At 43.5% G+C, this 57,671-nt stretch carries 51 protein-coding genes and 2 pseudogenes (1 of these 53 running past the window's edge); 15 read left to right on the top strand and 38 right to left on the bottom strand.

The window, feature by feature from the left end; genetic code table 11:
* From spoVAD to Ga0451573_RS09115, 8 genes are all read right to left on the bottom strand, one after another.
* A protein-coding gene (spoVAD, locus tag Ga0451573_RS09150) for a stage V sporulation protein AD (RefSeq protein ID WP_231683605.1) crosses the window boundary here: on the bottom strand, positions 1-692 show its 5' portion. Its footprint begins 313 nt before the window's first position; 692 of the gene's 1,005 nt are visible here — the first part of the coding sequence; its start codon is at positions 690-692; the stop codon falls past the left edge of the window.
* Positions 692-1,171 (bottom strand): stage V sporulation protein AC, encoded by a 480-nt coding sequence (gene spoVAC, locus Ga0451573_RS09145; protein WP_231683599.1) that lies wholly within the window; start codon positions 1,169-1,171, stop codon positions 692-694. Before spoVAC ends, spoVAD begins: the two co-directional genes overlap by 1 nt.
* A gap of 13 nt (positions 1,172-1,184) precedes the next feature.
* A complete protein-coding gene (locus tag Ga0451573_RS09140) occupies positions 1,185-2,045 on the bottom strand; it encodes a DUF421 domain-containing protein (RefSeq protein WP_231683598.1) in 861 nt (286 codons plus the stop codon).
* Positions 2,046-2,058: 13 nt separating this feature from the next.
* Positions 2,059-2,265, bottom strand: a complete 207-nt coding sequence (locus Ga0451573_RS09135; protein WP_231683596.1) for a DUF1657 domain-containing protein — start codon at positions 2,263-2,265, stop codon at positions 2,059-2,061.
* Between the two features lie 234 nt (positions 2,266-2,499).
* Positions 2,500-4,704: an acetyl-CoA decarbonylase/synthase complex subunit alpha/beta gene (gene acsB, locus Ga0451573_RS09130; protein ID WP_231683595.1), complete on the bottom strand. Its 2,205-nt coding sequence runs from the start codon at positions 4,702-4,704 to the stop codon at positions 2,500-2,502.
* Positions 4,705-4,737: 33 nt separating this feature from the next.
* Positions 4,738-6,750, bottom strand: coding sequence for an anaerobic carbon-monoxide dehydrogenase catalytic subunit (gene cooS, locus Ga0451573_RS09125; RefSeq protein ID WP_231683593.1), 2,013 nt, complete (start codon positions 6,748-6,750; stop codon positions 4,738-4,740).
* A 569-nt stretch (positions 6,751-7,319) separates the two neighbouring features.
* Positions 7,320-8,390 (bottom strand): ACR3 family arsenite efflux transporter, encoded by a 1,071-nt coding sequence (gene arsB, locus Ga0451573_RS09120; protein ID WP_231683591.1) that lies wholly within the window; start codon positions 8,388-8,390, stop codon positions 7,320-7,322.
* 39 nt (positions 8,391-8,429) lie between these two features.
* Positions 8,430-8,795: an ArsR/SmtB family transcription factor gene (locus tag Ga0451573_RS09115; RefSeq protein ID WP_231683589.1), complete on the bottom strand. Its 366-nt coding sequence runs from the start codon at positions 8,793-8,795 to the stop codon at positions 8,430-8,432.
* Between the two features lie 342 nt (positions 8,796-9,137).
* Here Ga0451573_RS09115 and Ga0451573_RS09110 point away from each other — a divergent pair, with 342 nt between their 5' ends.
* A complete protein-coding gene (locus Ga0451573_RS09110; protein ID WP_231683587.1) occupies positions 9,138-10,004 on the top strand; it encodes a flagellin N-terminal helical domain-containing protein in 867 nt (288 codons plus the stop codon).
* A gap of 75 nt (positions 10,005-10,079) precedes the next feature.
* On the opposite strand, the pseudogene Ga0451573_RS09105 reads toward Ga0451573_RS09110, so the two are convergent.
* From Ga0451573_RS09105 to Ga0451573_RS09095, 3 genes and pseudogenes are all read right to left on the bottom strand, one after another.
* Positions 10,080-11,096 (bottom strand): annotated as a pseudogene (locus Ga0451573_RS09105) (permease).
* A 17-nt stretch (positions 11,097-11,113) separates the two neighbouring features.
* Positions 11,114-11,368, bottom strand: coding sequence for a thioredoxin family protein (locus Ga0451573_RS09100; protein ID WP_331459408.1), 255 nt, complete (start codon positions 11,366-11,368; stop codon positions 11,114-11,116).
* A complete protein-coding gene (locus Ga0451573_RS09095; RefSeq protein WP_231683711.1) occupies positions 11,365-11,700 on the bottom strand; it encodes an ArsR/SmtB family transcription factor in 336 nt (111 codons plus the stop codon). Before Ga0451573_RS09095 ends, Ga0451573_RS09100 begins: the two co-directional genes overlap by 4 nt.
* Before the next feature lie 210 nt (positions 11,701-11,910).
* On the opposite strand from Ga0451573_RS09095, the gene Ga0451573_RS09090 reads away from it, so the two are divergent.
* From Ga0451573_RS09090 to Ga0451573_RS09080, 3 genes are all read left to right on the top strand, one after another.
* A complete protein-coding gene (locus tag Ga0451573_RS09090) occupies positions 11,911-12,549 on the top strand; it encodes a TetR/AcrR family transcriptional regulator (RefSeq protein WP_231683583.1) in 639 nt (212 codons plus the stop codon).
* Positions 12,550-12,553: 4 nt separating this feature from the next.
* Positions 12,554-13,399 carry a DUF6544 family protein gene (locus tag Ga0451573_RS09085; RefSeq protein WP_231683582.1) on the top strand — a complete coding sequence of 282 codons (846 nt, stop codon included), beginning with the start codon at positions 12,554-12,556 and terminating at the stop codon, positions 13,397-13,399.
* Between the two features lie 72 nt (positions 13,400-13,471).
* Complete coding sequence (locus Ga0451573_RS09080; protein ID WP_231683580.1) at positions 13,472-14,020, top strand: flavodoxin domain-containing protein; 549 nt, start codon at positions 13,472-13,474, stop codon at positions 14,018-14,020.
* Here the strand turns inward: Ga0451573_RS09080 and Ga0451573_RS09075 are convergent.
* The 8 genes and pseudogenes from Ga0451573_RS09075 to Ga0451573_RS20285 all read right to left on the bottom strand — a co-directional run bounded on the left by Ga0451573_RS09075 (position 14,017) and on the right by Ga0451573_RS20285 (position 20,090).
* Entirely contained in the window at positions 14,017-14,343 is a 327-nt protein-coding gene (locus Ga0451573_RS09075) for a YnfA family protein (protein WP_231683578.1), read from the bottom strand. The two genes, Ga0451573_RS09080 and Ga0451573_RS09075, sit on opposite strands and share 4 nt — an antisense overlap.
* 153 nt (positions 14,344-14,496) lie before the next feature.
* The gene (locus Ga0451573_RS09070) at positions 14,497-15,732 is read right to left on the bottom strand and encodes an NAD(P)/FAD-dependent oxidoreductase (protein WP_231683576.1); all 1,236 of its coding nucleotides are present in this window, start codon (positions 15,730-15,732) and stop codon (positions 14,497-14,499) included.
* 19 nt (positions 15,733-15,751) lie between these two features.
* Positions 15,752-17,659, bottom strand: a complete 1,908-nt coding sequence (gene cooS / locus Ga0451573_RS09065; RefSeq protein ID WP_231683571.1) for an anaerobic carbon-monoxide dehydrogenase catalytic subunit — start codon at positions 17,657-17,659, stop codon at positions 15,752-15,754.
* Positions 17,660-17,661: 2 nt separating this feature from the next.
* Positions 17,662-18,168, bottom strand: coding sequence for a 4Fe-4S dicluster domain-containing protein (locus tag Ga0451573_RS09060; RefSeq protein WP_231683570.1), 507 nt, complete (start codon positions 18,166-18,168; stop codon positions 17,662-17,664).
* A gap of 112 nt (positions 18,169-18,280) precedes the next feature.
* Positions 18,281-18,922: a Crp/Fnr family transcriptional regulator gene (locus Ga0451573_RS09055; protein WP_231683569.1), complete on the bottom strand. Its 642-nt coding sequence runs from the start codon at positions 18,920-18,922 to the stop codon at positions 18,281-18,283.
* Between the two features lie 89 nt (positions 18,923-19,011).
* A pseudogene (gene msrA, locus Ga0451573_RS09050) lies at positions 19,012-19,334 on the bottom strand (peptide-methionine (S)-S-oxide reductase MsrA).
* Between the two features lie 20 nt (positions 19,335-19,354).
* Complete coding sequence (locus tag Ga0451573_RS09045) at positions 19,355-19,813, bottom strand: GyrI-like domain-containing protein (protein WP_231683568.1); 459 nt, start codon at positions 19,811-19,813, stop codon at positions 19,355-19,357.
* Between the two features lie 133 nt (positions 19,814-19,946).
* Positions 19,947-20,090 (bottom strand): hypothetical protein, encoded by a 144-nt coding sequence (locus Ga0451573_RS20285; protein WP_353740072.1) that lies wholly within the window; start codon positions 20,088-20,090, stop codon positions 19,947-19,949.
* A gap of 246 nt (positions 20,091-20,336) precedes the next feature.
* On the opposite strand from Ga0451573_RS20285, the gene Ga0451573_RS09040 reads away from it, so the two are divergent.
* Positions 20,337-20,975 (top strand): DUF3298 and DUF4163 domain-containing protein, encoded by a 639-nt coding sequence (locus tag Ga0451573_RS09040; protein ID WP_231683567.1) that lies wholly within the window; start codon positions 20,337-20,339, stop codon positions 20,973-20,975.
* 73 nt (positions 20,976-21,048) lie between these two features.
* Here Ga0451573_RS09040 and Ga0451573_RS09035 read toward each other — a convergent pair whose 3' ends face one another.
* Positions 21,049-21,228: a small acid-soluble spore protein H gene (locus tag Ga0451573_RS09035; protein ID WP_231683566.1), complete on the bottom strand. Its 180-nt coding sequence runs from the start codon at positions 21,226-21,228 to the stop codon at positions 21,049-21,051.
* Positions 21,229-21,899: 671 nt separating this feature from the next.
* Here Ga0451573_RS09035 and Ga0451573_RS09030 point away from each other — a divergent pair.
* Both Ga0451573_RS09030 and Ga0451573_RS09025 read left to right on the top strand, forming a co-directional pair.
* The gene (locus Ga0451573_RS09030) at positions 21,900-25,892 is read left to right on the top strand and encodes an S-layer homology domain-containing protein (RefSeq protein ID WP_231683565.1); all 3,993 of its coding nucleotides are present in this window, start codon (positions 21,900-21,902) and stop codon (positions 25,890-25,892) included.
* A 207-nt stretch (positions 25,893-26,099) separates the two neighbouring features.
* Positions 26,100-26,720, top strand: a complete 621-nt coding sequence (locus Ga0451573_RS09025) for a TetR/AcrR family transcriptional regulator (protein ID WP_231683564.1) — start codon at positions 26,100-26,102, stop codon at positions 26,718-26,720.
* 846 nt (positions 26,721-27,566) lie between these two features.
* Here the strand turns inward: Ga0451573_RS09025 and Ga0451573_RS19785 are convergent.
* The 5 genes from Ga0451573_RS19785 to Ga0451573_RS09005 all read right to left on the bottom strand — a co-directional run bounded on the left by Ga0451573_RS19785 (position 27,567) and on the right by Ga0451573_RS09005 (position 30,811).
* On the bottom strand, positions 27,567-27,701 hold the full coding sequence (locus Ga0451573_RS19785; protein WP_269438186.1) for a hypothetical protein: 135 nt from the start codon (positions 27,699-27,701) through the stop codon (positions 27,567-27,569).
* 225 nt (positions 27,702-27,926) lie between these two features.
* Complete coding sequence (locus tag Ga0451573_RS09020; protein ID WP_231683563.1) at positions 27,927-28,091, bottom strand: hypothetical protein; 165 nt, start codon at positions 28,089-28,091, stop codon at positions 27,927-27,929.
* A 319-nt stretch (positions 28,092-28,410) separates the two neighbouring features.
* Positions 28,411-28,659: a hypothetical protein gene (locus Ga0451573_RS09015; protein ID WP_231683562.1), complete on the bottom strand. Its 249-nt coding sequence runs from the start codon at positions 28,657-28,659 to the stop codon at positions 28,411-28,413.
* A 138-nt stretch (positions 28,660-28,797) separates the two neighbouring features.
* Positions 28,798-29,262: a hypothetical protein gene (locus Ga0451573_RS09010; RefSeq protein ID WP_231683561.1), complete on the bottom strand. Its 465-nt coding sequence runs from the start codon at positions 29,260-29,262 to the stop codon at positions 28,798-28,800.
* A gap of 169 nt (positions 29,263-29,431) precedes the next feature.
* Positions 29,432-30,811 (bottom strand): ISLre2 family transposase, encoded by a 1,380-nt coding sequence (locus tag Ga0451573_RS09005; protein WP_231683560.1) that lies wholly within the window; start codon positions 30,809-30,811, stop codon positions 29,432-29,434.
* A gap of 224 nt (positions 30,812-31,035) precedes the next feature.
* Between Ga0451573_RS09005 and Ga0451573_RS20280 the strand changes: the two genes are divergently transcribed.
* Both Ga0451573_RS20280 and Ga0451573_RS09000 read left to right on the top strand, forming a co-directional pair.
* Positions 31,036-31,098: a putative holin-like toxin gene (locus Ga0451573_RS20280; RefSeq protein WP_353740071.1), complete on the top strand. Its 63-nt coding sequence runs from the start codon at positions 31,036-31,038 to the stop codon at positions 31,096-31,098.
* 716 nt (positions 31,099-31,814) lie between these two features.
* The gene (locus Ga0451573_RS09000; RefSeq protein ID WP_231683559.1) at positions 31,815-32,057 is read left to right on the top strand and encodes a hypothetical protein; all 243 of its coding nucleotides are present in this window, start codon (positions 31,815-31,817) and stop codon (positions 32,055-32,057) included.
* Positions 32,058-32,166: 109 nt separating this feature from the next.
* Here the strand turns inward: Ga0451573_RS09000 and Ga0451573_RS08995 are convergent, their stop codons facing one another.
* From Ga0451573_RS08995 to cdaA, 12 genes are all read right to left on the bottom strand, one after another.
* The gene (locus tag Ga0451573_RS08995; RefSeq protein WP_231683710.1) at positions 32,167-33,882 is read right to left on the bottom strand and encodes a DGQHR domain-containing protein; all 1,716 of its coding nucleotides are present in this window, start codon (positions 33,880-33,882) and stop codon (positions 32,167-32,169) included.
* A complete protein-coding gene (locus Ga0451573_RS08990) occupies positions 33,854-34,798 on the bottom strand; it encodes a DNA-methyltransferase (RefSeq protein ID WP_231683558.1) in 945 nt (314 codons plus the stop codon). Before Ga0451573_RS08990 ends, Ga0451573_RS08995 begins: the two co-directional genes overlap by 29 nt.
* Before the next feature lie 162 nt (positions 34,799-34,960).
* Positions 34,961-36,553, bottom strand: a complete 1,593-nt coding sequence (locus tag Ga0451573_RS20060) for a Tn7-like element transposition protein TnsE (RefSeq protein ID WP_231683557.1) — start codon at positions 36,551-36,553, stop codon at positions 34,961-34,963.
* Positions 36,554-36,569: 16 nt separating this feature from the next.
* Positions 36,570-38,426, bottom strand: coding sequence for a TnsD family transposase (locus Ga0451573_RS08980; protein WP_231683556.1), 1,857 nt, complete (start codon positions 38,424-38,426; stop codon positions 36,570-36,572).
* A 12-nt stretch (positions 38,427-38,438) separates the two neighbouring features.
* Positions 38,439-40,043 carry an ATP-binding protein gene (locus tag Ga0451573_RS08975; RefSeq protein ID WP_231683555.1) on the bottom strand — a complete coding sequence of 535 codons (1,605 nt, stop codon included), beginning with the start codon at positions 40,041-40,043 and terminating at the stop codon, positions 38,439-38,441.
* The gene (locus Ga0451573_RS08970) at positions 40,036-42,186 is read right to left on the bottom strand and encodes a Mu transposase C-terminal domain-containing protein (RefSeq protein ID WP_231683554.1); all 2,151 of its coding nucleotides are present in this window, start codon (positions 42,184-42,186) and stop codon (positions 40,036-40,038) included. Before Ga0451573_RS08970 ends, Ga0451573_RS08975 begins: the two co-directional genes overlap by 8 nt.
* Positions 42,183-43,001, bottom strand: coding sequence for a TnsA endonuclease N-terminal domain-containing protein (locus Ga0451573_RS08965; RefSeq protein ID WP_231683553.1), 819 nt, complete (start codon positions 42,999-43,001; stop codon positions 42,183-42,185). Before Ga0451573_RS08965 ends, Ga0451573_RS08970 begins: the two co-directional genes overlap by 4 nt.
* A 151-nt stretch (positions 43,002-43,152) precedes the next feature.
* Positions 43,153-44,982, bottom strand: a complete 1,830-nt coding sequence (glmS, locus tag Ga0451573_RS08960) for a glutamine--fructose-6-phosphate transaminase (isomerizing) (protein WP_231683552.1) — start codon at positions 44,980-44,982, stop codon at positions 43,153-43,155.
* A gap of 289 nt (positions 44,983-45,271) precedes the next feature.
* On the bottom strand, positions 45,272-46,621 hold the full coding sequence (glmM, locus tag Ga0451573_RS08955; protein WP_231683551.1) for a phosphoglucosamine mutase: 1,350 nt from the start codon (positions 46,619-46,621) through the stop codon (positions 45,272-45,274).
* A gap of 50 nt (positions 46,622-46,671) precedes the next feature.
* Entirely contained in the window at positions 46,672-48,285 is a 1,614-nt protein-coding gene (locus Ga0451573_RS08950) for an NAD(P)/FAD-dependent oxidoreductase (RefSeq protein WP_231683550.1), read from the bottom strand.
* A 120-nt stretch (positions 48,286-48,405) separates the two neighbouring features.
* Positions 48,406-49,332, bottom strand: coding sequence for a CdaR family protein (locus Ga0451573_RS08945; RefSeq protein WP_231683549.1), 927 nt, complete (start codon positions 49,330-49,332; stop codon positions 48,406-48,408).
* 2 nt (positions 49,333-49,334) lie between these two features.
* The gene (gene cdaA / locus Ga0451573_RS08940) at positions 49,335-50,138 is read right to left on the bottom strand and encodes a diadenylate cyclase CdaA (RefSeq protein ID WP_231683548.1); all 804 of its coding nucleotides are present in this window, start codon (positions 50,136-50,138) and stop codon (positions 49,335-49,337) included.
* Between the two features lie 320 nt (positions 50,139-50,458).
* On the opposite strand from cdaA, the gene Ga0451573_RS08935 reads away from it, so the two are divergent.
* The 3 genes from Ga0451573_RS08935 to Ga0451573_RS08925 are packed head-to-tail and all read left to right on the top strand — an operon-like array spanning position 50,459 to position 52,262.
* Positions 50,459-51,181 (top strand): DUF881 domain-containing protein, encoded by a 723-nt coding sequence (locus Ga0451573_RS08935; protein WP_231683547.1) that lies wholly within the window; start codon positions 50,459-50,461, stop codon positions 51,179-51,181.
* Complete coding sequence (locus tag Ga0451573_RS08930; protein ID WP_231683546.1) at positions 51,181-51,558, top strand: small basic family protein; 378 nt, start codon at positions 51,181-51,183, stop codon at positions 51,556-51,558. The genes Ga0451573_RS08935 and Ga0451573_RS08930 overlap by 1 nt, the downstream gene beginning before the upstream one ends.
* Positions 51,558-52,262, top strand: a complete 705-nt coding sequence (locus tag Ga0451573_RS08925; RefSeq protein ID WP_231683545.1) for a DUF881 domain-containing protein — start codon at positions 51,558-51,560, stop codon at positions 52,260-52,262. Before Ga0451573_RS08930 ends, Ga0451573_RS08925 begins: the two co-directional genes overlap by 1 nt.
* An 11-nt stretch (positions 52,263-52,273) precedes the next feature.
* On the opposite strand, the gene Ga0451573_RS08920 is transcribed toward Ga0451573_RS08925, so the two are convergent.
* Entirely contained in the window at positions 52,274-53,266 is a 993-nt protein-coding gene (locus Ga0451573_RS08920) for a lytic transglycosylase domain-containing protein (RefSeq protein WP_231683544.1), read from the bottom strand.
* 339 nt (positions 53,267-53,605) lie between these two features.
* Between Ga0451573_RS08920 and Ga0451573_RS08915 the strand changes: the two genes are divergently transcribed.
* The 3 genes from Ga0451573_RS08915 (at position 53,606) to Ga0451573_RS08905 (ending at position 57,561) form a co-directional block, all read left to right on the top strand.
* Positions 53,606-53,803: a helix-turn-helix domain-containing protein gene (locus Ga0451573_RS08915; protein WP_231683543.1), complete on the top strand. Its 198-nt coding sequence runs from the start codon at positions 53,606-53,608 to the stop codon at positions 53,801-53,803.
* A gap of 162 nt (positions 53,804-53,965) precedes the next feature.
* Complete coding sequence (locus tag Ga0451573_RS08910) at positions 53,966-56,896, top strand: HsdM family class I SAM-dependent methyltransferase (protein WP_231683542.1); 2,931 nt, start codon at positions 53,966-53,968, stop codon at positions 56,894-56,896.
* Positions 56,896-57,561 carry a hypothetical protein gene (locus Ga0451573_RS08905; RefSeq protein ID WP_231683541.1) on the top strand — a complete coding sequence of 222 codons (666 nt, stop codon included), beginning with the start codon at positions 56,896-56,898 and terminating at the stop codon, positions 57,559-57,561. Before Ga0451573_RS08910 ends, Ga0451573_RS08905 begins: the two co-directional genes overlap by 1 nt.
* Positions 57,562-57,671 lie beyond the last annotated feature (110 nt).

Here is a 57,671-nt window from a genome sequence, read left to right as displayed (position 1 = left end):
GTTGCAATCAAGTCATAATACTCCGGTTCCCTTTTCAAATCCCTGAGATGGGCCTGAAGGGTATCAACTGCCGCCGGGGCCATGGCAGTACCCATGTTAAAAGGGTCTGAGATTCCCATATCTATTACTCTGCCAATAGTGGCCGAAGTTACCCGGGGTCCCTCTCCCTCCCTGGAAACCACAGCCGCTCCTGCTCCGGTTACTGTCCATTGTGCTGTGGGAGGCTTCTGTCCGCCGTATTCAGTAGGATACCGGAACTGTTTTTCCGCTGCTACGTTATGGCTTGATGCCGCTGCCAAAGCATTATCTGCCGCCCCGGTATGGACCAGCAAGGAGGCCAGAGCGAGTCCCAGCATGGCAGTGGAACAGGCGCCGAATATTCCCACATACGGCATCCCCAGCGTGCGTGCTGCGAAGCTGCTGGAAATAATCTGGTCCATTAAATCCCCGCTAAGGAGAAACTGAATATCTTCTTTCTTCATTCCTGCCTTATCAATGGCTTTTTCACAGGCCTGTTCCAGCAGTTTTTTCTCAGCTTTTTCAAAACTGTCCTGTCCCAGCCATACATCTTCATGGAGAATATCAAAATCAGCAGCTAAAGCCCCTTTTGCCTCAAACGGGCCGCCAACAGCTGCCGAGGAACGGATTACCGGCTTAGAGTCAAATACCCAGGTTTGATGGCCTGTGAGCATTATATCCCCCCCAGCGCCTGGATGGTTATTTTGATGAGAGCAACGAGAAAAGCTGAGAATACTCCATAAGCGATAACAGAACCGGCCAGCTTGAACATATTTCCGCCAACACCCAGGACATATCCCTCAGTACGGTGTTCAATCGCTGCAGAGGCTACAGTGTTGGCAAACCCGGTTACCGGAACAGCAGTTCCGGCTCCAGCCCACTGGGCAATATGGTCATATACTCCCAGACCGGTTAATAAAACCGAGAGCATTATCAATACTGACACTGTGGGATTACCTGCAGTAACCTCTGTAAATCCGAAATACGTCATAAACAGCCATTGCAGCCCCTGGCCGATAGTGCAAATAATTCCCCCCGCGATGAATGCCCTGACACAGTTTAAAAGCACCGGGCGGTTGGGTACCCTGACCTTGGCAAACTCCTTATATTCCTGCTGTGTAAGACTAAGTTTTTTTGTTTTTATATTAGACATTTTCCAAACCACCTCATCTTAAAAGGAATGGTTCCAATTTCTCCATTAAATGCTTTAACTTTTTAGCGTTTTTCAGGTACATTTCCTTTGCCCGATCATCTTTTGTATCCAGAGCAAAGCTTAAGAGATCAGCGTGAGTTTTGTCAAGGTTGGCAAAAAGCAGTTCCTTCACTTTTGGCTGCGGGATCTGTATAGCATCATCAAAAAGATCCACATAAAGCTCTCCTGAGCCATCCACCTGACCAATAAAAACATTGTCCTGGGATACCCCCAGACTGTTTAGCTGAACCTTGAGCCAATCCCGGTTCAAACCCAGATTAGAAAGCGGCTCATTGAGGATGTTGCCGTCAAGGATGACTGTCTGGGGCTCTGGCTGTGGAGATACCTGTTTACCTAAATCATGTGGGGTTACCGGCTTTTTTTCTGATTTCAGGAGCACATTGATATCCCCTGTTGTTTCCATTACAGCAAATTCTACATCTGCCAGGTTAAATACGTTTTTGGAGCGCAGGTCCCTTAAGAGCTCTTCACCTGTATATCTCACCTGGAGCAGATTTTCTTCCATAACCTTACCGTCTTTCATCAGTATTGTAGCCTTGCCGTTAACCAAGTCCTGGACCCATTTGCTCTTCAGAGCCAGGTAATCCATGGCTATGGATAGAATGACCCAAACGCCCAAGGCGGTTAACCCTAATGCTATATCTCTGATAACATTAAGGGAAATCAGGGCTGAGATTATGGCAATAACCATGTAATTAACAAAATTAAAGGGGTTCATTCGTGACGGCTGTCTTTTCCCCATTACCCTTAACAGAAAAAGGGCTAAAAAAAATAAACCTCCTGACCTCAGTAATATCTCTATCCATTCAATCATCGGCACCGCCCTCTCACAATCCTCCGTATTCCGGCTCTTCAAATTCCAGGGTCTTTAATCTTTTCCCCAGGTCATTGGCAGCTTCACTGACAACCAAAGACCCTTCCTTATAAATAAATGCTGCCTCTTCATTCTGGCATTGAGCAGCATAAATTTCCAGGGTGCTTTTTATCCCGTCCAGAGTCGCTATAGTCTGTTTTACCTTTGCAGCAACAGTCATGTTTATCCCCCATTGATTAAACTTTTAGTGCAGCAGAAAAGCTTATCACATCTAAAGTCTGCTTTTAGAATACCCCCAATTTTTCAGAGTATGTAATCAACGGCATGACTGCATAAAAAAAAGGCTACCGGATGCCAACCGGTAGCTTAAGGAGGTTAAAAACAATTTAAATCACATTTAATCATTACTTAAATGATGATTTAAATCATTATTTTAATCATCATGAACACTAACTTACATCAATGGATCCATTGCCAGCGCAGGGTGTCCCTTTTCTTCCAGGAATGGAAGAATCTCTTCACCGGATACACCAACACTCTCATCGGCAATCTTATCTACGAAATCACTGCCGAGTCCGTCCTCTTCTGCTCTCTCTGTGAGAATTTCACGGAGAGATTCCTTAAGGGCTTTCGGCATCCATACAAGACGGCCTAAACCACCGTCTGCCTTGATGAATTTCCGGGAACCAAAGTATGCTTTACCAATTCCCATGAATCCTGGCATCTGAGCGCCACCGCCGCAGGTACCGGCCAAGGTGGAGAAGTTCATCCCACAAGGGGTCATCCCTGAGTGTTCCCGGTTAACCACCATGAAACCATTAGCTTCCGGAACCATTGTCATGATAACCTCAAAACATCCGCAGGAAGTCATCGGGTTATCCATAATGGTGTAGAAGTTAACCGCCTCAACGGTTCTCTGGGAGTTCTGATAAATAAACTCATTAAAGGCCTTCCACTGACCATTAACCTCATCAAGGCATTCACCCTTAAGTATGGGTACGTTAGCGCCGTGGGGGTTAATCTCATATGCGGCCTTGGCATCAAGCCAGGATACGGCGCCACACAGACCTACCCGCTCAGGAGCAACCACACATACGTGAGTCGGAGCAAATGACTGGCACAGAGTACAGGAATAGAATTCTTCAACACCCTCATCAGTCAACTCGCGGAGACGGGCATCACGTGCATTGTACTTCTCACGGGCGAACTCACGACGCTTGATTACTTCTTCTTCATCTGTGATCAGGTCTATTTGAACCCGGTCAACAATTGCCGGGAATTCAGCCTTAAACTTGGCATAAAGCAGTCTTCCCAGGTGTTCCATTCGGAAACCCTTGCCCACTGCGTCCTTGGTGAACCGCAGCCAGTTCAAATCCCGCTGGGCAACGTGCCAGATACCTTCACCATAGTTGGTGAAATAATGCACCCGGCGCTCGAGAACAGGCTCAAAGTCAGCCTGCATCTTGCGTCCGTAAACCCTGACATGGATTCCGAGGGGCAGCATGCCGCCATCTTCACCCAGTGTGTCAATATCAGGACCAATCAGCGTAATCTTGCCGTCTTCGATATCATCTCCAACCATTTCAACCAATTCGAAACCTGGAGTACGACCGCCGCCAAACTCGCAGTACATGTCTCCCTTACGGACAGTCTCACCCTCAAAGGCAGGACCATGGTTGATGGGAATGTCGATATCAATGTTGGTGAGTTTTACACCTCTGACTTCAAGAGCAACCTGGATAATCTTATCATAATCAGGTTCTGATATGAACCAATCGGGAATCTCCTCATCTTCGGCTAACACCTGATCTGTGATAACCGGGAAGCCGGTATAAATTGCGCCGGCACAGGCAGCATCCTTAACAAAGTCCTGCTCACCCAGATAGAGAATGAAGGCGAGAACACGACGCCGCTGATAATCTCTCTGGGCTTCGAGCATACCAGGCTTGATGCCGCCGAACATCATCCCGGCCCGAAGAGCATAGTTGGCAGCATGGACAACCTGGGTAAAGTTGCCCAGCGGGTAAGCAATATAATCCAGACCCAGCTTAACATTCTCTTCAAGTAATTGTTCGATAATTTCGTCACTGAGGAAAATCATCATACCTTTACTCATCAGGTCAGCAACAATTTTGGCTGCCAGTTTGCTGTCTTTCGCCCGGCCAACGATAACAGCTTCTCCGGGGATAGTCCAGTCAACCATCTTAATACCAAAGGAACGGACAACCGGGTCACCGATAAATCCGGTCCACGGTTCAGGAAATCTCAAATTAGTTTCATCATACCCGATGTATTGAATTGCCTCAATGATTTCGGCTGCATACCATGTTGACATACCGTTTAAACGGTATTGTTCAAAGGTCAAGGCCTCTGAAATCTGATTACGCATCCTATTTAGGATAGGTATCAATTCACCCAGAGTGGTAACCTTTTCACCGCTCCAGCAGCGGATTACCGGAAGGAAATAAGCAGTATTGGGATAACCTATTTTTTTATCCCTTCCCTGAGTACGAATCGCCCTGGTTAAAAGAATTTCTGCATAGCTAACCGCAGTAATGGCGCCTTTATATGCCCTTCTGAACATTTTAACGGGTTCTTTGCCTTCCATAGCTTTTTCAGCATCTGCATATATCTGATCAAAGTTGAGTTCCTCTGACATTCTTTTTCCTCCTTTCGAATTGGGAAATCAGAATTAATAATTCTGGCACAGTTTAGTTTCGAATTTTTCAGCAGTCTTCTTATGAACCCCTAATTTCCAGGTTCTGTATTCAAGAGCATTCAATATCTTTTGTGCTGCAAGCTTGGGGTCCATTTCAAAAATGAAGTATCCGCCATAGACATCACTGGCAATCTGGGTAGTAATGCTGTAGAACAGATCACTACCTTCAACAGGAGGCATTGTGCCGACATGAACGGGCGCTCCTAAAGTCACATAATGGGTCCCGATAGAAACAGCTTTACCACTCATGGCTTCAGGAGCCGATGCTACAAACGGTACTTTAGGAGTATCTACACCCATATAGTTAGCCATATCCATAAAGAGGTCAGAGCAACGTGTATTATCTACACAGGAACCCATGTGGAATGTTGCAGGCAATTCAATACCGGACTTCTCTTCCAGTGTATCCAGGAAGGCATTTAGGCCGTCTCCGCAGAGTCCTTTCCTGTTGGCAGGATTCATAATGCCAAACTTGGCCATATCCTGAGCGGAGCATCCGGTAGCTATAATAAAGACGTCATTTTTCAGGAGTTCTTTGGTAATGGTAATGTGGGCCTCATTTTGTATTGTCTTCAGGTTTTCACAGCCGCATAACAAGGCGACACCTTTAATTTGTCCTGCTTCGATAGCATCAACAAGAACGCCGACAGGTTTGTCTGCATTTACTTTGCCCAAGATATCATACATAGCTTCCAGACTAAAGCCGGCTACAACTTTCTCTTTATACTGCGGAATTTTAACAGCCTTGTCTTTACGCTCTTTATATGAATCAATTGCAATCCTTACTATATCCTGAGCATCATTCATGGCTGTTTCTACATTAAAGGGAACATGCATGGAGCCGGGAAGCTTAACAATATCCTGAGTAGATATAATCTTAGTATGGAAGCACTTGGCTACCTGTACAATTCCGGGCATAATGCACTGCACGTCAACAACCATAGCATCAACAGCGCCGGTTGTAATAGCGAGTTCCTGGGATGAGAAAGATGTACAAATTGGCACACCCTGTCTCATAAGTACTTCGTTTCCTGTACAGCAGATACCGGATAACTGGATTCCGGCAGCGCCCGCTTCTTTTGCTTCTCCGTCTAATTCTCTGGCAGCGGCAACAATCATTTCACTTAAAATGGGGTTATGTCCGTGAAGAATTATATTTACATGGTCTGCCTTCATTACACCCATGTTAGCTTCTGAAACAACAGGCTCCGGAACTCCGAAGATAACATCCGACAGGTCGGTCGCAATCTTCATGCCGGTAACATCCGCCAATGCGGCCCGGAGAGCGCTGAAGGTAATGTTGACAGGGTCATTATCCTGTCCAACATGTGCTTGTGCAAGAAGGTCTGCCATAGCTGACTGGATTCCATTTGGCATAATGTTGCAAGCCCGGTACTTTTCCCTGCGGCCTTCAGTGACCATCGAAGTTGTCCAGGTACATTCGCCCATACCAGGCAGAAGTTCAAAGTCTTTTAAGGCTAGTTCTGCCACTTCTTTAGCAAGCTCAAGATCGGACTTGCCTTCAGCTTCAATACCTACATTGGCAGCAACACTTTTCAGTTTTTCAGGGCTGGTAATTTTATAATCAGGAGCTTTCCCTTCTGAGAGTTCTAACAGGGAATGGGCAATATGCCGGCCATGTTCACAGTGGGCAGCACATCCTGTTAACAGCATTGTACCTGTGCTTCTGGCGGCAATAGTCCAGGCATCGGCACCGCAAATACCTTTGCTCTTAGGTCCGGTATCGGCAGTAAGCCGGCAGGGACCCATCATGCAAAATCTGCAGCAAATCCCTTTGTAACCAAACTGGCATTGGGGCTGCTGCGCTAAAAACCGGTCAAAAGTAGTCTGGATGCCCTCTTCCTGAGCCTTGTCAATCATCTCCAAAGCAGCTGGGTCGATAGAACGTTTAACATTTTTGGGGTCAACAACTCTCGGGAAATCTGACGGTTTGCAGGTGTGGTTTGGGTCTTTAAATCTTGGCATTAACTTAACCCTCCTTAAAATAGTGTATTTCTAATTAGTTCTCTTGGAATTCACAACCAGGTCTCCATTTTCTAAAAGCAATATCACTTCTCTCCCCCGGACATTTATTCAAATGTCCTCAATTTCACCACCTCCTGCAGTAATTTTGGTGAACGTTTATATATTTGAATACCTGGTTTTGGGCTATCGGTTTTTCGGGTAAATGGTTAGAAATAAAGCAAGAAAGCATAGAAAGGATTTGTTTCGGGCATAAGCCCACTTACTATAATAACCCAAATTTAGGTTTTAGTCAAATGCCCATAACCATTTTATGAGAAAATAATTAGCAGATATATCAATATTAAAATAACTCAGTCTCACGCATAATTATCACGCATAATTATGTTAAAGGCTTAGCTGGCACCGGCGTAAAAGCAGGTACAGCTAAGCCTTTTAAGCTTACATCGCAAAACAGTTCCATTCTTAACATAAACCGGTTTAAAGTAACCATCCTTTTCTCTCCCGAATATACTGTTTACAGTCATATAATAATAAGGAGGTTATATATGGAACCTGTATGGTTTGAGGGGTTACCCCCGGGTTCGGATAACTTCACCCTCTCTGGTGAAGTATTTTCTTCCCCAGGCAAGGGCCACATTAACCAGGGCTATCATCACCGGCACTTCAATCAGGGGGCCGATTACCGCGGCAAAGGCTTGCCCTGATTCAATACCAAATACCGCTACGGCAACGGCTATTGCCAGCTCGAAGTTGTTGCTGGCCGCAGTGAAGGACAGGCTGGTTGTTTGGCCATAGTTGACCCCCATCCTATTGCTAAGGAAAAAAGAGACAGTAAACATGAGCACGAAATAAATCAGCAGCGGGATGGCAATACGCACCACATCCAACGGCAGCTGTACGATTAACTGCCCTTTATAGGAAAACATTACCACAATAGTAAAGAGCAGTGCAATCAGGGCCAGGGGACTGATCTTGGGCACAAAGGTTTTTTCATACCATTCCTTCCCCTTGGCCGGTTCCAGAAACAGCCTGGTCAGCATGCCGGCAGCAAAGGGAATCCCCAGGTAAATGACAACACTCTTAGCTACCTCACCCATGGTTATATCTACTTCCATTCCCTTAAGCCCCAGCCATTCCGGCAGCACCGTAATAAAAATATAGGCATACACCGAGTAGAAAATTACCTGGAATATTGAGTTAAACGCCACTAGAGCAGCGGCATATTCAGTATCACCTTTCGCCAGGGAGTTCCACACAATAACCATAGCGATACACCTGGCCAGTCCGATTAAAATGAGACCAACCATATATTCAGGGTAATCCTGTAAAAACACTACGGCTAACACAAACATCAGGATAGGCCCGATAATCCAGTTTTGTACCAGTGATAATCCCAGCACCCTGGTATTTCGGAAAACCTTGCCCAGTTCCCGGTAATTCACTTTAGCCAGGGGCGGGTACATCATGATAATCAGACCTACAGCAATGGGTATGGAAGTGGTCCCCACAGATAACCTGTCTAAAAGATCAGCTACCCCGGGGAAAATGTACCCAATACCCACCCCAACAGCCATTGCCAGGAAGATCCAGAGAGTCAGCAGTCTGTCCAGCACAGACAATCTTGCCTCTTTTTGCGCCATACCAGTTTACCTCCTTAATATTATTTTCTGTTAGTCTAACTATCGGTTTTTCGCAGTTAATTTTTCACAAACAGCCGGGTCAGTTCTTACCTGGGAACGAGGCAGATTTTCCAGTTTCTTTCGGATAGGTTCCGCATAACACCGGATTGTTTCCACCTTCTCATCCTGAAAGATCTCCTGAAAAACACTGCCATTCAAAGAATAGTATATCCATTTCCCCTCTTTGCTGTCTTTTACCAGCCCAGCCTGCCTGAGGATTTTGAGGTGATGGGAGACTGCCGGCTGAGATATATCAAGTTTATCAAAGATTTCACAAACACACATCTCCTGTTCTGACAGCATATTTAATATTGTTAATCTGATTTCATCTCCTAAAGCCTTATAGAATTCTGCAATTTTTTTCATTTATTACTCCCTTCCGTGTAACGTTTAAATATATTTAATATTATTTATATGTTTATAATATACACACTTATGCAAAAAAGCAATGTTTCGCTTGCCTAAATATGATTCATCACTAATGGTAAAATTTCAAAACTTAAAAGGATTTAAGAAATTTCAGGAAGAATTATTATTTAAAATAACAATGATTATTGTTATTTGATTTCGACTTCATCTCATGCTTCCGGTAGATCCCTGATTACGGCATCCTATAACGGCTTTACAATTCAGTTCACAGTCTCCGTTAGGTGATTCAGTTTAATAATGTAAGATAACAGGCCTATTAACAAGGAGGTTTCATGGCTCATGAGAATTAACCATAACACGGCGGCATTATTTTCTTATAACAGGCTGAAAACGGTTACTTCAAAGAAGAATAAGTTCATGGGAAAACTGTCTTCAGGGAAGAGGATAAATAAGGCTGGGGATGATGCCGCCGGCTTGGGTATTTCGGAAAAAATGCGCTCTCAGATAAGAGGCATGAGAATGGCTGCCAGAAACGCCCAGGACGCTGTTTCATTGATTCAGACAGCAGAAGGGGCTTTGAATGAACAGCATTCTATCCTGCAGAGAATGCGTGAGCTGACAGTACAGGCAGCCAGTGATATTAATACAAGAGAAGACCGTGGAAAAATTGAGCTTGAAGTAGCCAAAATGATTGATGAACTCGAGAGGATTACCATTCAAACAGAATTTAATACCAAAAAAATATTTCTGGGAGCTGACGCGGACCCATATGTATTTCAAGTCGGGGCAAATGAGGGCCATACCCTGGAGTTGAATATTAAAAGGTCTTTGATACCTTCTTTCGGCTACTTTGTCTGGGAGGCCTCCGGGTTAATTGCAGGCGGACCGGGGAGTGACCGGATTATTGATTTGTCGGACAGCGCCAAAGCAGAACAGTTCCTGAGGGTTACCGACAAAGCCATTGCAGATGTATCCAATGAACGGTCTAATTTAGGGTCCACTCAAAACAGGCTGGAATCTGTCATTTCCAATCTTAGGGTTGCAGAAGAAAATCTGACTGCTGCCGAGTCCAGGATCAGAGATACTGACATTGCTTCATCCATGGTACAGTATACAAAGAGTCAGATTATTGAACAGGCCTCACTGGCTATGCTGGCTCAGGCAAACCGTGCCCCACAGGGAGTGCTGCAGCTGCTGGGTGATTAGCCCTGAAATTTCTTATCAATTAGCGAGAGATATTGAGAAAAGGCTCCACGCCTGGAGCCTTTTCTTGCTGCCCAACTATCCGAAAAGATATGATGTTGCATTAAAAAAGTAACCCATAACAACAATTCCAACCGCTACTATCGTGAAGAAGACTGCCAGGAGTTTGGGTTTGACCACCTTTTTCAGCATAATCATGGAAGGCAGCGATAAAGCTGTAACCGCCATCATGAAGGACATTACGGTGCCGACGCCAACCCCTTTAGCTAATAACGCTTCAGCTATCGGCAAAGTGCCAAAGATATCGGCATACATGGGAATGCCTACTACTGTTGCAAGTATCACCGCAAACGGGTTATTGGCCCCAACCACATTTTCTATAATTGACTGGGGAATCCAGTTGTGGATTCCCGCCCCTATCCCGACACCAACCAGCACATACAGCCATACTCTTTTGACAATGTCTCTGACTTGATCCGCGGCAAAGGCTATTCTTTCTTCACGTGTCTTCTCAACAACTACCGAGTCGACATTTTCAATTTCCCTGACATAACCCTCTACATGCTTTTCCAGACCTAACTTGTCAATAATTGTGCCGCCGGCAACTGCCAAAACCAAACCGACAATGACATAAGCTATAGCAATTTTAGCTCCGAAAAATGACATTAATATCAATATTGATGCCAAATCTACAAGTGGCGAGGATATCAGGAATGAAAAGGTAATTCCCAACGGCAGACCTGCCGAAGTAAAACCGATAAATATCGGTATACTGGAACAGCTTCAGAATGGGGTAATTGTTCCCAATAATGCGCCGAGAATATTACCTTTGATACCTCCCACCCTGCCCAAAATCTTTTTGGTTCTTTCCGGCGGAAAGTAACTTTGAATGTACGATATGCCAAAAATAAGCACTGACAATAAGATGAAAATCTTAATCGTATCATAGATGAAAAATTGGATGCTCCCCCCAAGTCTCTCCTGGACAGACAAACCAAATACCTTTTCCACCAACAGACTTACCGATTCTGAAAGCCATGTCATTCTCAAAAGCTGGTCATTAAGCCAACTAAATATCAGGGTTAAAATCTGCATAAAACTTCACCTCTCAGTTAGCCTTTGGCAGCTTCTGTAATAACTTCTGTCAGCTTTGCTTTAGAAGGCACACCGCCCGACAATTTTACCTGGCCGTCGATTACCAGAGCAGGAGTTGACATAACACCAAAAGACATTATTTCTTTAAAATCTGTTACATGAGTGACACTGGCATCCAGGTTCTGTTCTGCCAGTACATCAAAAACCATCTGTTCAAGTTTGATGCAATTAGCACACCCCGCACCCAATACTTTAATATCCAAGCTAATCACCTCCTTTTGCTTTTTGCTTTCTTACTTAATAGCTCTAAAGTTTCATTAACCTGGGTAACCAGGATATCTTCCACTAAGTCCAGTATTTCAAAGATCTGGGGATAGATTACCGAATATATGACCTTTAGACCCTCTTTCCGGCTGGCTACGATATTCTGTTTACGCAGAATTGCCAGGTGCTGGGACATGTTTGACTGCTCCACATCCAAGTCCTCGGTAAACTCACAAACACATTTCTCTCCATCAATCAGGTGCTTTAATATCCGTACCCTGGTCGGATGGGCAAGGGCCTTAAAGAAATCGGCTTCCATTCCAAACAGCCTTTCATTCATCATATCACCCCTTAGTCATAACAATTTTTGAGGCTAATCAAAAGAAATTAATCTTACACTATATTATAATTTTATAATATAACTATAACTGCTCGCTGTTTTTAAGTCAATATTTTTGCATAATAATTATTGACATTTAGAAAAATAAACACTATTATATTGTTAAACAGTGTTTAATTATTTAACACCGTTAGAATGGAAGGTGTTGTTTTGGGATCTAAAGAACGCAAAGAACGGGAGCGCAGGGAAAAACAGGAACTCATCTTAAAAACAGCAGCTAAGATTATGAAAGAGGATGGTATTGATAATATCTCCATTAGGAAAATTGCATCCAGAATAGAATACTCACCGGCAATTATCTACCATTATTTTAAGGATAAAGATGAAATATTAAACCATCTGATGCAAAGAGGTTACCGGAAAATACTGGATGGGTTGGCTGCAGCGCTGGATACCACAGATGACCCAAGAGAAAAACTCAGGCAAATGACGCGAAATTACATTGAGGTATCTCTGCAAATGTCTGACGAATACAAGGCTGTACAGCTTAACAGCACGCCCGGGGTTGTAGCGCAAACTGCCTCTCTATTCAAAGATGCCGCCGCAAAAAAACCGGCCCTGAAAATTCTTTTCCAGGGCCTCAAAGAAATTTACAAAGACAGAGACATAGATGACAATGATATTGAACTGACAGCTCAGATCATCGCCGCAAGTACCTTTGGCCTGATTATACGCCTGATCATGGAACAGGACTTGGTTACTGAAGAACACAGAATTAACCTTATTGAGCATTTCATAAAAGTCACTGTTGACGGAATAGTACTGGGGAACATCCCGGAAAGGAGTTGATGAAATGCCAAAAGTAATCAAGATCGTCCTTGCATTTGCTGCAGCTTTACCGGTTCTGCTTCTGATAACGTCATTTATTGCTAATTACCTGTTCACCTATAATGCGGGAAAAGAGGTCAAAGCGCTGTTTAATAACATCGGCGATAAAAAGGAAATTGTCCGTGAAACGGACCTGGAAGGGCTGCCGCACAGTGTCCAAAATTGGCTGGAACGCTCTCAGGTTATCGGAAAAGAGAGAATCAAAACAGTTTACCTGAAACAGAAGGGCCTGATGCGAACCACTGAAGACGGAAAATGGATGCCTGCCGAAGCAAAACAGTACTTTAGAGTAGACGAACCCGGCTTTATATGGACAGCTAAAATCAGGATAGCACCCGCCGTCTACCTTGCAGGAAGGGATAAGTATTATGAAGGAAAAGGCCACATGCTGATTAAGCTTCTTTCATTGATACCTATCGCAGATTCCAAGGGTGAAGAAATAGACCAGGGTACGCTCTTGCGATACATGGCCGAAATGCCTTGGTTTCCAACGGCAGCCTTAAGTAACTACATCAAATGGGAGGAAGTTGACTTCAACAGAGCCAGAGCGATCATGAGCTATGGAGGCGTAACCGCTTCAGGGGTGTATGAGTTTAACGAAAAAGGGGAGGTTGTCAGCTTTACAGCCAACAGATACCGGGAAGTAAACGGCAGCTTTGTGCTTCAGGATTGGGGAGGTCTGACCAGGGAATACCGGGAATTCAACGGTATTAGGATTCCCAATAAAACCGATGTCGTCTGGAAGCCGGAAACAGGTGATTTTACCTGGTATAAGTTAGAAGTTACCGAAATTGAATATAACGGGACATAGTGAGCTGTTGCTGTTTTACCGCACTGACACCCGAAAAATATAGCCCCAAAACAGATACAGGAGGTCAAGCCCATGAAAACATTAATTATTTACACAACGAAATATGGCTGTACTGAAAAGGCTGCTAGTATATTGAAATCAAAAATGACCGGTGAGGTTTCGGTTGCGAATATTGCACGAGAAAAGGCTCCCAGCCTGGAGCCTTTCGACAACGTAATCCTCGGCGGATCAATATATGTAGGCAAAATTCAGAAGGCTCTTACCAAATACATTGATAACAACCTGCCGGTTTTACTGGGTAAGAGAGTGGGGCTCTTCATATGTGCCGGCCAGCCGGAACCGGTTTGCTCCAAAGAGCTGGAAGACAGCTTTCCGGAAGAATTATTCAAACATGCAGTGGTCAAAGAAGTATTCGGCCATGAATACCGCCTGGAAAAGGTCAGCTTTATTCATAAGATGATACTGCGCAAGGTAGCAGGTGTAACCGAATCTGCTTCTGCTTTGTCAGAGGAGAAAATCACGAGTTTCGCGAAGGTAATGGAATATTACTGCACAAGGTCTGATTTTCAAATAGAAGATTGCAAAAAAATAAGCCGCTTCGTAGGCGGCTTGTTTTATTAATGCCTGGGAGCCCACAGAATGACAGTCACACCCACCAGACAAATTAAAGCTCCAATCCAGTCATAAAGGTCGGGAGGCTTTTTGTCAATTCCCCAACCCCATAATAAAGACAGAATTATAAATACTCCGCCATAAGCCGCATAAACCCTGCCGAAACTGGGGAATTTCTGCAAGGTAGGAATAATCCCATAAAAAACCAGGATGATTCCTCCTATGAGTCCATACCATGCCGGCCTTGCTTCACGAAGCCATAACCAGACAAGATACCCTCCGCCTATTTCCGCCAAACCGGCAAGTATAAACAGAGCCACAGCGTGTACCATACCAAAACTCCCTTCCCAAAAGCAGCTTTTCCTTTTTACACTTAGTAGTATTTGCATTATATAACCGCTTTTATCGAAAGGTCAACAAGTTTTGAGTTAGTAACCCTTTGATCTGGACGAACTTAAGGGTTGTCTATTAAACGTTTTCGCGTTCTACCATACAAGCCTCTGTCTGATGTGGCCCTGTTTCAGCTCATTCTTGGCGCTGCCAAGGGGGACTTTTTCCCTGATGAGAGAAGTCAGGATTCCGGCCCGGGCGGTCTTACCCACCATAATATAACCTATCAGGTTATCTCCTTTAAACACCAGCCTGCGGTAAATATTGCATCCGGGAAACAGCTTGACGACTTCATACTCGTCCCCTTCCGCCTTGGGGTTACCGGCGGCGATTGTTGACAGGCCGAAGAAATCTGCTGAATTCATGCCCAGCGACCCTTCATAAACAACAGGGCTTCCGGCCATGTTCCGACCTGCCGCTGTTCCCTGTTCGGCGGCATTGGGCCAAATTGCATTAATGCTCCTTTGTCCGGTCAGAATATCAAGAGCCTGGGCTACATCCCCGGCAGCATAAATATCAGGGACAGTTGTTTCCAGATGCTCATTTACCAAAATGCCCCGGTCTGTGTCAATGCCGCTTCCCGACAAAAAGCCGGTGTTAGGGGTAACCCCCTTGCCGATGATGACAACATCTGCCGGAATGGTTTCACCTGTTGTCAGCTTAACACTGTGGGCAGTCATTACCCCGTCGATTGATTCCCCAGCTATTTCAGCGGCATCAGCATAAAACTTAATGTCCAGCCCATGACTGATGAGCAGGTCACCCAAAATCCGGGCAGCCTCGCGATCCAGCATTTGCGACAGGATTTGCCCTGAAGACACTATGCAGGTTACCCTCAGCCCGGCCTTCAATAATGCATAGGCCGCTTTCAGGGATACAAAACCCCCGCCCATGACCACAGCATGTCCACCCTGACCGGCACAGGCCGCTATCCCCTTGGCATCATCCAGTGTGCGCAGACCAAAGACACCTTTCATTTCTGCACCAGGTATGTCAGGGATCACAGGGGAAGCCCCTGTGGCAATCAGGAGTTTGTCATAACTATAGACGTGTCCGTTATCTGTGCGCACCACGCGTGCTGCAGCATCGATCCCAGTTGCCTTTTGCCCGGTGTTTAGGATGATTTTGTTCCGGGCATAAAAATCTGCATTCCTTATCATCATCTGTTCATCAGACATCTGCCCCGCCAGGTAATATGAGGTCAGGCATCTTGCATATGCAGGATACCTTTCGTCACTGATAATATCTATCTGCCCTGACTTATCAAGTCCGCGGATGGTTTCAGCGGCAGAGACACCGGCAGCGCTGTTCCCTATAATCAGATAGCGCACTTATGCCACCCCCGTCCCATTATATGCCAAGGGCTTTGCGTTTGGATTTGATATGGTCTATCAGCCCATGGGCTGCTTTAATGGGGTCTGTTTCCACATAGAACCTGCCGCCAAGGAGGCTCTCGGCAGTATCCCCGGTAAGAATCTCAGTAACCATTTTGCCTCCAATAACCTGTGGGACAATGCCAAGGTGAGTCAGCAGCCCGAGAGAAACAGCCCAGGTTCCGATGCTGAGGGCTTTTTCATGCTGGTGCTCAGGCGCGGAAGCGGCTACCGGTAAATCTTTGATGGGTACTTTGAGATAACCGGCCAGTGCATTTAACAAATCCCCAATCCGGGAATTATCCACACAACTCCCCATATGAAGTACCGGAGGCAGCGGGGCGCCGATTCCGGCGGCATTTCCAACAGCGGTGAGCACAGCCTTAAGGGTATCCCCGGCATATTTCTCAGTTGCTTCGGGAGTCATCAGACCGGCTTTAGCCAGAGCCTGAGCAGAACACCCGGTAGTTACCACCAGAACATTATTTTTTATCAATTCTTTCACCATATTAACATGGAAGGAATCCTGGGCCACTTTGACGTTATTGCAGCCGACAGTGCCTACTGCGCCAAGAATATTTCCATTGGCAATGTTATCTACCAGGGGTTTCAACGGATTATCGGCATCCAATTTTGCCAATGCGGCAACTATTGCCTCCACACTGAAGCCTGCCATCATTTTAGTTTTTACATTGGGGATATCAACCCGGCTCTGATCACGCCTTTTGTAATTCTCAATAGCTTTGCGCACAATTTCTTCAGCCTTTTGGTCGGCTTCACCAAGATTGAAGTCAACATGTTCGGCGCCCGGTATTTTCACTATTGGTGATGTGGTAAATATCTTGGTATGGTAACAGGCAGCCACTCTGGCCAGAGAAGGCATGATACACTGAACATCTACAACCATGGCATCAACAGCCCCGGTTATAATAGCCAGTTCCTGGGCCAAAAAGTTGGAGGCCATAGCCACACCCTGACGCATCAGGATTTCGTTGCCGGTACAGCAGACACCTGCCAGTTGAATTCCCTTGGCCCCCACAGCCAGAGCCTCACCGGAGAGTTTCCGGGCCCACTCGACGATTTTTTCCGATAACATGGGTTCGTGACCATGGACCACAATGTTGACATGGTCTTCCCGGAGTACTCCCAGGTTGGCCTCAGCGACCACCGGAGATGGTGTGCCAAATAAAATATCCTGGATGTCGGTGCCCAGATGTAAGCCGGCATAACCGTCAACAAGCCCCTGCTTTACAGTTGCCAGGATCAGGTTTACCGGGTCGGCATCCATACCCATGGTAGTCTGGTGCAGGGCTTCCCTGATTTCCCGGTCAGGATTTCGGGGCAATACCCCTAACTTGCTCCATGTTTCTACCCTTTCTTGCGGCGCTGTAGCCACAAGCCATTTCAGAGCGGAATCAGAATGGTTACCGAAATCAGACCAGGCAATACCGACGATTTCTTTGGCAATATCATTATCAGATTTGTTTTCTGTCTCGATCCCTAACTTCCCGGCAACTGCCAAAAGCTTGTTCCGGTCTTTGATAGAATATGCGGCACTTCCCCCGGCAACAGCAGCCAAAGTCTCCACTGCCTCATAAGCGTGGTCAACATGGGCCGCTGCTCCGGCTGCCACCTGCCTCAGTAAATTGCGGGCCACAATGAGGTCGGCATCTGCGCCGCAAACCCCATATTGCGGGCCATCGCCAAATGGGTCGATACGACACGGCCCCTGGTTGCAGTGCCTGCAGCAAAGTCCGGTCAGCCCAAAACCACACTGGGGCTGTTGGGCCTCAAAACGGTCCCAAACTGTCTCGATCCCTTCTTTGGCAGCTTTTTGAATCATTTTCCCCGCAGCGCTGTCAATGGTTTTCTTCAAATAATCCATACTCAAGCCTCCCCTCCCGCAACAAATTTTGTCAGGAATTCTTTTCTTCTGGTTTTATCAAACCCACTGATTTCAATAAATTCTATGGCTCCGGTAGGGCAGGCTTTAACACATGCCGGGTCATGCCCTCCGGAGAGACACTGGTCACACTTGACAGCCTTTTTCTCCTCTTCATTGGGGACAATAACCCCGTACGGACAGACCATAACACACATCCAGCAGCCGACACACTTCTCCTCGCGGTTTAACACCAAACCTGTCGCTTCGTCCAAATGCATGGCGCCGGTCATGCAGGCAGTGACACACTTGGGCTCGCGGCAATGCCGGCATTGGACCGGGATATTAACTGTGTTCTCCCGGTTTGTCTCCACAGCAACTCTTCTGACCGGCCGCTCCCCATTCAGAACAGCGGCCAAAAAATCCTTGCTTCCGGAATGAACTGCACTACAGGCTAGTTCACATGATTTGCAGCCAACACAGCGTTCTGTTTTAACCAGTATCTGTTTCATTTGATTCCCCCTCTCTTTTTTCTTGTGACGTCACCTATCTGATTATAATTGTAAACAAAAAAGGCGGGATATTCTGTCATCCCGCCGACATTTTTAGAATCTTATTTAGATTTTAGCTCAGGGCAATCAGCATCTCCATGTCCCTGACAATATAATTTTTGCGGTTTACAGTAATAATCCCGGCAGATTCAAACCGGTTGAGAATAGTAGTTACTGTCTGCCGTGAGCTGCTGATAAGACCGGCAATCTCTTCATGGGTCAGGCCAAGTTCAAATTTAAGTCCTTCCCCGGTAGATATACCTCTTTCCCGGGCAGTTTTCAGGAGCAGGGAAGCAACCCTTGAGTTGACCTCTTTAAAGGCCAGGTTCAGCAGGGCATCATTGGTGTTTTTCAGGATGACACCCAAAATTTTCACCAGCCCGGCAGCCAATTCCGGGTTCTGCATCAAAACCTTCTTAAAGCCTTCAGTACCGATATAGAGAATTTCCGCAGGCTCCAGGACTGTGGCATTGGCCTCTGAATGCAGACTGTAAATATCTCCGGAGTGTAGAATGGTTACAATTATTTCTTTGCCTTCAGGCGATAAATAGGATATTTTGACCCGTCCCGACTTAACGAGGTAAATATAGTCCTTAGAGGAATCATCAAATCTTATTTGCTCTTTCTTGGCAAAACCGGCATACGAAAAGCAGCTCAAAATATGCTCTGTTTCCGCTTCGGTTAACCCCGTAAAAAGCTTAAATTTATTAAGCATAGCCTCTTCCTTTTATCATTGGTAGTACGAGTTATTATAATTATATTCTAAATCATTTTCCAGCCTGAGACAACCAATAATAATTTACTCTAGTTCTGGTGATACTCTTCTGCCGGGAAAAAAGCTGTCACCGGTAATATTTGAGTCACTATGGGCCGGGTAAATCGCCCACTTTCGGTAAGGGCGTTCTTTGATTTTTCTGCACTCAGCTTCTGCTCTTCATTGTGGTAGAAGATTGCCGTTCGGTATGATTTACCCCGATCATATAACTGCCGCCAGGATCTGTGGGGTTAACCTGACGCCAGAAGATTTCCAAAAGCTTGTCATAGGATATCACAGCCGGGTTATAGGTTATCTGCACAGCTTCGTAGTGGCCGGTTCCCCCGGCGCATACTTCTTCATAGGTTAGCATATGGCCAGGTATTTCTTCCCTTATTTTAGAGGAAAAACAATCTTGGTCAAAAGCTCGCTTTCCGGCACTTCCATCGGGGAATTATAGTAAAATTCATAGGCCACTCCGGTTGGTACATATCCTTTCTCCTGAATCCACTTGGTTACAGCTTCATAAACAGGCTCCATCCCCTGATACGGTCCCTTGTGCATACTGGAGACCTGTTTCCCGGCCGGGATTTCACCGGCTTTGATGTCATCTTTCCCTTCAAGAGGCCGCGGGACAGTAAAGCCCATCTCCACATCAAGGTTTTCCATATCCATGTTGTAATATGCCGCAAAGGCAATTCCCGACGGTTTTTCACCACTTTCACCAAGATACTGGATAATAGCGCCATAAGCCTGTCCCAACTCCTGGGGCAGATTGGCCACAGACGTCTTCTTCCGCATCGAAAGTACCGGTTGAGCCGGTTGTTCAGTTACCTCAATTTTGTAATCCATATTATTTTGCCTCCTTTGGTCTTTTTAGCTTGCCTGTCCAGTTTCACTATTTGTTCATGACCTCATTGTAGCCCATTCCCGGCTCGGCTGTACCTGCAGTGCACAAGGGTATACTTTCCACAATGCTGCGCACTTAGAAAAACGGGGCGCTGAAGATTAGGTCAGAATCGTTGTATCCTTTAACCAGGTGGCGGCTTGACGGGTCTAAAAATGTTACGTTGACACGACCTGTAGACAGGGGATAACTGACAGCTCCTCCGCAAGTGGAACCATTCATCTGCATCACTTACACATATTCTGTTAGATATCATAACAGTATTCTATTCCGTAATCTTCCGGTCTCTTCTGCCAATTTGATAATATTGATTCTACGAGGGTCAAAGTCAGGAAACCCCTGGGACAGATTAATGGCATCACATCATACCCGAATTGGAGGTTCACAAAAATCAGAGCGCAATTCACATAAGTAGGTAAATCTGGGTATTGTGTAGTATCAGTATCGTATAAAAGGCAGGTGGGTTAGATGAGTTACATCCCAGCTCTGCAGATTATTACACAAAGGATAACATTGCAGGGAAACAGCTATATAGATTACCCTGTATTGGTGGGTATGGTAAACACAGCCATACAGGACAAAATCAACTATACTATTCTGTCCATGGTAAATAAACTCTACAACGCCCAAGTCAGACAACTGCTGAACCAGGGATACCCTCATATCCTGCCCATGGATATTATGGGATGGTATGAAATCAAGACTAATGAACGGGGTATCCTGAGTTTATCATTAGGCAACTACACAATGACATACCCAGCTGCTCATGGCTGGACCACGATAAAATCATTAACCTTTGATATTCAGACAGGAAAACTTTATCAATTGTATGATCTGTTTAAGCCAGACAGCAACTATATGCAAGTTCTTTCAGACCTCATATCGGCACAGATTAAAGCCAGAAACATTTCTCTAATCAGTCCGTATAAAGGAATAAAACCCTGCAGCCAGGATTACTATATTGCAGATAAAGCTCTGGTGATTTATTACCAGCTGGTAGAGTTCACAGCTTATGCAAACGGGTTCCCTGTATTCCCAATATCCGTATATGAGATTGAGAACCTGATAAAACCGGGCGCTCCTCTAGATAAAATGTTAGCGCCTTAAACAAAAAGAATGGCTGCTGATTAACAGTAGCCATTCTTAATTAGCTTTCATATTACACTTTTACCTGTTATAATTAGTATTCTTCTAAATTAGTTACCGGAACGCTCTGTTTATGATTTGGGTTCTCTAACGGGTGAATTGTAGCTATTTGATTTTCCTGATCCACATGTTCAATATAAACACGGTTTCCGTTATAAGTTACATTAGCCATAACCGGTGAAGCGGAAATTTCCTGCGCTCTCTGTGAATCCATATTGCACCTCCTTTGATAGCTGTTTTAGTATTTGCACCAAATTATGAAGATATACTTATAGATAAGAAAACTTGAAGATTCTTTGCTTTTTGCGCCTGTTTCACCTGTTAAACACAAAAAGGCGCCCAAATGGTTGGGTGCCTTTTTGCAGCAGTATCATAAATAGATGGCCTTTATTTCATCATTGCTCAAGGCATAATTGTATATTCTGAGTTCATCCATCTTACCCTGGAAGAGCGGGCGAAGGCAGCAGGCAATGTCCCTCTACAAGGAGCTGGCAGCTTACCTGTTGAAAGAGTTTGGCGTAACACCTTCGGCAGAGCTATACCCGGTTTGCCGGACACAAATGAGTATTATGTATTTGACCGCCAAACAATTTTTATCGACGTTTTTCGCTATTTTACTCCCTATATTGACAAGTATAGCCAAAATTTATATAATGACTATAGTCAGTGACTATAGTCATTATATAAATTTTTTATATTTGTCCTCCCTTACGACCGTTCTTTTAAAACTCTTTATATTCCATCTAGAATTCTTCTTAATATTTTGCGATATTTAATTCGATGTTTAATTATAGTAACGATACTAGCTGCAAGTATTGCTTTTCATGTAAATGCTTCGATTAGTATTTTTTTTTGAATTAAAATTTTTTAGCGGAGGTGTTGTGGGTGTTAACAAAAAGTAAATATTTGATTGTAGTTTCTTTAGTCTTAGTGCTGGTTTTTGCTCTCAACTTACCGGTATATGCCGGTGAAGTCCAGGACATTAAAGGGCACTGGGCTGAAAACCAGGTTGAAAACTGGTTGCACAAAGGCTTAATAAAAGGATATAGTGATGATACCTTTAAGCCTGACAGAAATATCACCAGGGCAGAGTTTGTTGCCCTGGCCAACAAGGCTTTTGGCTATAATCCCGGAGTCTCACATAAATTCAATGACGTAGAAGAAACTGACTGGTTCGCAGGGGACATTGCCAAGGCAAAGGAAATCGGCTATGTTGCAGGTTATTCCGATGGTTCTTTTAAGCCTAATAATAATATTAGCAGACAGGAAGCAGCAGTAATTATTTGTAATATCCTGAAATTGGATACCACAAAATATCAAAATGTTTTAGCAGGTTTTAGCGACTCGGGAAATATCCCCAGCTGGAGCAAAGACAAAATTAATGCCGCTATCAGTTTAGGCTTCATGGCAGGCTATCCCGATAAAACCTTCGCTCAGGAAAAACCGATTATCAGGGCTGAAGTAGTAGCGGTTCTTGATAAAGTTGTCGGTACACTATATAATACTGCGGAAACCTTTGGTCCGGAAACAGGTACTCAGACTATAAACGGTAATGCAACAATAAGCAAACCGGGAGTTACTCTGAGGAATACCATAATTGAAGGAAACCTCTACCTCACAGAAGGAATAGGTGCAGGCGAGGCAACCCTGGATAATGTGACTGTAAAAGGTCTCACAATTGTGAGCGGGGGTGGTATAAACAGTATCATCGTTATTAATTCCTCCCTTGGTTCTGTGGTGATTGATGTGCCGGATGGAACAAAAGTAAGACTTGTGGCATCAGGTTCGACCGATATCTCTTCTGTAGAAACCAGGTCAAATGCCAAATTAGAGGAAGGCGAACTTACCGGACTGGGATTTAATGAGGTAGTGGTTCAGGTGCCTGCAGGCGCCTATGTAGAATTAATGGGAGAATTCAGTAATGTTCAGGTACAAAACCCAAATGCCAAAGTAAGCCTGGTTGAGGGAAAAATAGAGCAATTAGACGTGAATGACAGGGCGACAGGAGCTACTCTTAACATTGCAGCAGGTGCTGTTGTTCAGTCCCTTACTATTGATGCCAGTGCTTCTATTACAGGAACAGGAGTCATCCAAAAAGCAGCAGTCAACACATCTGATGTTGTCCTTCAATCTAACCCGATAAGTATGACCATCGCTCCCGGAATCTCTGCAAATATAGCCGGTACTACAGTTACAGAGTCTTTTGACAGCAGCAATAATACCTCAACCGGAGGCAGCGGAGGCACTTCTACGCAAAAGGCAGCGACACCCACAGCAAACCCGGCAGCAGGGGCTGTGCTCTCAGGAACAGAAATAACACTGGCATCAACCACAGCAGGTGCTGCCATTTACTACACGACAGATGGAAGCACACCATCAACATCAAGCCTTCAGTACGATCCGGAGAATAAGCCCGTTATAAACACTGCTAAAACCATCAAGGCCATTGCAGTAAAAGCGGGGATGACAAACAGCAATTTGGCAGCCTTTGATTACACTATTGCTGCACCATTATTACCTGAACCTTTTGTCCCTGGTGCAGGCGGCAGTATTTCGGCACCATCTTTTGTAAGTGAACCGGGACGATTTGGTGGTTTGTATATAGTGACAAGCCATATTATTGAAGGCGTCTGGGAACTGGTTCTCTCTTTCCTGCCCTATGGAGATTATCCCGATGGCGGCCTTGTTCTGCAGTGTTCCGGTGATAATGGTGACACATGGGCAGAGGTTACGAGCTATGATAACTGGGGCGATATGTTTATCCTTTACCCGGATGCGCCTTATCAATACCGTCTGGCCAGTACCGGAGAAGAGGTATCCACCTCCAACACAGTTGAAATCCCTATGCCTCATATCAATGCAAACGCATATTTTGATCGGTTGGGGATAAATTCGACAGTGACTGATGCGGATGGCTTTTACATTGAGCCTCCATATGCGGGCAGTGGTTTGCAGGCTGATACAGGAGTATTTGATCCGTCATGGAACAGCCTTTTAGAGGGCTTAAGCTATCAGTGGTACAGGGTTAATCCCATTACATTTGAAATGAATCCCATTGAAGGTGCAACAGACACGCTTTACGTTCGGACCGAAGCAGATACCGGGTATCTGCTCCTGGTGCGTGGCTCCCTGGCTGGTGACAACGACGGGGTGTTCGCACAATCCCTTTATAGTGATGATTGGTATTCCTTCACCATAATTCCGAATAAAGCATTTATGACCAATTTAACTCAAGACGGCTTTACCCTGAATCTCTATAAAGGTGTCGAAGGTATAAACCCGGAGGATTTATGGCTCTATGATTATAATTCCTGGAACGACATCTCAATAATCTCAGTGACGCAGGGAGAAAATGACGCCATATATCATGTGGCAGCAGCAATTCCGGAAAACTCAAATTTCCTGTACCTTGAAAATAGCTCTACTGTTTGGTGGATTGTAACAGAGCAGGAAGATTGGCTCGAACAAGGACTGGAAATTTCCAAAGCCCAAACCATTGACATTTCAGAGCATGTTAATGGCGGTTTAATAGAGGGGGCCGGATCAGAAGGATTTTCCCTTGATACTACACCGGGAGCAGAAAGAGTACATATCGCTGCAGGAACTTCTCAATATGCAGAGTATAGCCTCACAATTACGAATTCCGCCCAGGGTACAGTGCAAACCGTTGCAATATACTGTGAGGATTATAGCTGGACCGCTGCAGTTCAGACTACAGTACTGGAGCTGTCAAATCAAATTGATACCGGTGCGGCAGCACAACTGCAGGGAGTTTCCGGTTTCACCCTGAACAGCGAAGCCAAAAATGTTACCATAGATGAAACCCAGGATGTAAGAAACCGTAAATTCTACTTCAACGTTTCCGGCGGAACAAATGACGGCAAGCGATACAAAGTATTTTATGATGGTTTCTGGCAAGCGGAAGAAGTTACGGCATTAATTACAGCGATAGAAATTGCCGGACCTGATACAATAGAAATAAAACGGTACGAAAACTCAACGTCTACAACGTACACGGCAGTGGTGAAGGATCAAAACAGCGATCCCATAGCGGATGAAGCGGTTACCTGGTCTATAAAAAATCCCGCATGGTATATGAGCGTGGGAGCAAACACAGGAATTGTAACATTGCCATACTATACCACTGAGTATTTTGAAAGCATCGTGTTAGTAGCAACCTCAACAACGGACAATACCGTGAAACTGGAGAAGACTATTAACCTGACAATTGAAGCCAGGAGAGAAAATAACATTACCGGTACATCGGTAGGAGTATTGTCCGCCGGAAACATCGACGCAGTACCCGCCGGAACCAAGGTCAGCGCCTTAAAGGCAGGATTAACAGCAGCCGTGGGAGCAACGGTTGAAATATTGACGGGATCCGGAGGAAACGCAGTACCGGATCAGGAAACCACAGATGTAACAGCAGATATGATAATTGAAGTAACGGCAGAAAACGGCGATAAAGCGGAATACACGATTACGATGGCAACTTATGCTATAGATCTGGTTGACTTCCAATCCACAAGCCTAATTGGCGATACTCTCGTTTTCAACTGCGGTCCTTACGGTTTGGCAACATGGTATAGTTGGGATGATGTCTTGGGTGGACCTGTATATGTAAAAAGGACAGGAACCGGAGCTATAACCAATCTGACAGTGACAACCACAGCGGAATTTGGGGTATGGCTGGATCACCCATGGCAGATACCGGGTGGATGGACAGATACGTTAGATGAGAACACACCAACTGAGTTATTCTATGTTTATGCTATTGAAGGCTTATCACCCGGAACGCATACCGGAACTGTTACACTGACTGCTGACAACGGGGTAAACGTATCTTTTAACGTATCTTTTTTAGTGGCAAACCCGTAAAAATACCCTGTCCCAGCAAAGCTTAGCCAGCGCAGATAATCTAATTCCTAATTACGGTTTAGGTTCTTAACAAAGATGCCCCGTGGTAAATCTTGCGCCACAGGGCATCTTTACAATTTTTCCGTTAGCAGCAAATGTATTTATATGGTATAATTACCTATAATTATATAGTTACTGCTAATTACTAAAAAATTTGGAGAAGAACGCATGGGTAAAAAGAAATCAAATAACAAAAAAATACAAGCCGCGGTAACGAAAAAGAAAATCTATGATACTGCTCACCGGTTATTCAGTGAGTATGGTTTTGATAATGTAAGTGTGGACTCTATAGTTGAAATGGCAGGGGTATCTAAAGGGTCTTTCTACGTGCATTTTGATTCGAAATATTCACTGGTTGCTGCCCTGATTGCTGATTATGTAAACGAAGTAGACTTAGGGTACAAAAGCTATTTCGAATCATTTTCCGCTGACTCAATGGCTTCGGATTTGATAATGTCTCTGATAAATAAAATAGTCGACGTTATCACCTGTACTATGGGTTATGATATAATGAGAATCTTATATGAAGCCCATTTAACAAGAACTATAAATACTGATTCTTTGTTAAACCCCAGTAGATACCTTTATAAAATATTTGGTAATATAATTAACCATGGAATACGGCAAGGGGAATTCAAAAAAGAGATAGATGTTGAAACAATTACAAGACACTATGTTTTGGCCATGAGAGGACTTACATATGAATGGTGTATACGATACCCCGATTTTGACTTAAGAAATCAATCTCTGGAACACTTTGAAATACTGCTAACAGGTATTAAAAAATAATAAAAATTGAAAATCACTCGAAAGGGTGATTTGGGAGATAAATGTTTTGGTTATACAGTTGTAATGGTATTTTCGGATGTCAATATAATGCCTCCTGATAACGAGAGCATCCCTACCACCACAATAATATCCCGTTTTTGACCCTTCCAAAAGCTACACCTGTTAAGTCAAAGGTTGTTCCGGAATCACGCCTAACCCAAGTCCTGCCGCTATTGTAGAAACTAGAATAGTCCCCTTGGCACCTACGGCCACAAAATAAGCAAATGACCCTATGCGGCCTGCTGTAACAGCCAAAAGATTATCAGCAGTTGATTTCCTTAGGGTCCATGTAACACCGTCAGGACTTGTTAGTATAGTTCCCTGATTCCCTACAACTACAAAAGTTCCTCTGAAAATGGTGCTGCATAATATGCTAACATAACACCTTCCGGTACATTACCTAGAAAAAAGGAGCATTACACTTAATTTTCTCATATTATGTTTTTTGCTGCAGAAGTGGTTGTTAAGATATAGAATAAATGCACTCATTGAGATCCCGAACCGGTTGTACAAGGTATGAGTTACTGCCCCTGATGCCGGCAACTACCAGACAACCCTGATCTGATGGGGCTGCCCCTTTGTGGTGAATCTTTTGCTTCAATCCTTCTTATGGAAATACTGTTGTGTAAGTACGGGAACCACTATGTACCTCCGGATTTAATTAACTTATTCTAATTCATGTCAGTCTTTGCAAGCCACGGATACGTAGGATTTTTTTCGTACTTCCATGAGGGCGTGCAAAGGCCAACATACCATTCTGCAATAAACTTTAAGAAACTTAAAATCATCTGCATGCACCTCCATTTCTTATTTTTTCATTTTGATTACTCCGTCCGGGAATACTATAAACACCTCTGTTTTGGTTTCCTTTAATAAAAATCCAAGAGTAGTGATGATTTTTTCAGTATTCCCGAGACGATTTTTGACTGTTGTTGTCAACATCTAAAATCCCTCCCAGGAATGTTTTTTTTGTGAGGGTGGAAAGAGTTGAACTGAGCTGCACCCCCACAATCACAAAAGGACTCTCCCGGAATTAAACACTCCAAGACAGTCCTCGTATTCCCGATTAACCTTATAGGTATCCTAAAAAGGTTATGTAGGAAAACAAAAAACCCTACCTTGGAAGCTCACAAGCCTCCAGATAGGGCATTAATACTAAGTGATGACCTAGCTAAACGACCCATTGAGACTTGCACCAACCGGTTCCTTCACTGATTTATTCTGCTTCAGGAAAAGGCCATGAAGAACCAAACCATGTTCATTACCACAATCTATGGCAACAGCGTTATCAATATTGTTATGTTTTTGTAATCTATGCATCATTGAGGTCACGGTCGGTTCCTCCTTCTTCCGTATTGGTACAAATGTTATTATTTGTACAATGTATACAATATACCATGGATGGGATTTGATGTCAATAGTTTAACTGGGAGTTAACCCTTAACAACCCCAATCGCCTTTAATCTTGACATTCTTCTTCCTCGAAGCCCCCCTATATGGCTGTTCCCATATTCTTTAAAAATATTATGAATTTCCCCAGCCATATAATATTATACGTCATTTCGTCATTATTTGCCTATTTTTCCAATAATTTGCTCGTTTTCCCCAGTGCAAAGTTGCATATTAAGTAATGACTTAACGCCGGTAGAATTTAACTGTCAACTAATAATTTTTTTAATAGTTCTTCTGAAATTTGTTTCTCCGAATAAACAGCTATATTATGCTTTTTAATTAGTGCCGTTGTAACGCCTTCACCATTTCTTACAAATATCATTTTTCCTTCTCCCTTATTGCGAAATCTGCTTTCGAATTTCGCCGCCACGGTAGGAATGCCGGTTGCCCGACGCCCCCCGCAGTTGGTAAGCCAAGGGAATTTCTTCCCTCTTTCTCTTTCACTCATTATCTAATCTGAAAATCCGTGTAAATCAGTGTAATTCGTGGCTAACTCTTTTTTCCTTACGGCGGTTAACCTATTACTGTTTAGCAACTCTATTAATTAAAGACAATAACTGGCCTATAACCCAATCATCAGAAGCACTTAACGCTGTTTGTATTTAAACCAAGCAGGAATTTCCTTGGTATCAAATTCCCCCCCTAACTTACCTTTCATGAAAAAAATCAATTCTGCGACATTCTTTATTTCAGATCCAACGCTTATTTCGTTATTTATACTCTGGATTTTTACGATAAAACTCTCTTTCCAACTAAAATACAAATACGAAAAGTAACCAACTTCTACATTTGTTACTTCATCCCATCTAATGAATCTTTCTATTTTATTTTTATAACCAATGCCTTCATCAGTAACGAAAATGACAGCTTTTAATTTATTGTAGTAGCACGCTACACCGGTTGAACCCGTTAAAACAAGAATTAATGCAAATAAAATCTCGGGTTCAAATAAATGAGTACCAAAGACAAGTTCATACACCGTGGCAGAAACTCCAAACAAGAACATAACCGCAAAGATGATTAGGGCTCTTTTCTTATAAGTAAACTCCATAAGTAACCTCCATAAGTAACCTCCATAGACTTAGCACAGGCGATTTCGTTAACGTATCTACCCAAAACGAAACTTTCCCGCCTGCTGTCCGGCATGATTTTTGTTCCGGCACTCTGGACAGTGTCAACTTGTTGTAGGATATTCTTCAAAACAGCCTTCTTTGGAATGATTAAAAACCAAGTCCACCATTCTTTATGGTATTTAGAAGTCTACGGATATAGAGCACCTTCCCGATGCTTATCACTGGCATATTGTCGAGTTTGTCCAGTTCATATTTTTGAAGTACTTTCGCTACCTTTGTCAGTTGTTTTTTTCTCACTTTATAGGGCAAAGGCTTTTCAGCCTTCAGGTGTTTGACTTCTACCCGGCCACCGTTACTGCAAAAAGCCCGTAATTCAGACATGGCCTTTAATCCGGTCTTGCTCCAGCCCATCGGCCGGCTGCTTAAACGGCTTGATAAAACGTGGCTTACGTGACCTTCGGTACAACTGCCTCCACACACTTCTTTACTGTATATCTCAATTCCTTCCCAGTTGTTTTTTATGTACTTCTGGAAATTATGGATTTTCTCCTGCTCATTTTTGCTCACAGCGGTTTCATACATCTGGTGGACTATTTCCCTGAACCTTTTCTTATCGCCTTCCCTGAGTGCATAATATATCTCTCCCCGGCGCTCCTTCTGTCTTCCGGTTGCTTCAATAATTGACCGGTTAAGATGATATTTGTCCAACACCATTTTCACTTTGGGCAGCCAGTTTCGCCCCCGCTTTATCCAGGTTGCTCCGTCTCCATGCAGGTATATTCGCTTTATTGCTTCTGCTTCATAATTATCATCTATCCACGTTGCCGCTTCGACCCATAAATCCTCAGTATTCTTCCCATAGCTGCATATGTGATGTATATTTACGCAGTTGCCACGCCGGCCTCGTTTTTCTATGCCCTCATGTATGCTGATCAATGGCACTATTGCATTAGTCCCATCCTGCATCGCTACGTGGTCCTCATCTGCTTCGACATGTAAAACCCGCACACTTCTCTTTTTCTCCGGTCGGCTTATCTCCAGTCCATTCAGCAGCCTGACCTTTTTCATCACTGTCTGCCTGCTGATTTCCCCACCACTTACATGCCTGCTGCTCTCTCCATATGAAGATTCACTCGCATGTTCCACCAAAACCCTGGCCACATTCCCTGATATGCGTTCATACCCGTCAAGACCTGCCGCCTTATCAAGCAAATACCCGTATTCCCGGTTCCGCTTATCATAAAAGTAGGTCCTCTCAAACTTTAACGGGCCAAACAGCGTATATAGCTCCCTTTTGTCAGACCTGCGTTCAATGACTATTCCTTTTCTTCTGCGACCTGCCTTATCATCGACTATCGCCTGATCCAGGGCCTCCAAATATACCTTCATCACATCCAAAACAAAACTATCTGTTTTCTCTTTTAAGCCTGTTTCCATGTCTTCGATTTTTTTGACCTGGTCCTGTCCGAAAACACCTAAAACTTCACCAATGAATTTTTCACAAATCTGTAGTACAATATTACTCACAAGAGACATCTCCTTCCTGGCCAATGGTCGTGTGGTTACTTCCATTTTACCAAAAGAAGGATGTCTCTTGTTTTTATTTGTCCTACAACAATTTTACTCTATGGAAAAACAATCCGGCAGAACAAACGTTTGGCAGCAATGGCCCTTTATGATATAATAATACCGGTACAACTGCATAGGTGCAGGGTGGGCGGTCATTATCCCCATAAGAGGGGGTGGTGACTATGACTGTTTTTGAGAGCCTGGCATTAATGATTGCTTTTGCATCGTTAATTGTTTCAAAATAGTCACAGCAAAAGGAAAACAGTAGCCCCCCTGTAAGTAGCTACTGTTTTCTACTAAACCCATGACCGCTCATCTTGTGCGGAACGTTGTACCATAACCGGGTGTTAGCGCACCCGGTTATTTTATTATAATCACTTTCTAACACTGATTATACACAGAAAAAGGGGAAAATGTTTGTGTAAAATAAAGTTGTTTACTGGCTTTCCTTATTTCTCAAAGGTTTTACATTCTTCTATTACAACGGATTTTCAAAATAAGTTGTTTACTGCAGCTGATCAACAAACGAAACTCTTAAAAATATAGAAAATAAAGTCGTTTACTATAGCATCTGATTTACTTATCAATACTCCTTTGAGTTTATCACTCTTGTATTAATAACACCAAAAACAGCACAAAGAACTTTACTTTAAATAATGCTACAAAATTCCATTTTTTATTTACCAAAAGGATTTGGCCTTCTCCCAAAAAGCTACAGTCATTATAATTAAATAAATGAAATCATCAAATTGGAGATAAAAACATATTTCTAACCCTATTATATTATATTCTTAAGACAATCTGCATAAATATTTTCGAAAAACAAATAATCAGAGAATATAGCATACTGCCCCAATACAGTTTCAAATGAAGGTTCGTTTAAAAAGATTAGCTCAGCTGTAACTACTTCAAATACTAGAGTCAGGAATCTTGTGTTGCTGTATGTAAAGGAGGAGTTTCATTGCGGTCGATAATTAAGTTGACAATAAGTGGTGATGTGTTTTTTTTCGAAGATAACGGATTCACTCTAGAGCAGAAAAAAAATCTGCAAAATGTGGCCGACATTGTATCTCAAAAAAGACTACAGCAAAAAATCTCAAATGAAATAGAACTTTGTTTATGGTTCATAAATGAAGTAAAAGCTAATTTAGGAATCGGCTTAGAGCAAGTTGAAGTCTCATTCGTGGTGAGGATCAATTACTAATCCCAAACAGAAAAAATAATTAAAGTGACACAAAGATGGCGTATCCTGCTTAACAAAGCCAAAGCTACCTTTGTGTCACTCTAATTATTTAAGGGGATTAATATTTTAACTATACTTTATCTGGTTCTAGCTTAAATGCTTCTTGAAGAATCTGGTTAGAGAACTTTCTGTATTGACTAGATGTATAAGTAAAGACATCTTTTGAAAAATCGACGTTTAAGCTCTTTAATTTTTCATCGTAAAAATTAAAATCTTGTATTCCGTTACTTTCTAGCTGGCGCGTAAACGCAATAATAAAACCGTTTATTGACGTTACAGATAAAATCTTCGAATCGTTAGCCTCCCAAGCACTGCGAAAATTCTTTTTTACCGCGGAAAAATACAGCTTCAGTTGATTTGCGCAAAAATCAATATAAGACTCTAAAGCATCGTCCTCTTTAGCAAGTACAGCTTTTTTATCTCCATCCCAATACGTAAATAAGCTTACCTTTCCGTCGGCTGGGCTTATTGCAACTAGATAACGCAGAGCAAATTTGATAATGGAAGCAACTTTAATCTTTGACTCATCCACTAAAGATAACCTAAACATATTAAGGAATACGCTCTCTTTATTTAACTTTCCAATAATACGACGTGCTATACCTATATCAGAGAAAGGGTTGCCAATCATTTGGATATGTAGCAACACATCTGATGGAACAGATTTTGCGTTTGAGTTAATATCAGAAAAAATTTGGCTTTGAATCTGAGCCCTTTCAATTTTGGGCATATCTGAAGGAAAAATAAGTCCAGTTACTAAAAGGTGCAGCCTTTTTCGCAATTTCGAAATTTTCTTTTCCAGAGCATCATTCTCAGGACCTTCAAAATGTGCAAAAATCCTGTGTTGTCCATCAATAACGCAGATGCTATTCCATTCATCACAAATCTCTAATTTACATTCCTCGTAGTCACCAATTCTTTCAATTGAGATAGCGTCCCCTGAAGATCCCACAAATCGAACGGTATTCGGTAAAGCGACTATGATGTTATTATAAAATGCTTCTCCTTTTTCGGCTAAAAATCGTCGAATCTTTTTGATTTTTTCCGTATCAATTAAGCGTTGATATAACCAAACCGAATCTTCCCAATTATCTTTTCTTAGTACATAGCATGTGTTGAGCAATAGTTCTGCTGACATCATAAATGATACAACACGAACACCATTGTAGAGGCCGGTTGAATCTTTGGGGTAAATAATCGGTGCCTTAATTGTCTTTTTCCCGGCTTCACTTGTTGATATTCCAACCTGATCTTTCTTTAAATCTAAGAAACGGAATATTTCGTAACGGGAAGAAAGCTTTATGCTTTGAGATATTCTATGAAAATAATTCAAAGTCTGAGGATCAATAAATATAATGTTGTCATACAATGCAAGATCATCTTTAGACAAATTTAACTCATTTTGCGAAAAATAAAGATTAAACACCATGTAGCGTTCTTCTCCATATCGGCGAAGACATTCTTCACTATCAGGAAACAACTCACACAACCATTCAAAAAAAGTTGAGAGATTTTCTTTTATTTCGTTAAACGCCTCCTTTTTTGTACGAATATGATCTTTGTCCTTAGAAGATGCTCCAGTATCTTCACATATGAGTATAATATTTTCATATATAAAGATGGAGTCAATTTCAATGACACGATTGCCAATTTTTTTATGCTTGTTCAAGGTGTTTAAGTGGTCAAAGCCTGCACTAGTAAATATAGTACGAATCTTTCTGCGGAAAGCTGCATCTCTACGCTGAGCTAGTTGCCGATCAGTTAGTTTCTTCTTTTTCTTTCTCATCACACAACTTCCCCCTAGCCCTTGCAAATTCAGTCGGTAGTTTCGCAACCGAAGAGTTTAAATCAGGTTCTGCAACAGGTATATCCTCTCGAATTCGGACCTCTCCGTTAATAGTAGCTGTAATTCGTTTAACTGAGATATTATAATATTCGGGAAATATCTCTGCGCCAACAAATCTGCGATTCTCTAAAATAGCGGCTACGCCGCTAGTGCCGGATCCTGCAAATGGATCTAAAACAAGCCCATCTATAGGAGTCAATGCTTTTATCAGCCTACGTGGAATTGCAACGGGAAACTGACAAGGATGCTCGGTCTTTTCCACATGTTGAGCTTTCACATTAGGAATGTCCCAAACATCTGATGGGTTTTTTCCTAGAATATTCCCACTTAACTGCCCCTTGTTTGGACCCTTATATGATTTTTTCCCAGGATATTTTTGTGGTATTCGTATACTATCAAGATCAAATTTATATCCATTACCTTTCGTAAACCAGAGTAACATTTCGTGTCTACCACTAAACCGTTGTGTGCTGTTTAACCCATGTCCAAAAGTCCATATTATGCGATTACGCAATAATAAAGGATGTTCTAATTTTTTGCTTTCTTCTGTAAAAATAGAATACACGATGTAATCGAGTGGATAAACAGATGAATTATTAACGTGATAACCTACCTGCCAGCAGATACTTCCTCCGGGCTTCAGGATTCTATATAAGTCAGGGAAAATTTGCTCATGTTGATTCTTGAAGGTTTCAATATCATCATGTGCATTTTCGTATGCTTTTCCGATACAATATGGAGGAGAGGTAATTATAATATCTACAGTTTCTTCAGGGATTTGTTTTAGGAGCTTAGTACAGTCTCCATTATAAAGTGTTATTTGATTATCCATTCTAAATCTTTTATATATTTTCATAAAGATGCTCCCAAAGTGTACTGAATAACATCAAATATCAGACTTTTATCTTCCTCCTGCGGTTAAAATCGACATAAAAAGTAAATAAAAGAAGGGTAATGGTAAAATTCAACAGAATACCCCAATTATCCTTTTAGAGTATACTATTAAAATTTTAAATGATCAAATGAATTTTAAAAGGAAATAAATTATCTTCTCATAAACCCTCTCCGCCCAATGATGGGGGTCTGTGCTGGTATGCCTTAACTTTGTATGGTTTAGATTTTTAAGTAATTTAGTAGGCCAATTACCACTATTTAGGACTAAATTAATAAGTAATTCTTTAATGGCTTTTTCTTCTTGTTCCCGATTTTCTTCCTGGGGAAATTGTACGATTAATGTTGATAGGGAACGTTGATCTGGGCGAGCAACTTCCAAGATATAAGCGGTTCTTCCTCCGGCGCCGCAAACATTAACAATGGCACAGACTCTCCTTCGCCCATCAGGTAGCCAGGAGAATTTCCGGCCAGGAGGTAAATTGACAAGATTCATTGAAATCCTCAACTTGGGATATATTTCTTCTAGGCGCTTAATCATTTCATAAAAATCTTCTAACTCAAAACTGTCTGTTTCGTATACAATTTCAAGGGTCTTAAACTCTATAGGTTGAATACTGCCGCCAGCAATGGATTCATCAACACTGGCAGCAATAAATGCAGCACCACCTTTCCCTTGTTTAGAGACATAGCTATCCCCTTGATTGATTTGCTGCTCATACTTGGCTACACGATTGATTTCAGGATTATTTACAAAAATCATTTGGGTAGCTTCACTCTCCACAACAGGCTGGTGGGTATCTTCTCTAGCCAAGTCCTCATTATTAATTTCAAAATTTTGTTCCTTTCCCTGCAAAGAAATACGTTTCTTCTTTGGGCTATTGGAAAAGACACGTCTTTTAATTGATTGGTGGCTATAATCTATCCGGTCAACTAGCAACTCTACTGCTGAAAAGCTAAGCAGCTCATATATCAGAACACGGCGGTCAATGCATTTCCCCCGGAAAGTAAAATTAGAATTTACCAGTTTAGGTACAGCTAGTTCTACGGCTTGACCATATGCTAAACCATAGTTGGACGCTGCTGCCTGGGCGTAAACATTTGTTTGGACCGACTCAAAGGAATTACGTACTTCCGGTATTAGATAGACCCAGGAAAAATGCTGCACAAAATCGTCATTAACTACTGAAGCTGGAATTTCCCGTGAAAAATCTAATATCGCTTGCCGGTTATTAAAATGATGGTGATACAATAAATAAACTAATCCATTTGGACGAAGTAAGGCATTTGCCAGTACCTTATTCTTAGCAAAAAAGGCCCTGACCAATTCAACATGCGGGATATAGTAATAGGTCCCATGGGATTGAAAACACCATACATTTTGTTGGATCAATTCAGCGTTTCCGTAGAGGAAATAATTAAAAATACGGCAAACATCTAGTGAGTTTTCCGTAAGCCCGTCACTTAAGTCCTTTATGTATGCCTTATAAATATTTCCCGCTGCTTGAGATATTAAGGCTTGCCCATTTTGATAATATTGACCGATCTTTAGAACCGGTAGCAGTCCAATTGGGAATTGAATTAATTCTATTTTTCGTCGGTCTTCAAAAGCTGCCGTAATACGCCATTTATTTCCTTCGGCTAACCTCACATGGCCAAACCAATGTAATTTAACAATCCGGCCTTTGAATGGCCATGGTCTTAGTTTTATTGAAGCCACAGTTACACCTCAATTCTCAATGCAGTTGATACTGTCTGGCTTGAGTCATAATTTCTTGCTGCACTTTATCTGAAACGGTAGATTTTAGTCCAGCTATACGTTTCATTTTCCATTCAGAAATTTCTTCTTGATGTTCAAATAAACGCTTTGCTGCCCATTGAACCCGACGGATTTGAAACTGCTCTCTCGTTTCAACCACCTGACTTAGATAAGCTGCTGTTAATGGTAATTTTTCCAAATGTTTCTCAAGTAGGGCTAATTTGCCGATTTCTTTACCAATTCTACTAATATTTATGTGCACAGGCTTTTTAGCAGATAATAATCCTGTAACAGCTACAAAGATTTCTTTTACCAACTCGCTATCTCTTTGTTTCCAGTCCACACGCTTGTTTACAGTAGGAGAAGCCTGCTTTTTCGGAGAATTATTTTCTAGCCACTTACGTGCATGTCGATATAACCAAGTGTATAAAGCAGGATCAACATTCCTCAGTTGCGTCTTGGATGAATTCGGGTTTTTATCTTGAAGCTGTAACCATTGAGCCTGTTTTTCAGATAATAGATCCGACCAATCAATTGCTTTAGGAGATACCGCCTTCATTTTTGTATTTGCATACTTTTTTACAGTTGCGATATCAACATTTACTTTCTTGGCAGCAGCATAACAACTCAACTTCTCGGCATAGATGAGCTGCTGCAGCTTATCTTCCCAAACAGGGCCAAACTGCTTAATAGTACCGATCCTATAACAATCCTCCAGGGTTCTATCCGGCCCTCTTCTAGAGTAGATAAAACCACACGAACAAGAGAAGGTACCCACAGGATTCCGAGTATCTGTGCAAATAGTCACGTTGACATTTGAAATAACAAGCTGCTTATAATGATCTGCAGCTGCATTCAAACAAGGATACGGCCCTCTGCCGAAAGGTTGGTAGGTTTTATCAGCATACTGATAAAAAGTATCGATGCCCTCTTTAAAAAATTGGATGAACAATAGGTGACGTATAGGATGAAAGGCTTTCCGATGTTTGCGAGTTATTGCTTTAAGCCAACAAGCAGGATTGTCAGTATCAACCTGTGATTGTAGGGCTACCAGTAATTCATCACCATAGAACCAGCAAAACTCTTCGGCAAGCGTTCTCTGATTTACCGTTCCATTTACCGTTGCAAAGTCGTGCTTTTGCAGTAAATATTTATAGGAACTTTGAATGCCGGACCAGGAAAAACTATAGTAACCAACGGAAAGTTTTAAGATATCAGCAGCAATCTCCTTCAAATGGCTAATCGTTTTGTCGTTATATTTGGGCGGTTTGACACTGAAATTACAGTTTTCCTTTGTTGCAGCCTCATAAGTATGCTTATTTTTGCCACGAAAGCGTTCCAAAGAATTCTGAAGCAATCCGTCATGCTTCAGACATACCAAAACACCTGGCAACTGGTGTGATAAATGCCAGTAGGTTTCACCGAACTTTTCAAAGTCTTCCTCAACACAGTATGGACAAAAGCGAAAATAGGTAGGCTCGGAAATGCTACTCGCCATCATACCTGTCATCATATGAATTGCTCCCAGCCTACTCCCGGTAGTCATAGCATCAAAAACCTGCTGACTTACGCCTTCTTTGCCAAATAGAGTGTAGTAATTAAAGAATGTATGTTTTTCAATCCAATGCTTTACTTCAGGTATATCGAAATGCTTAATCCGCTGATATAGCCCATCCAAATGTGTTGGCAAATCAGGTACGGCCAGAACATTCGAAGAACCGAATAAATCGTTCATAGTTGCTTTAGGGCTGACATTGCAGGAACGCAGGTGATAACGGGCCAACCAACTGTATAATATTTCATCTTCATAAAGCCTTGGAAAAAAAGGCAGCATTTTTTCACCTTCTCATACCGCAAATTCGTCCAAAGGATTTTTAATATAACCCGCCTCCTGCAACGCCTTATAAGCGGATACTTTCCTTTTCTTACCCTGATTCACAATCTTTTGCAGCTCATTCACATCTACTTTTGGTTTCTTTTTCTTCTTTTGTGCATCTCGTTCTGCTATAAAGGTAAGGGCACTTTGCATTAACTCTGCCTGCGATATGTTTGGATTTTGCTTTAAGACAGTGGTTGCTGCTTTCTCTGCTAACCCGGCATCAATATCCAAACCAATAAGCGCCAAAATCACCTTTTCTAACATTGACGTCTCTCGCTTTTGCCGGGCTTCAGCCTGTTTTTCTTTCTTCTTTTGAATTGCTGCCTTGAGGTCAATATTTGAAATACGATATTGGAGATAGTCCTCGATATTCATTGGTATGATGTCTTCATATTTCTCAATTTCAGAAACTAATCCTGATTTCAGAGCTTTTAGCATCGGTTGGACAAGTTTTAGATCGTCCAAAGCCACTGTTCGTATCATACCGGGAGTAATAATCTCGTCGCCTGTTTCAATAGCACGCCCTTGGGAGAGCACAAAAAGTTTGACAGCAATATCCACAATCCCCTGGCTTTGTTCATATAGAGTATTGTTTAATTCCTCGGTTAGCTCAATCTTCTGCCTCGTCATCTGATATTGCCACATGTTCTCAATAAGTAGGTCCCAGTCATCACCTTTTTGCATCTGCTGCCACACCATGTCACCCTGACCGCTACCGCGGCGGGCTTGCCGAAAATCCTGCTGTAGAATACTCCTGGCCCTCATGGTACCAATCATCATAACAGGAACACCTATTTCGTTAACCAGTGTTACAAAGAAGTTCATCATCTTTTCCGAACCACTGCTTTTAGCCGTTAACAAGTGCTGAATTTCATCGATAATTAAGGCACCGATACAGTGAAGACGAGCAATCTGGCCCATACGTGTCACCATGGAGCTGATTGAATTCCGCCGACCTCCAAACCGGTCGTAATAATTAGTGCCGAGCAGCCGATCAATTTTTATAAAAAAATCCATGCATAGTGATTTTAAGGAACCGTCGTGAGGGCAATTCAGTTTCAGCCAGACAATTTGCGTTATATTCAACGGATGTTTATGGATTAGTAACTGCGGGTAGAGAGATAATATCCTTTCAATGGCAGTTGTCTTGCCGATACCCGAAAAACCCATCAAGGTAAAGCTTGAAGCAGTGGAACGAATGTCAGCCGGTACGCTCTTACTATTTAAGACTTGATGGGCAATATTTAATTGTTTGGTATACTCTGGGGTGAGAGGGTTACGTCCTACATACCCATATCGCAGCAGCCTGGAAAAACGCTGTTCCAAGTCAAGATGCTGCATAACTGGTTGGAAAAATCTCGTTAAGCGTATCAACGCATGATACCGCAGGTGGTGGGACAGTTGACGTTCCTTTTCATCATATTCGGGATAGAAACTTAGCTTATCAAAAGCATCATCCGGGGATAAAATCGGCGGTAATGCCTCAATCAGGGGGTTGCCCTGAAAATCAACAAGTTCCTGTTCGTGATAAGTTGCCTCCTGTGCCTGGGTATAGCCATTATAATTATTCATGGTCATTTTTCCTTCCCTTTTTTCTCAAGAACTCTTTAATTGTTGGACGGGCATATCGTCCTTTTTCATCATCCGCCGTTTGTTTATTTATCGGTACTACATCAGCTGGTTTGTTTGTTTTTTGCTTTTTGTCCAAAGAGAATGCCTCTTCTTTTTTCCTGGCATCACGTTCATTCTTGCGATTTTCTTGGATATCTTTAGTTTTTTGTGTTTTACTGATAGCTTTGGACTGCTGCTCGTTGGCTTTCTTAACTGCTGGTTTCACAATGGCTTCTGCGTCAGAAATTAAATCAACTTCTTTTTGCAATTGTCCGTGTTCGGCTTCTTTTTGCATCTGTTTTTCATATTCAAGGAGATAATTAATTTCATCCAATGTTTTATTTTCGTAACGCCTTTGACCCGTAAGTAAGTGGCAAGTGTCAAATGAGTTTTCGTCATTTACTAAGTAAATTGATGACATATTTCTTGGATCAAAGGCAGCTTTTATTTTCCAGCTCCCTTTCTGCCGTGCAGTTGGGAACCAGAATTCTTTTAAGGCCCGTTCGCAGCTGTAGCACATACCCTTTATTTTGATGCCTTTATAGGTTACAGTTGCTTGTGATTGTGGCAGTAAATGTAGCTTAACCAGTTCCTCCGGGAAATACCTTAGCTTTCCGGAGCGATTTTGAAGCCCCCAGTTCCATAATTTTAAAGGAGTAGGCTCCACTTCGTCTTCAATCATATCTACATCACGAAGATAATCCTTCAAATAATGCTTCGTATTATAATAGATTACTTGTTTTAGGATTAACTGGGTAAATTGTTCGATAGTCAGCTTACCATCCAGCCTGTAATCGCGTGCTCCCCGTTCTTGAAAATCTTTATCTACATAACCGGGTAAAAAGGGTTTCACTTTCCGCTGAATTGTATCGAATTGTTTTTCTACTATCGCTTTCCAATCAGCTCGGTACGGTGTTGTATTTTCAACATGTATGTTAAATGCGGAAATTAACCTCTCCACATTGTACCCTTCCAGCTCACCCCTATCTGCTAGAAGTATTTCAGGAAAATGCTGCACAGGCCATGCTTCCCTGGGAATCTCTATCCCGTATTCGCGACAGAATTCCTGCTTGTCAGCAGCAACATTAGCTAGAGCCATCATAGCCCCTATCCATGAGGGGCCTTCAAGCCCTATGTAGATGCCGGTAACCAGCCGACTAAATACGTCTACGACCAGATAAATGACCGGTCGCCCAATAATCCAGTCAGGATTATAGCGCGATATCAAATATACATCGGCAACTGTTGCATCAATCTGGTAACGTGAACCCGGACCAATCACTTCCGCAGTGGAAGAACCTAATACAGCCCGGAAATCTTTTTCATATTTCTTGCGTCCCTGCCTGGCAACCGTCACTTCTTCGACATTATATTCTTTGTTATACCAGTAGCGGAATTGATCCAAAGAGGGTAATTCTTCTTCATCTGCAATAATTACTTTCTTGATACCATCCTCATAATAATAATCTTCCGCATAAAACTCTTTAATCATCATATTATAGGCCGCCGGTATGCTGTTTTTCTTAGTGGACAAATAATATTTTTCCAAGGCAACACGAAATACTTTTTTAATAGATTGATCTACGTTAATGCCTGTAAACTTTTTACGAGGGCGTCCTCGTTTTTTACTGCCTGAAGCCTTATCCTTGCCTTTTCCACCGGACTTACTGTAATCCGGCAGTAAGGCGTTAGGTGTCTGTCCTCTTTGCCAATACCGCCGCAGATATTTATATACAGTAGGCTTGGTAATTACATGTTTTTCCATCACTTCTGCAATCATTTGACCTCGCTTATCTCTATCAAAAATATCCGGCACGTTGGTAATAATATCTTTAATGACAGCCCAAGCTTTATCCCTAATCGCAATATTTTTTTTATTAGTTTTATCACTAATAACGGGTAGAAAATCATCTTGCTTAATTTTCATTAATTCATCTTCAATAAGCTCTTCCTTTATTTCATTTACCCCTACTGCAAACGGAAAAGCCTTTTTGTCTTCAACATCTATCAAGTAAGCTAGGACATTTCCATTGTCCACCCATAAGACACGGAAGATTCTATTTGTTTGTGAGTTTTTTAATAACTCATTGACTAATAAATTCACGTTGCCAACCGTCCCTTTGGTTTATTTGATAAGGAAAAGTCTAAACTAGATAGCGAGGCTCGCAGGTCTAGGGGCTTGTCCATATCTATGCCTACATATTTGTGTGCAATAAGGTATTTAAGACAAGAAAGCGCTGTTCCAGCTTCAAAGGCATAGTATTCATCAAACAATTTCAATATGTCCAAAATCAATGCGTCCTTACCTTTAATATAATCATACAGGGTAACTGCTAGGTCTATATCCTCTTCCTCCATATTATAAGAACTATGAACCCAGCCGATGTTCTTACAAATTTCCTTTGGTAACTCCAATTCAGTTACTATCCCCCAGTCAACACCTGCATCACCCCAATACTGCCGTTCAATTTCAAATTTCTCAATTACTCGTTTATCGTTTAGCTCCTGATAGGGCTTCGTAGTTCTTGCTAAGTGTAAGATTTTATTACCCTGCCGGACGGTAATTAAAAAATCTGTAGTACATACTATAGGGATCCTAGTTACAGAATCTACAGGATGACTTATTCGCTTCTTTTCTGCTATCTGAACCGTTTTCTCGCGATTTAGTGGGTATTGTTCCCGAATATCTATTACATCGCTCGCCCAATCTAGCAGGTAAAAATAGTCGCGTTCCAGGTCCGAAAGGAGGTGATGAATACGGTTAGTTTTCCATCCTTTTAAACGGTGAACCCGACCTGCCGAGGGAACATCTTGAATAGTTAGCCAAGGCTTATAATTCGATAGTTCGCCGCTCCCCCGTCCCTCGGTAAAGTACCGGACAATTTTATCTTCATTCCACCCATTTCTACGTTTTGCCATTGTATATTCCTCCAAAAAAAGAAAAAGCTACTATTATGATTATCTCATAATAATAGCCAGTAAACAACTTTTTTACAAAGTAAATAACTTTATTTCCAAGTAAAGAACTTTTTTTCTATGAATCAGAAAAAGCAATACCAACCCCCCATGCCTACTCCACAGTCACACTCTTGGCCAGGTTCCGCGGCTTATCCACATCACAGCCCCTGGCCACCGCTATATGATATGCCAAAAGCTGCAGCGGAATCACCGTCAGCACCGGGGCCAGAATCCTTTCTGTCACCGGTATATAGACCACATGGTCAACGACCTTCTTAAACTCCTTATTCCCGTGGAAGGTCACCCCGATAACCTGGGCATCCCTGGCCTTGACTTCCTTAATGTTGCTCACCATCTTGTCATACAGGTCCATCTGGGTTGCCAGGGCCACTACCGGCACACCGTCAACTATAAGCGCCAGGGTCCCGTGTTTCAGCTCCCCTGCAGCATAAGCCTCGGCATGCATATATGAGATTTCCTTCAGCTTCAGGCAGCCTTCCATAGCCACCGCATAGTCCAGGCCGCGCCCCAGAAAAAAGGTGTTCTGGGCTTCGGCGTATTTCTTCAGGAAACTCTCCAGGTCTTCCAGGTCATTCAGGATTTCCTGGGCCTTGGCAGGCAGTTCCCGCATCTCAGTAATCAGCTTTTCCGCATATTCCGCATCTATAGTCCCTCTCTCCTGGGCAAAGTAGATCCCCAGTAAGAACATTGCAATAAGCTGGGTGGAATATGCCTTTGTTGAGGCCACCGCAATCTCCGGCCCTGCCAGGGTGTAAATAACGGCATCAGCCTCCCTGGCAACGGAGCTGCCCACCACATTGGTAACTGCCAGGACTTTGGCCCCGTGTTTTTTGGACTCTCTCAGGGCAGCAAGGGTATCTGCAGTTTCCCCTGACTGGCTGACTACAATCACCAAATCACCTTTATTGATTAACGGGTTACGGTAGCGGAACTCAGAGGCAATATCCACTGTAACAGGTATCCTGGCCAGGTCTTCAATGACATATTTCCCGACCATACCGGCATGATAGGCAGTGCCGCAGGCTACAATGAAAATATTCTTTATTTCACTGATCTGTCCATTAAGCATATCGAGTTCATTGAGAATTACCTGTTTGTTGTCGGCAGACAGCCTGCTGCCCATTGTTTCCCTGATTGCCCTGGGCTGTTCATATATTTCTTTCAGCATGAAGTGCGGGTAACCGCCTTTTTCGGCGGCAACCGCATCCCACTGAACATGGTAGACCTCTTTCTCAATTTCATTACCGTCAAAATCCGTTACCCTGACTCCCTCTTTTGTAAGCACGGCAACTTCCCGGTCATTGAGGATGTAATTGTCCCTGGTATATGCCAGAGTAGCCGGAATGTCTGATGCCAGGAAATACTCCCCGTCACCCAGTCCAACCACAAGCGGGCTGTCCTTACGCACAGCCACCAGCTTGCCGGGTTCTTTTTTTGCCAGGACCACCAGGGCATAGGACCCTTCCAGTTTCCCGGCCACTTCCCGGACAGCTTCTTCCAGGTCTCCCTGGTAAAAATGCTCCACCAGGTGTGGGATTACCTCTGTATCTGTCTCTGAAACAAATTCATGTCCCTCGGATTCCAGCCATTCCTTCAGTTCAAGATAGTTCTCGATGATACCATTGTGTACCACCGCAAACTTGCCTGTACAGTCGGAATGCGGGTGAGAATTCACATCAGAAGGCCTCCCATGGGTAGCCCACCGGGTATGACCAATACCGACATTTCCCTCAGGTGTATAGGCATCAATTTTTTCATCTAATTTGGCGATCTTCCCCAGACTCTTCACAATCAGTATCTTATTTTTCTCTATTACAGCCACACCTGCTGAATCATAACCACGGTATTCCAGCTTTTTCAAACCATCTAATAAAACCGGCACCACTGACCTGGGGCCGATATATCCAACAATTCCACACATATTGTTCTAACCTCTCCTTCATTTTAACCACCCGGCACCTTTGTGCCGCCCGTCACCGGACGGTTTTGTATGCCGTTTTACGGTTGTGGTAAACCGGGGGGTACCCGCCGAACCATCGATAAACCCCCGTCCTCGTCAACTCAGAATCACACTGTCTCTGAGTTCAGGCGCTTTTTCAATATTAATTTGTCTTTTTACTGAAACACCTGCTTTCATCACCTCCCTCCATTATATTATAATTATCCCCACTCTCCAACCGGCAACAATTGTTATATTGTAACGCCTGCCGTTATCCCGCCACCCTGGAAATAATCACAGCAATCCCTTCAACAATCTCTTCCAGCTGCTTTTCATCCGGCCCCTCGGCCATCACCCGCACTTTGGGCTCAGTCCCGGACGGCCTTACCAGGATTCGTCCGGTGTCACCCAGGACCTCCTCACCCCTGCGGATGGCTGCAGTTACTTCCGGGGCTTCCATAGCTGCCGCCTTGTCACGGACCCTGACATTGACCAGCACCTGAGGCAGGCGCTCCATCTGGGCAGCCAGTTCGCTCAGTGTTTTTCCGGTTTCCCTAACCACAGCAGCAAGCTGCAGCCCTGTCACAATCCCGTCACCTGTGGTATTGTGTTCCAGGAAAATAATATGCCCTGACTGTTCCCCACCGAAAGTGGCTCCGCATTTCAGGAGTTCTTCCATCACATACCGGTCTCCCACCTGGGTTTCCAGCACCCTGATGTTCTCATTCTTCAGCCCCAGCCTGAGGCCGAGGTTGCTCATAACGGTAACTACAACCGTGTCCTGGGACAGCTTTCCCTTCCTTTTCAGATGGGTCCCACAAATGACCATAATGTGGTCTCCGTCAACAATACTACCTTCTTCATCAACAGCTATCACCCTGTCTGCATCCCCATCATGGGCTAGGCCAAGGTCCGCTCCATACTCGGCCACCTTACCGGCAACCACCGCAGGATGGGTAGAACCACAGTCCTTGTTTATATTAATCCCATCAGGATCACTGTAAACAGGGATTACCTCAGCGCCCAACTCCCGGAAAATCCGGGGAGAAAGGACGGAAGCAGCGCCATTGGCACAATCGATAACTATCCTCAAGCCTTCCAGGGAACAATCAACAGTACTTGCAGCAAACCGTACATACCGGTCACCGGCATCGGCAATTTCCCTTACTGAACCTATCTCTGACCCTACAGGACGGTTGGTTTCGGGGATCCCCTCCCTTATCAGCCGCTCAATTTCGATTTCAACTTCATCCGGCAGCTTATAGCCGGTAGCGGCAAAAAACTTAATTCCATTATCTTCAACAGGATTATGAGAAGCAGAGATGACTACTCCGGCAGCGGCTTTAAGTTCTCTGGTAAGAAAGGCAATGGCAGGTGTGGGCATCACTCCGACACGAAGAACGTCCACCCCCACTGAGCAAATACCGGCAATCAGGGCAGCTTCCAGCATATCACCTGAAATCCTGGTATCCTTCCCGATGACTACCGCCGGTTTTACCGGCCTTTTGGCATTTCTGGTGAGGGTATAGGCCCCCGCCCGGCCAATTTTATATGCCAATTCCGGGGTCAGGTCTCTGTTGGCAACTCCCCGGACCCCATCGGTCCCAAATAATTCTCTCATTTTATAAACGCCCCTTCTATAGCTCATTTACAAAATAGCTCCGCCAATTTTCATCTGAGCTCCCCGCGAAATTTCCCTATCACAGCTTCCGCCACCCTGATCCCATCAACGGCAGCGCTAATGATACCGCCTGCATACCCGGCCCCTTCTCCTGCGGGATACAGCCCTTCCAGGCCAACAGACTGCCGGTTGGCGTCCCTGACCAGTCTCACTGGGGCCGATGTCCTTGTCTCCACCCCCGTCAATAGAGCCTGGGGCATGGCAAAACCCTTTATTTTCCGGTCAAATGACTCCATGGCCTCTTCCAGCATTTTAGTCACATAACCGGGCAGACACTCATGCAGATCCCCTGGCTGCAGACCCGGAAGATATGTGCCCCATGGGGCTTCAGCAAGACTGTTGGAAGCCCTGCCGGTCAGGAAGTCCTCCATCAGCTGTGCCGGAGCATTATAATCCCCGCCGCCTGCCTTGTACGCCGCTTTTTCCCATTTGCGCTGAAACTCAACCCCGGCAAGGGGCTGCAGGCTGCCAAAATCATCCGGGGTCACCGACACCACCACCGCGCTGTTGGCCACACCTGTGTCCCTGGCATAATCACTCATACCATTAGTTACCACCGTATTTTCCTCAGATGCCGCAGCCACCACCCTGCCCCCGGGGCACATACAGAAGGTATAAGCTGCCCTTCCCGTATCCTTACTCTTGTGCACTAGCTGGTAATCAGCCGCTCCCAGCCGGGGATGTCCGGCAAAACTGCCATACTGAGCCTCATCTATCATTCGCTGCGGGTGTTCCACCCTCACCCCGATGGAAAAAGCCTTTTGTTCCATCGGACAGCCGGCCTGTTCCAGCATTTCATAAGTATCCCGGGCGCTGTGACCCAGTGCCGCAATCACCACACCGGCAGGAATCTCCCGCTCCCCGTTAATGACGACACCTCTGACCACGGCATTTTCGATAATCAAGTCAGTTACCCTGGACCCAAAATATATTTCCCCACCCATTTCCTCCAGAAGAAGACGCAGGTTTTTGACCACAGTTCTTAACTTATCGGTACCGATATGGGGCTTATTCAGATACAGAATCTCTTCAGTCGCGCCGGCAGCCACAAAATCGTTCAAGACGCCCTGGACACGGCTGTCGTTGATTCTGGTGGTCAGCTTGCCATCGGAAAAAGTACCGGCCCCACCCTCGCCAAACTGGACATTTGACTCAGTATCCAAAATCCTGGTAAGCCAGAACTGTTCCACATCTCTGGCACGAGTGGCTACATCCATGCCCCGCTCAAGTACCAGGGGACGGAAGCCATTCCGGGCCAGGGTCAGGGCAGCAAAAATTCCGGCAGGTCCGGCCCCGACAATCACAGGACGATGCGTCATAGCAGCCATTCCCAGTGTCACCGCAGGTTCCGGTTCAGGTTCCCTTATAGCGACCCCGGACACCTTCCGGCGCGCAATGCTCGCAGCAGCCTTCTTGCCAAGAGAAACATCAACTGTATAAACAAAAAAGAGGCGGTTCTTTTTCCTGGCATCCAGAGCCTTTTTTACTATGGTATAATCCCCGACCTCTTCCGGAGAAACAGACAGTCTCCTGGCAATATGCCCTGATACATCTCCGGAATCAGCATCAATATCAACTTTTATGTCAGTTACCCTGTATAACATTACAACCCCCGCCTGAGGCAGCGGCAAACCATAATCCACTGCAATCATAAAAAATTATATTCCTATAGCGATACACTGTCAATGTATAATATGCTCTGTACCGTGTTGTCTGTTACGTGCTTAGTCCGGTCCTATTTTAACCAGTACTCTCAGAGATTGCCTGTCTGCCGAAACCCCCTGGGGCAGATCCGGGCCCACCTCCGTATAGACATCCTCTTTAGCGCCGCTGATATTCACCGGCTGGGTAGACACACGATCAATGCCGTTAATAGCTTCCGGTTCACCTGTAATATTGAGTTCCTCGGGTTCAATTACAGTTGTCAGTACAGTATATCCGGCCGCAGGCGTACCGGTAATCTGGGGGTTAACCTTTACCTTCCTGACAGGCAGATCAGGAACAATCGTGATAAATACATCAACTACCGACGGAGTTCTGGTAACAAACCGTTCTTCCCTGAAGTTGCCTGTATCATCAACAACCTTTATAGGCAGAGTCTCTCCAAATGACTTTTCCCTGTCTTTCAGCTGAATGTCAATAGAAACCGCAGTCACCCGGTCAATCACGCTCTTGGGTCCCCTGATGATAACCTCATCAGGCTTTGTCTTCACAGCCAGGAGCTTGTACCCCTCCTTAGGCGAATTCAGGTAACTGGCCTGTACTAAGACCTGCTTTTCGGCCATAGATTCAATTTTCACCGGCATCTGCCGAGGCCTGAGGTCAGCGACCTTGACTCCTGTCGGAGCCTTAACCCGTACCGGAACCACCGTTTCTCCCGGTTTAACCCTGGTCAGGTCAACATAAACCTCGATTGAGCGCACATCAAGGTCAGCGATCAGGTTTTGGTTGGCCTGGACCCGGACATTTACCGTACCCGGCATTTCCGAAACTGCCAGATTCTGCCCGACACCCTTAACTTCAACCGGTACAGCTTTAAACTCTTTATATTTAGTTGGGTTTAGCTCATTGGAGACATATACCCACAGCACAACCGCCAGAATTACTGACAGTATTTTCAGGCCCCAGTCTCCCTTTCCGAACCATCCCACACTTATGACCTCCTGTACCAGAATGGCGTATAATTATTTGTCTTCTGAATAAGCATTCCCACCAGAACTTCCCGGAGAGTTTTTTCGTCATAATTACGAGTAATCCTCCCTTCACGGGCCAGGGAAATGGTGCCTGTCTCTTCTGAAACCACTATGGCAACAGCATCTGATATCTCGGTAATACCTATCGCCGCCCGGTGGCGTGTTCCCAGTTCCTTACCCAGGTTGGGGTTTTCAGTGAGGGGAAGAAAACAACCGGCCGCAGCCACCCGATCTCCCCGGATGATAACTGCCCCATCATGAAGCGGCGAATTGGGGATAAAAATATTAATCATAAATTCTCCTGAAATAACCGAATCCAAGCTTACTCCTGTTTCTATATAATCATTGATACCGGTTTCCCTCTCTAAGACGATTAAAGCCCCGGTTTTGTTTTTGGACATGGTCACAACAGCCCTGATAATCTCATTGATAACCCGGTCGGTATCCTCTTCCTCCAGAAAAGTAAACGGCCTGGCAAAAAACTTGCCCCTCCCAATGCGTTCCAGAGCCCGGCGCAGTTCCGGCTGGAATACAACAGGAATGGCAACAACAACCATTGTCCTGATATTGTTCAAAATCCAGTTAATCGTATAGAGCCCGAGCCAGTCACTGATAGTAGTCGCTATCAGCAGGACGACAATCCCCTTTAATAGCTGCACGGCTCTGGTACCTTTAATCCATTGAAATAGTTTATAGATCAAAGCTGCCACAACCAACATGTCGAAGATATTGATTAAATTAACTGCCGGCAGCTGGAACAGCATTGTGACACCTCATTTCTATCAACCGTTCTAAACTCGCGTTAACCTTAATATTATGTGTAATCAGGCCTGCACTTAGCCTATTTTCGCACTCTATTCTAATAATTCGACATTAAGTAAATTCTCACCTTTTTCTTTTGTTTAAATTTCCTAAAAACTCCTATTTCCCGTAATTTTTTCTTGGATATCCAAAGCAGGAGTTTATTCACGATTATAGAAAATAGTATTATCCCAGAACACCAGGTGCAGCATATTTACTCAAATCCATTTACTATATTCCTCTGCCGGGTGTATGGGAAGGGGAAGGAAGGGAGAATCCGGCCTTGAAACTGGAAAAATGGCATCTTTCTATAACTCTGGTGTGTCTTTTGTTTGGCACCCTGTTTACTTCAAACCTGAAAACCCAGCTGCAGGATTTTAACCCATTAGCCGCCAGGAATGAAGGCCTGGTCAACATAATTAAGACACAGGAACAGAAGAATCATGAGCTGGAAACAGAGATTACCGGCATCAGAGACAGCATCGAAGAACATCAACTGGCCACGGCAACTCAGACAGAACTAAAACCTCTGCAGCAGGAACTGGAAAGACTCCGGTTTTTGTCAGGCCTCACCAGGGTGAGCGGCCCCGGAATAATAATTACTCTCAATGATCAGGATAGAGCACGGACGGCCACAACCGAAGAAGCCAATCTTTACATCATCCATTACACCAGTATCCTGTATATTGTAAATGACCTGCGAGCTGCCGGAGCAGAAGCAATTTCCGTAAATAACAGCAGGGTGGTATCAACCAGTGATATCAGATGTGCCGGAAATATCATCCTGGTCAATACTCATCGTTTGGCGCCTCCCTATGAAATACGCGCAACTGGGAATCCGGAGCTGATGGAAGAAATGGTCAGGAGCGGGGAATTCACTACCCTGGAACTCAGCAAGTTCCCAGTGACCCTGCAGGTCAAGGATGATGTTGTTATTCCGGCTTATAAAGGAAGTTACACCTTCAATTATGCAACTCCAATCCAGTCAAAGGACGGTGTGGAATAATGGTATTGGCAGTGTTGGCCCTTCTCCTTGGGTTTCTGGCAGGTCAGGCTTTAACCTTGGCATTGCCTGCCAGCTTCGCAACTTATCTCTCAGTAGCTATTTTAGCAACCCTTGACTCAACCCTCGGCGGAATTAAAGGAGTTATGCTGGAAAAATATGATGGCGCTATCCTGATGTCAGGTTTTTTCATCAATGGCTCAATTTCAGCTTTCATGGTCCTGATGGGAGACTGGATTGGTGTCGACCTTTACTATGTTGCTATTTTCGTTTTTGGCATCAGAATATTTCAGAACCTGGCAATTATCAGGCGTGAACTGATTGATAAACTACTGCCACCGGTCGCTAAAAGAAAATCCACGGTTCGCGAGGTGTCCTAATGTTCGCAAAAAAATGGCCTTTAACCCTTATAGTCGCCTTTGCCTGCCTTGGCCTGCTGCTTTCCCTGCAGTTCAAAACCCACCAGGCAATGGCCGATGACCTGAACTACCAGAGTAACGAAACCCTGGCAGCAATCGCAAAGAACCTCACTACCAAGTACTACCAGCTTATTCAAGAGGTCTGGGATCTGAGAACACAGTTAAAACTGCTGCAGCAGAGCGCCGACCAAAATAAAACAGCCCTTGAAGCTATGTCAAGGGAACAGCAGAAGCTTAATACAGCCCTCGGCACTGTTCCCGTGGAAGGTCCGGGCATTACTGTAACTATTCCGGAGAATGACCAGAATTACTTTGGATATCAGGATATAGTTGACATAATAAACGAATTATGGAATTCCGGGGCTGAAGCAGTTTGTGTTAACGGCTTCCGGATTACAAACAGCACCTCCATAATGCCTGACAGTGAATATATCGCAGTACTTATTAACGGAGTCCGCATTTCGTATCCTTATACTATAAAAGCCATTGGAGAGCCAAACTCTCTTGATAAGGGTATTTCAATCCCCTTTGGCATAGTCGACAACCTGAAGACCCTTTTCAAAATTCCCATATTGATTGAGCAGGAAGAAAACCTGAAACTTCCCTCAGCTTCAACCCCAAACTTTAATTACACTCAGACAACAGTGGAAAAAGCAGTGGAATAATTCCACTGCTTTTATTGTTTGGCCTCAAATGCCCTCCGGTATTTTTCCACCAGCCGCGGCACATTTGACATATAGCCCTGTGTTTCCGGAATATACAGGTATCGGCCGTTTTTCACATTATTAGGACCGGCATTATAGGCCGCACAGGCCAGTTCGATACTGCCAAAGGTCCTGTACTGGTAAAGAAAATACCTGGTACCCCCATCTATATTCTGCGCGGGGTCATAAGGGTCAACCCCTAACCCCCTGGCAGTTCCCGGCATTAGCTGCATCAAGCCTATTGCTCCGGCACGGCTGACCGCCTCCGCACTGCCGCCCGATTCCTGTTCTATTATCGCCGCGATTATCGCCGGATCGACATCATACTTATTCGCCGCTTCCTCAATCAGACGCGCCCAGCGCAGAATTTTATCAGTTTTGTCATAGGGAACTATCCTGCCTTCATCATCAACCAGTACAGGTTTGTTATCAATTGTGACAATCTGCACTGCCATCAAATCCATATATGACTTGAAGGCATCATAAAGGTTGTCCTTGACAATCTCAAATGAGGTTAAATCAGGTTTCTTCTCATCTTGAGGCACATATATTTTCTCTATGCTTGACGTAACCGGCATTGTTGTGCTGGCACTGGCTAGTTTACGATTGGCAGCATCCCCAAGCCCCAGATGACTTCCTACGAGAAGGGCCACATTATTCAGATTTGTCCTGACAATAACGATCTTTTCCTTTTTGTAGGCAATTGTGGTCTCTAAGTCCAGTTTAGCATCGACCGGCAGATCGCTCAGGGGCGGTTCCCTCCGGGCCATGAAGTCAACAAACTGGTCCCCCACAGGGGGATACCAAATGGTAGCACATATGAAAGAGAACACCAGCAGCCAGAACACCCGCCACCTGAAAATCCAACAGGCTGCCACTACGACAGGGGAGAGGTATTTCTTTACATATTTTCCATGTTTCCGGCGTATTCGCTTTGGCACAATCCTGGATAATACACTACTCATCTCTCGCCCCCCTTGCGACGTTTTTCACCCTTACATCTTCTCCGGCATTTTTATATTCCCTGCTGGGATTATTTACTGGAAATAATTTCTGGGAAATATGATTTCCCTTATATTTAAGATTCTAAACTGGGAGCTTTTTTTTGTATGTGGATGGCTCCCCTTTAGGTGGCTTTCTTTTGTTTTTTTATTGAACCATAGATAGGGATTTGGATTGTGCAGGTAATTATTTGGGTAAAAAGTGACGTTATGCGCTGGTCCGTGAGCATAGGGGAAAGGAAAAGTCATTGACAAGATACGCCCGACCGTAGTATACTAAAAACAATATGGGGAGGTTTGACTATGGAGCTTGATTGGATAACGCCGCAGCAAGCTGCACAACTTTGGGGCATATCAGCACGTCGTATCCAATCTCTTTGTACAAAGGGGCGGGTTAAGGGCGCGAGAAAGTTAGGCAGAGCATGGCTTATCCCAAAAGACACACCCAAACCTATCGACGGCAGGACAAGAGCCGCCAGAATTACTACCATCAGGAAATAATTGGAGGTTAATGTCATGTTGCTAAAGGACATTTTTGCAAAGACACCACTACGGCAATCCTCTGTTCAATGCTGAGGTCAAGGAGTGGCTAAAATCGGAAAGTGCAAGTTTTGTTAACAACTGATCGGTAAGCGCAGTTTATAAAAGGGGGAAGTGAGATTCATGAGCAAACATTTGAATGAGATTATAAAGCGGCTTGGGTACGCTGATTCTCCCTGCCTAAAATACAAGAGTAATCACTATGATTCAAATACTTTGACTGCGCATACAAGCAAGATATTAACTGAGTTGTCTCCGTTTGCAGCATATATGGTGGATGATGAACCTTTCGTTCTTTTCTTTGAAGAACCGTTAAATCAAGATGAGCAAAAAATCATAAGCCGGAAAATCTGGAATGCACAGATTCCGGTAGCTATATTCTGCGGCACATCGACTATTAAAATATTCAACGGATGTACGCTTGAACAAAGAACTCATCTCCTTACGGAAGCGGAGACAATTTCATTTCATGCAGTTGATGAAAATTCTCCATTCTCATTTTGGGAAATTACAGACCATAGCTTTTGGGAGAAGTATTCCCAAAAGTTTAGCGGCAAAAAGCTGAATGATGCGTTATTAGATAACCTTACTTACCTTACGGACAAATTAAGGAACGACCACAAAGTAACATTTGCGACTAAACTTGTGCTTCGCTTGATATTTATTCGATATTTAATTGACCGTGGTGTAGACTTAGACTGCCCAGGCTTTTCTTCCGATGTTGCGGTTTCGAGGGAAGCATTGCTGGCATTGCTAAGCGATAGGGTTGCTTTGTACAAACTTTTTGCTCATTTGAAGGGCAAATTTAACGGAAACCTTTTTGAACTTGACAGCGAGACACCAGACAACCTGACAGAATCAGCACTCAGGGAACTAAAGGATTTTCTGTCCGCTGATAGTTCTACACGTTCAGGACAGCTATCCCTTTTCGCCTTATATGATTTTAATGTAATCCCGGTTGAATTGATTAGCAATATTTATGAAATTCTTCTTGGGGAAGAAGCACGGGACAAGGATAATGCTTTCTATACGCCCAAATATTTAGTTGACTACATTCTTGATATGACGATAGATAAACATATTCAAAATAATGAGTCTTGTAAGATTCTCGACCCGTCCTGTGGCTCGGGGGTATTCTTAGTAGATAGTTATCGTCGCATGATTGAAAGTAAATTAAACGGCGAGTTGTATACCGAAAACGATGACCTTTTATGTGATACGTTAAAAAATAATATCTTTGGTGTTGACCTTAATCCGAGTGCCATTGATGTAGCGATATTCTCGCTTTACTTGGCTGTGTTGGATTATAAAAACCCCAAAACCCTAAAACAGTTCCCTTTGCCTAATTTGAGAGGGACTAATTTGTTGGTATGCGATTTTTTCGATGAAGATGGATTGAAGACCTTACAAAAAACTCCTTTTGACTTTATAATAGGCAATCCGCCTTGGGGGAGCAAACCGGGTAAGCATGTGGACTATTGCCGAGAGCATGGACATATGCAGTATATGCAAAATAATGATACCTGCCGAGCATTTATTCTGCGTTCAAAAGATTTCAACAAAGAAAACGCAACGTGTTGTTTTGTTCTGCACTCCAAAATGCTCTATATGCAAAGCGGTCCTTCAAAGAAATTCCGCAAGTATTTACTAACAAACATAAAAATAAAGAGTGTAATTGAGCTATCGTCGGTTAGGAAGCTTGTGTTCAAAAACGCAGAAGCTCCTGCTATTGTTTTGACGTACAATTTTTCAGATGAGAATCAGACAGAAAACAGGTTTGAGCATATTTCTATGAAAAGAAATGAGTTCTTCCGATTGTTCAATATTATCGTTTTAGACAAGACTGATGTTAAAAGTGTACAGCAGAAATTGCTGATAGAGAATGACTGGGCATGGAAAACTTTAGTTTACGGATTAACGGGTGATATCGATACCATACGCAAACTGAAAACAACAACTAAGACATTAGAAGAAAGTATTAAAAATCAGCACCCTCCCATTATAAAAGGGACAGGGGTGCAATATAATGATGGGGATTTAAATCCTGCATCCCATCTTTTGGGGCGTCCGCTCCTTGACTCAAGAACCGCAATAAATCACTTTGTGCTATTTGAAAACAATACGTCGCCTTTCGCAAAGCAAAAAATACACAGGCCGCGTAATGAAGCTTTATTTCGTGCGCCATATTGTCTCGTCATGCAGGGGCCTGATATGACAGATTATACAATGGAGGCGGTATACTCTGAAGTTGATTTTGTGTTTCATGAGGTTGTCTATGCGATCAAGGGTTCGTTAAGCCAGAAAGCATTCTTGCTTAATGCCGTTGGATTATTAAACTCAAAGTTATATGCTTATTTTAATCTCATGCTTGGTTCATTTATAGGAATTGAAAGAGAAAAACGCCAAATAGGAGAGGTGTTGTCTTTTCCCTTTGTTTTTAGCGAAGACATCGCGAGACAAGTTGAACATATACAAGCAATTAAAAGGCAAGATGACGGCTTCATCACCAGTACAGATGCTTCTGATGAAATTGATATACTCAACCGGACAATTCTTAAAGCCTTTGGATTGTCTGAAAATGAGTTTGTTGATTATGCCCTTCGCATACAAACACCGCAACTAACAGGAAAAAATGATACCGATGCTAAACGTAAAGCGACTATACCGGACTATGAAATATATGGGAAGTCTTTCTATAACTATTTGTCAGAAATATTTTTAGGCGCGGAAAAATATATGCAAATAAACGTCTACCCTACTGTCTCAAAACATTATGGGGCTATTGAGGTGATTGTTCTCGACGAAAAACCTGCTGAGTGGTTGGTGGTCGTAGATGACAATACCGACAATCAGAAAAAGATGTTCGCAAAATTATCTGCACATAAAACGAACGAACTATTTTATTGGCTCAAGGATATCATGTACTTTGATGAACATTCTTTCTATATCATCAAGCCAAATTATTATAAGAATTGGCATCCTGCAATAGCAAGACTCGATTTAATGGAATTAACAGATCAAATCCTTTCCAGAAAAAATGGAGGGGAAAACTGATGGGAGGTTTCAAAAACGAGACAATAAACAGCGCGTTTGACATCGGTATCATAAATGTCATAATTGCCCATCTTACCAAATGCAGTAAACAAATGAAAGTGGATTGTATTGCTACAGACAACCTGTTGAAAAACAATGAGGATGCTATCACCAACAGATTGATTGCTGTGTACCTAAACACAGAACCGGGTATTTTCCGATATGAGCCTCAATCGCCGGAACACTATGATAGAGAGACCGACCATTATATTGGAAGAACGGATATCAAAGTTATTTCCGGGGACTACTTTCGAGATGAAAAAGCCTATTATATTATCGAATGTAAACGTATTGACGGCTCAATCACACTTAATCAAAATTATATAACGAAGGGGGTGGAGCGATTCTTCAGTCCTAATCCACATCCTAAATATTCCTCCTACTACCTACAAAATATTATGTTTGGCTATGTTGTACGAGCCATTGATATTACTGAAAATGCAGATAAAATTGATAAACTTCAAGGCTCCTTATTGAAAGGAGCAACAGCTTCCCAATTTACGCTGATGCAGAACGAAAACTCCCAATATTATGTTTATGCTTGCGTGTATGTTGCTCCCGATATAGGACAGATTGAACTGAACCATTTGTTCTTTGATTTCGCCGATGTAATATGCGAGAAATAAGGAACATTTAATTTTTCATAAGATAATCGAGTAGCTAGAAGTCGGGAATAATTTCCCGACTTCTTCGCTCTCACAGAACCGTACGTACGGGCCTCGTATACGGCTCCTGA

This window comes from Phosphitispora fastidiosa (genome assembly GCF_019008365.1).
Taxonomy (GTDB): domain Bacteria; phylum Bacillota; class Thermincolia; order Thermincolales; family UBA2595; genus Phosphitispora; species Phosphitispora fastidiosa.
Note: the sequence above shows the minus strand (reverse complement) of the source record. Positions and strands in the feature narration are given on the sequence as shown.

Excerpts from the sequence above, each read along its gene's own strand:
- Ga0451573_RS09025 (WP_231683564.1), top strand. The coding sequence starts at position 26,100 with ATGGGTAAAAAGAAATCAAATAACAAAAAAATACAAGCCGCGGTAACG.
- acsB (WP_231683595.1), bottom strand. The coding sequence starts at position 4,704 with ATGTCAGAGGAACTCAACTTTGATCAGATATATGCAGATGCTGAAAAA.
- cdaA (WP_231683548.1), bottom strand. The coding sequence starts at position 50,138 with ATGCTGTTCCAGCTGCCGGCAGTTAATTTAATCAATATCTTCGACATG.
- Ga0451573_RS08950 (WP_231683550.1), bottom strand. The coding sequence starts at position 48,285 with ATGTTATACAGGGTAACTGACATAAAAGTTGATATTGATGCTGATTCC.
- Ga0451573_RS09035 (WP_231683566.1), bottom strand. The coding sequence starts at position 21,228 with ATGGATTCACAGAGAGCGCAGGAAATTTCCGCTTCACCGGTTATGGCT.
- Ga0451573_RS09060 (WP_231683570.1), bottom strand. The coding sequence starts at position 18,168 with ATGAAACAGATACTGGTTAAAACAGAACGCTGTGTTGGCTGCAAATCA.
- Ga0451573_RS08905 (WP_231683541.1), top strand. The coding sequence starts at position 56,896 with ATGGGAGGTTTCAAAAACGAGACAATAAACAGCGCGTTTGACATCGGT.
- Ga0451573_RS09045 (WP_231683568.1), bottom strand. The coding sequence starts at position 19,813 with ATGGATTACAAAATTGAGGTAACTGAACAACCGGCTCAACCGGTACTT.
- Ga0451573_RS09140 (WP_231683598.1), bottom strand. The coding sequence starts at position 2,045 with ATGATTGAATGGATAGAGATATTACTGAGGTCAGGAGGTTTATTTTTT.
- Ga0451573_RS08930 (WP_231683546.1), top strand. The coding sequence starts at position 51,181 with ATGGTATTGGCAGTGTTGGCCCTTCTCCTTGGGTTTCTGGCAGGTCAG.
- Ga0451573_RS19785 (WP_269438186.1), bottom strand. The coding sequence starts at position 27,701 with ATGTTGACAACAACAGTCAAAAATCGTCTCGGGAATACTGAAAAAATC.
- Ga0451573_RS08990 (WP_231683558.1), bottom strand. The coding sequence starts at position 34,798 with ATGAAAATATATAAAAGATTTAGAATGGATAATCAAATAACACTTTAT.
- glmM (WP_231683551.1), bottom strand. The coding sequence starts at position 46,621 with ATGAGAGAATTATTTGGGACCGATGGGGTCCGGGGAGTTGCCAACAGA.
- arsB (WP_231683591.1), bottom strand. The coding sequence starts at position 8,390 with ATGGCGCAAAAAGAGGCAAGATTGTCTGTGCTGGACAGACTGCTGACT.
- Ga0451573_RS09115 (WP_231683589.1), bottom strand. The coding sequence starts at position 8,795 with ATGAAAAAAATTGCAGAATTCTATAAGGCTTTAGGAGATGAAATCAGA.
- cooS (WP_231683571.1), bottom strand. The coding sequence starts at position 17,659 with ATGGATTATTTGAAGAAAACCATTGACAGCGCTGCGGGGAAAATGATT.
- Ga0451573_RS09085 (WP_231683582.1), top strand. The coding sequence starts at position 12,554 with ATGCCAAAAGTAATCAAGATCGTCCTTGCATTTGCTGCAGCTTTACCG.
- Ga0451573_RS08910 (WP_231683542.1), top strand. The coding sequence starts at position 53,966 with ATGAGCAAACATTTGAATGAGATTATAAAGCGGCTTGGGTACGCTGAT.
- Ga0451573_RS09110 (WP_231683587.1), top strand. The coding sequence starts at position 9,138 with ATGAGAATTAACCATAACACGGCGGCATTATTTTCTTATAACAGGCTG.
- Ga0451573_RS09075 (WP_231683578.1), bottom strand. The coding sequence starts at position 14,343 with ATGGTACACGCTGTGGCTCTGTTTATACTTGCCGGTTTGGCGGAAATA.
- Ga0451573_RS09010 (WP_231683561.1), bottom strand. The coding sequence starts at position 29,262 with ATGGAGTTTACTTATAAGAAAAGAGCCCTAATCATCTTTGCGGTTATG.
- Ga0451573_RS09095 (WP_231683711.1), bottom strand. The coding sequence starts at position 11,700 with ATGAATGAAAGGCTGTTTGGAATGGAAGCCGATTTCTTTAAGGCCCTT.
- Ga0451573_RS08915 (WP_231683543.1), top strand. The coding sequence starts at position 53,606 with ATGGAGCTTGATTGGATAACGCCGCAGCAAGCTGCACAACTTTGGGGC.
- Ga0451573_RS09080 (WP_231683580.1), top strand. The coding sequence starts at position 13,472 with ATGAAAACATTAATTATTTACACAACGAAATATGGCTGTACTGAAAAG.
- glmS (WP_231683552.1), bottom strand. The coding sequence starts at position 44,982 with ATGTGTGGAATTGTTGGATATATCGGCCCCAGGTCAGTGGTGCCGGTT.
- Ga0451573_RS08980 (WP_231683556.1), bottom strand. The coding sequence starts at position 38,426 with ATGCTGCCTTTTTTTCCAAGGCTTTATGAAGATGAAATATTATACAGT.
- Ga0451573_RS09135 (WP_231683596.1), bottom strand. The coding sequence starts at position 2,265 with ATGACTGTTGCTGCAAAGGTAAAACAGACTATAGCGACTCTGGACGGG.
- Ga0451573_RS08995 (WP_231683710.1), bottom strand. The coding sequence starts at position 33,882 with ATGAGAAAGAAAAAGAAGAAACTAACTGATCGGCAACTAGCTCAGCGT.
- cooS (WP_231683593.1), bottom strand. The coding sequence starts at position 6,750 with ATGCCAAGATTTAAAGACCCAAACCACACCTGCAAACCGTCAGATTTC.
- Ga0451573_RS09055 (WP_231683569.1), bottom strand. The coding sequence starts at position 18,922 with ATGCTTAATAAATTTAAGCTTTTTACGGGGTTAACCGAAGCGGAAACA.
- Ga0451573_RS08965 (WP_231683553.1), bottom strand. The coding sequence starts at position 43,001 with ATGGCAAAACGTAGAAATGGGTGGAATGAAGATAAAATTGTCCGGTAC.
- Ga0451573_RS09040 (WP_231683567.1), top strand. The coding sequence starts at position 20,337 with ATGAGTTACATCCCAGCTCTGCAGATTATTACACAAAGGATAACATTG.
- Ga0451573_RS08975 (WP_231683555.1), bottom strand. The coding sequence starts at position 40,043 with ATGAATAATTATAATGGCTATACCCAGGCACAGGAGGCAACTTATCAC.
- Ga0451573_RS08925 (WP_231683545.1), top strand. The coding sequence starts at position 51,558 with ATGTTCGCAAAAAAATGGCCTTTAACCCTTATAGTCGCCTTTGCCTGC.
- Ga0451573_RS08920 (WP_231683544.1), bottom strand. The coding sequence starts at position 53,266 with ATGAGTAGTGTATTATCCAGGATTGTGCCAAAGCGAATACGCCGGAAA.
- Ga0451573_RS20285 (WP_353740072.1), bottom strand. The coding sequence starts at position 20,090 with ATGAATGGTTCCACTTGCGGAGGAGCTGTCAGTTATCCCCTGTCTACA.
- spoVAC (WP_231683599.1), bottom strand. The coding sequence starts at position 1,171 with ATGTCTAATATAAAAACAAAAAAACTTAGTCTTACACAGCAGGAATAT.
- Ga0451573_RS09015 (WP_231683562.1), bottom strand. The coding sequence starts at position 28,659 with ATGAGTGAAAGAGAAAGAGGGAAGAAATTCCCTTGGCTTACCAACTGC.